This window comes from Providencia sp. (genome assembly GCF_003533305.1).
Taxonomy (GTDB): Bacteria; Pseudomonadota; Gammaproteobacteria; order Enterobacterales; family Enterobacteriaceae; genus Providencia.
The window spans coordinates 288,356-346,026 of sequence record NZ_DOEH01000015.1 but is presented as its reverse complement, the minus strand read 5'-3'; the positions used below and the strand labels follow the sequence as shown (position 1 = coordinate 346,026).

The following is a 57,671-nucleotide window of genomic DNA, read 5'->3' as shown; positions in this document are numbered from 1 at the left end:
GACATCTCCAATTCGTAAATATACCGATATTGTCAACCACCGTCTGTTAAAGTCCATTATTGCCGGTAAGCCGTCAACCAATAAGCCGAATGAAGAACTGTCACTTAAACTGGCTGAGCGTCGCCGAGCTAACCGTATGGCTGAACGAGACGTTGGGGATTGGTTATATTCCCGATTCTTGAAGCCATTTGAAGGTACTGATAAAAAATTTCCTGCTGAAATTATTGATATTACCCGTGGCGGTATTCGAGTCAGACTGACTGGCAATGGTGCGATCGCTTTCATCCCTGCGCCATTCCTTCATAGCGTACGCGATGAAGTTCAATGCAGCCAAGAAACTGGGTGTGTTCTGATTAAAGGTGAAAAAGCTTATCAGCTCAACGACATCATCGATGTCAATATTGCCGAAGTTCGTATGGAAACTCGAAATATCGTTGCTCGCCCTGCGGCATAATAACAATTGTGCTATTATCTAAAGACTGCTGACAAAATCGTCAGTAGTCTTTTATTTTTTAGCCTTAACACAAAAATCGCATTTAACGTTAAAAAATCTACATTTATTGATATTTATTCCTGATTATTCTTATTTGTTAAATCAACGACCATGATATTTTAAACATGTAATAATTTGAATTTAAGGATCAATAAAATGAATACTCTAAGCAAACGCATTCTATCTTTTGTTATTGTAACGACTATCGCTATCAGTGTGGGCGCATGCTCAAACATGTCGAAACGAGATAAACATACGACAATCGGCGCTGGCGTAGGTGCAGTTGGTGGGGCAATACTCACTGATGGTAGTCCACTAGGAACGATCGGTGGTGCAGCGGTTGGTGGTATTATTGGTCGGCAGGTCAAATAGACCATAGCCAGCTAGGCTCAGATTCAATAATAAGGGGAAACATTTGATTTCCCCTTACTTTTCAATGCTATTGGATTAATTAGCGAATCAACCACCAGCTAATTTAACTTTAAATCCTTTGGCTTCAAGAAGTTGCTTGATAAAGTCACGCTTTTCACCTTGGATCTCAATATTACCGTCTTTAACTGCACCGCCACAACCACACTTCTTTTTTAATTCAGCGGCGAGTAAACTAAGTGCATTATCATCAAGATCAAGGCCAGTCACAACGCATACACCTTTACCTTTTCGTCCTGATGTTTCACGACGAATCCTAACAATACCATCACCTTTTGGTCTTTCTGATTTAATTTTCTCTTCTTCGATACGGCCAACATCAGTGCTATAAACTAAACGGCTATTTGAGTCATTCATTATAACCCCTTGATGGACTGATTAATTTGTTGCAACGTCAAAGTTGGGTTATCACTACGCGTAATGGGACGACCAATGACCATATAATCAACCCCTGCTTTTACCGCATCTTGTGGCGTCATAATACGGCGTTGATCGCCAATATCACTGCCTAATGGGCGAATACCAGGCGTGACTAATTTAAAATCGTTGCCACATAAATCTTTCAGACGAATAGCTTCATGGGCTGAACAGACGACACCATCAAGACCACATTGTTTGGTAAGTAGAGCAAGACGTTCTGCATGTTCCGCGGGGGTTGCATTAATACCAACGCCAATAAGATCAGACTCATCCATGCTAGTCAGCACAGTTACAGCTGTTAATAATGGTGCATCCTTGCCATAGACTTCCAGTGAATTACGCGCAGCTTCCATCATACGAGCACCACCACTAGCATGCACATTCACCATCCACACCCCCATTTCAGCAGATGCTGCGACAGCTCGAGCAACCGTATTTGGAATATCATGGAATTTTAAATCAAGGAAAACATCAAATCCACGCTCATGAAGTGACTTAACGAATTGAGGACCATTGAAAGTAAACATCTCTTTACCCACTTTCAGACGGCAATCACGTGGGTCAAGACGATCAACAAAGGCTAACGCCGCATTTGCATCATCGTAATCAAGCGCAACAATGACAGGCGAATGCGTCATTACGCAGGTCTGGTTCTCAGTTGAGGAAATCATTTCATAGCCTTTAATTGAGTTGTAATAATTGAAAAGGTGACGTTGTCACTGACCATCTAATCCTCTTATTGGCTTGATAGTGTCCCAAGAGCGACAAGATGGGCAATGCCAATAGAGTGAATGTGAGGTAAACCCGCATTTATGACAGCGATAATCAGGTTTTGTTTTAATTTGCTCACCAACCATTTTACGCAATAAAATCAAACTTTCTTTCGCCCGACCATCTTCTGCTTCTTGAAGGTGGTAATCCATCAAACGATAAAATAAGCGCATGGTTGGATGACGTTGTATTTGATCATTAACGTAACTGGCAGCCGCTTCTCGATTTTGTTTTTCTGCGATGATATCAGCCAAATACAGTTGGGCAATCGCACCTGAATTGCCTGCAACACATTGACGTAAGTAATCTTCCCACTCATCAGAATCGCCAGTATGTTGGTAGCAGTCATAAAGAAGAGGTAAAGCCTCCGCGACAAGTTCACGATCTTGTTCGTAAACTTGCTTTAAAACATTAATTGCTTTTTCAAAGTTAGCTTGTTCAATAAAAATGCGCCCTTTCATAATTGAAACCCGCGCACAATTTTTATCCGCTTGAGCCGCTTTATTAAGTAAATTCAGAGCATCATCAAGATCATCACTACCGAGTTGCTGAGTCGCAAGTTCACAGTAAAAATGGGCAATTTGTTCACGTAGCTCATCGTTACCTAGCTTGACTAGTTTACCCGCAACATCTATCGCTTTGCTCCAATCACTGGTTAACTGATAAATACTTAGTAAAGATTGTAATGCACTTTGTTTGAAATCGATTTCATCAGTAAGTTGTTGAAACATATTCTCAGCACGGTCATAAACTCCAGCGGTCATATAATCTCGACCTAACTGCTGAGTTGCTAAAAGTCTTTGTTCAAATGAAAGAGAGGCACTTTCCACCAGCGACTGGTGAATTCGAATTGCGCGTTCAACTTCGCCGCGAGAGCGAAATAAATTACCTAAAGTGAGATGGGCTTCAAAAGCAGAGCTATCTTCTTTCAACATATCCAAAAATAGATCAACTGCTTTATCTTGTTGATTGGATAATAGAAAATTCACGCCTGTTACGTAATCACGTGACAAGCGATTCGCATGTTGCTGCTTATCTTGTTGAACGCTTCTGCGCCCCATGTACCAACCGTATGCTGCGGCAACAGGTAGCAACAGAAACAGCAACTCAAACATACAGGACTATTCCTTATCCTGAGCTGTCACTATCGAGGTTGACTCTGAAGTTTTTTTATCTCCAACCTCTAATTGTGACTCTAAACGTTTAATTTTACGTCGTGCATTTTTAAGACTTACAACAGTGCGTAAATAAAAGACTGCACAGATTAGCCAACCAAGCACAAAACCGACACCAAAAAGTAATGCAAGCAGAGATGATAAAGAAAAATCCCCTTTTGCTATCAGGTAGTTAAATGTAATTACCTGATCATTGCTTGAGCCCAGCGTAATCGAAATGATAAAAAAAGCGACCGCTAGTAATAAAATCAGAAAATATTTCACATTTGTTCCCGTTGTCAGTTCTTATGATCCTAAAATATCTACCTGATAAGGTAGCATTTCCGGCGCATTCAGACAAAGTAATTTATTTTATACAAACTACTTTAACTAAAATAAAACACCTATTTTCAGTCTCTAATTGCAATCACGATCAACCATCTTATTTGAGAGTTTATAATCGAATAATGCATACCCAAAAATGGCAAAAAAACCGCTAATAATAATAGAAACAATTATATCTATTGGCCAGTGCATCCCCAAAATCATACGACTAAATCCAATTCCTTCTGCCCAAATAGCTAAAAATAAACAAAATGTATATTGGCGACGTTGCCATAACAGCCCTATCAGTAGCAATGCCCAACCAGCAGCAAATAACATATGCCCAGAAGGAAATGAGTAACCTGTTTCTGATTGCCAATGCGCAAGCTGCCATTTTGGAACGTTTTCATTTTGGTTCACCGTTGTTTGAACTAGCTCTGCACGTTGTAGCCGTGTTAAATCATAAAATTCTGAATTTGAAATATCATATTGTTGTTCTATCCAAACAATATAGGGTCTAGGCTCTTGAAAATAATTTTTAAGTATCGACTTAAGACCCTGCATGGCTAATATGCAAAAAATCATAATAGCGATCAATTTAACGAATAAATGACGTTGTGAACGAAACACAAATAATGTGATAGAAACGAAAATGAGAGAAGTAACAATGCTATAAGGTGCGCCTGCCGTATCGGTTAGCCAAAGTATCCACTTCATCGATTTTGGCTGATTTTCAGGTGACCAATTCCATCCTATCATCATTAATATAATCGGTGGAATTAACAACAACACAGCAAAACAGGTAACAATATAAACGTTTTTTTTCATCTCATGTATTCCATACAGATAAGTTATTTCCTATACATAAATATTACATTCACTCTTCGTTAACTCTGCTATAGTAATATACCGCTGGCAGTGTGCAAAGGTGTCAGCCTCTATATGCTAAACGTTATAGAGTATCGATATTTTAAACTCAATGTAGTTTATATCGATTAACGTTAATAATTAAGCAAGAGTTACTTTAACTAATGAATGAAAATATGCAGCTAAAACGCGTAGCCGAAGCAAAATTACCCACTCCATTTGGCGAATTTCTGATGGTTGGCTTTGAAGAAATCGCCACAGGTCATGATCACGTAGCACTAGTTTTTGGTGATATTACCGGCTCTGTGCCTATTCTTAGTCGTATTCATTCTGAATGCTTAACGGGTGATGCATTATTCAGCTTACGTTGTGATTGTGGATTTCAATTAGAAGCCGCACTCTCTCAGATTAGCAAAGAAGGTCGAGGTGTTCTGCTTTACCATCGTCAAGAAGGTAGGAATATTGGCCTACTCAATAAAATTCGTGCCTATGCATTACAAGATCAGGGTTTTGATACCGTAGAAGCTAATCTCAAACTGGGTTTTAAAGCCGATGAGCGTGATTTTACGCTTTGTTCTGACATGTATAAACTATTAGGCATAAATGAAGTTCGTTTATTGACCAATAACCCGCAGAAAATTGATATCATGCGTGAAGCCGGAATTAATGTTGTAGAACGCGTACCTTTAATTGTTGGACGAAATCCTAGCAATGCGCACTACCTTGATGTCAAAGCTGAAAAAATGGGTCATTTGTTATTTAAGCATCAATAGCCATATATCATATATAAAGGAAGTGCGTCCCTCGCGCTTCCTTCCTCCAATTACGTCTTATTTATATATCCGATTATAACAATCAAATGTTAGACATTTACGCATTGTCATATTCACATTCTTTTTATAAGGTTTATACTGTCTGCAATATTATTACCTTGATAAATATGTCAATAATTGCTGCCAATTATACCTATTTTTCATACTGCAAGGAGATATTGTGAATAACCTGCACTCCATTCAGCGCATGAGAAGATTGCGTAAAAATGAACAATTTCGCGCCCTATTTCAAGAAACTCACCTATCACTAAATGACTTGTGTTTGCCTATTTTTGTTGAAGAACAACTCGATGATTATATGCCAATTAAAAGTATGCCGGGCGTCATGCGCATCCCTGAAAAGCGTTTGGCTTATGAAATTGAACGCATTGCCAACGCAGGCATTAAATCCGTAATGACATTTGGTGTTTCGCATCACCTTGATGAAACAGGGAGTGATGCATGGCATGAAAATGGCCTAGTTTCACGTATGTCACGTATATGTAAAGACACAGTTCCTGAAATGATTGTCATGTCAGATACATGTTTTTGTGAATATACCTCTCATGGACATTGCGGCGTAATGCATGGTGATATCGTTGATAACGACACCACTATTCATAATCTCGGTTTACAAGCTGTTGCCGCAGCGCGCGCAGGGGCTGATTTCATTGCGCCATCCGCAGCAATGGATGGACAAATTGCAGCAATTCGCCATGCTCTTGATACCGCGGGTTTTACAGATACCGCTATCATGTCTTACTCCACTAAATTTGCCTCAGCACTTTATGGCCCATTCCGTGATGCCGCAGGTTCTTGTCTTAAAGGTGATAGAAAAACCTATCAAATGAATCCAATGAACCGCCGTGAAGCTATTCGCGAATCATTAATTGATGTACAAGAAGGCGCTGATGCATTGATGGTTAAACCCGCGGGTGCGTATCTTGATATCATTCGTGATTTACGTGAATGTACACAATTACCCATTGGGGCTTATCAAGTCAGTGGTGAATATGCACAAATTAAATTTGCAGCTCAAGCTGGTGCTATCGATGAGACTCGAGTAACACTTGAAACATTAGGCTCAATTAAACGAGCTGGTGCTGACCTCATCTTTACTTATTTTGCATTGCAACTTGCTGAAGATAAAATTTTATAATTTCCAATTTTAATGTATATGGCCGCCAATATATTCATGCGGCCATATACAATTCAACGCTTATAACTAAATTTTACTTGCCCATAAATTTAGTTAAATCATTTTGCTTTTTACTATTTTCGGTTAATTTTTCATCTAAACGTTGAATCTTCGACTCTAACATTCTAATATTTTTTTGATTTTCTAACTTAGACTCATTCAGTACTATTTTATCTTGTTCAAATACCTTAATTTCATTTTTAAGATCATCTACTGAAGTGAACTTTTTATTATTTTCCAACTCAGTTAGTTGGTTATCTAACTTTGCAGTGAACTTTTGTTTTTCCATTTTCAGGTTATTTACTGTAGATGATGGATCTAAATAGTTCTTCACTAATTCATTAAATTTCGATGCAGTAGAATTTAGTTCTTTGCCTTTACTAGAGTATTCGCGGTGCCCGCTAACAAGTTTAAAGCCAAACTTTTCCATTGCATAGCTACTATCATTAATATGAGCTTTCCACGAAGTAGCCCCTAAACCATTTTTATCAGACTCATCAATTTTTCCAGCCTCAGCCTTACGTAAGTCCTCTTTAATACCGGAAAATTTATCACCAGCTATTTGCTTTATCTGACCTAATAAATTGCTTTTTACATTCTTAATCTGGTCATCCATTTTTTTAATTTTATCACTACCTTCTGATTTTTTCTGAGTAATTTGATTATCAATCGAGCTATTCTTTTCTTTGAAACTTTCCAATAATTTGGCAGACTCCGAAGGGTCACTGCAAATTTTCAAATTGTTATCATTATCTTTTACTTTGTTTTCAATCTGCTTCAAATTTTGCTGAACATCTGTTAAGGCAGTGCTACTCAATGACAACTCTTTGGTTAAGGTTCTTTTTTCATTTGCTAGCTCGTTACCTTCAATTTTACTCAATGATTTTAAAAATGACTGTTTAATACTTTCTAATTTTGTACTTTTTTCTTTTAGCATTCCTGAATTTTGTTTATTTAATTTAATATCGAGTGCATTGAAACGTGATTCTAACGACTTAGTTCCAGCAAATGTTAAACTTTTAGCTTCAGAACTATTCACTATTTTTTCAATGTTGTTAACGAGTTTACTGAGTTCATTGAGTGGCTTTTTAGACACTTTATCAGAACTTTCCAGCTTGTTAAATGCAGCAACAAAACGACTTGCTTGACTTATCATAGTATTAATTTCCTTTATAAAATAAATAATTTTTCCGCAAAAATATATTGCACAAGGAGAATATTCACCTAATGGATACAAGACAATTTACTTACTATGAAAAGCAATGATTTATTCGGAAAATAACTGACTTATCCAGAAAAGAAGTGAAGCGACCAAACAAAAAAGTAATATAAAGCTAATAAAAAAACCCAACCACTGTACGTAAATACAGTAGCTGGGTTTTTGGGCACTTATGACTAAACTTCATACATAACTAGTATGGTTTATATTCTTTTTTTTATTTTTTACGCTGTAATTCAAGCTGTTTAGATAATGACTGCGCATATACTTGAGCTGATTCCTCAGTTAATAAGCCTGCAATAAGTAAATCTGATTTACCCGCTGATGTTTTTGCTATCACTCCCCATGAATCAACTTCAGCGGCAATGCTATCAATGCTTTGATCTAACATAGGAAAAATTTCGAAGAAATCTTTTAGGGGGGCAATTGAGATTGAGGAATAATCAGCATTCATTCCTAATGGAAATTCTTTATCGGCATATAATCGTAAATCGTGGACTTCAGTTTCTGGCGTTTGCATCACAATGGAATATAAATTGGGAATATGTTCTAAAATATCTCGGACTTCATCATTCGCTCCCACACAATGGGAAGTACTTACAAGAATATCTGCTGCCCATAAAGCACCTTTATAAAAATCAATTTCATGGATCTCTGCCATATTTATTTCCTTTACGTTATTTTCAATAGATGCTGTTACTTCATTAAATCAGACTACAAGCTATATATCGTAAATGTAATCAAAAAAAACAAACTGGTTCATGGTTAACTTCACATAAAGCACTAAAAGTACAATATTTGATGTTCAACAGGTTTAATTCATTTCTCCCAACAACTCAAACAACTGCTATCACCATAACTTAGAAACAACATTAAAATATTGAGAAAAAACAATATTCATCAAGCAATATGAAATAAAAAACGCCTGCGATGTAAGTTCATGCAGGCGTTTACACTTTGGTGCTAATGAAGCATTTGTCTAATCACATAATGCAATATGCCGCCATGACGGTAATATTCCATTTCTGTTGCCGTATCAATACGACAACGAGTGGTTATTTCTTTAATATCACCGTTTCCATAAGTAATTCTAACGATGATATCTTGCCCTGGTGTCAATGATTGCAACGATGCCACATCAATTCTTTCATCGCCTTTCAAACCTAATGTTTTACGTGTCATCCCATGAGTAAATTCAAGGGGAATCACGCCCATACCAATAAGATTAGAACGGTGAATACGCTCATAAGATTCCGTTATTACCACCCTAACGCCCAGTAAATTGGTTCCTTTCGCAGCCCAATCACGACTAGAGCCTGAACCATATTCTTTACCCGCAATAATCGCTAATGGTCGTTTTTCTTGCTGATACAACATAGCCGCATCATAGATTGCCATTTGCTTACCTGTTGGAATATGTAATGTATATCCCCCCTCAACACCCGGCACCATTTCATTACGGATACGAATGTTAGCAAATGTACCGCGCATCATCACTTCATGGTTACCACGACGTGAACCATAAGAGTTAAAATCAGCAGAATTCACACCATGCTCTTGGAGATAACGTCCCGCTGGGCTGTCTTTTTTAATGTTACCCGCCGGCGAGATATGGTCAGTCGTGACCGAATCACCCAAAATGGCTAAAATACTTGCCCCTTGAATATCTTCAATCACATCAGGGACTGCACGCATATTTTCAAAAAATGGCGGATGACGAATATAAGTCGAATCAGCTTGCCAATGATAGGTTGATGAACTTTCAACTTCTAATGAACGCCATGCATCATCACCATCAAAAACTGCGCTATATTCTTTACGGAACATATCCGTTTTCACTTTTTCAACCGCTAAAGCAATTTCTGCACTTGTTGGCCAAATATCTTTGAGATAAACATCATTACCTTGTTTATCTACTCCTAAAGGCTCTACTTTAAGATTGATATTCATATTACCTGCAAGCGCATAAGCAACAACTAAAGGTGGTGAAGCTAACCAGTTGGTTTTGACTAATGGATGGATTCGACCTTCAAAATTACGGTTACCCGATAATACAGCTCCTACTGTCAAGTCGGTTTGTTTTATCGCATCTTCAATTGGTGTTGGTAATGGCCCTGAGTTACCTATACAGGTAGTACATCCATAACCCACTAGGTTAAAACCTAATTTATCAAGATAAGGCGTTAATCCGGCTAAGGCGAGATAATCAGTAACAACTTTAGAGCCCGGTGCCAAAGATGATTTCACCCATGGCTTACGCGATAACCCTTTTTCAACAGCTTTTTGCGCTAAAAGCCCTGCGGCCATTAAAACACTTGGGTTCGAAGTATTGGTACAAGATGTAATCGCGGCAATCACGACTGCGCCATCTGTTAATTCAAAAGATTGATTTTTATAATTAACCGTTGGATGTGCGTTTCTTTCTTTTTTATTCACCTCTAATTCAACCGCACCGCGAAATGCGACTGGAACTTGGCTCAGTTCGACTCTATCTTGTGGGCGTTTTGGGCCTGCAAGGCTAGATTCTACGGTAGACATATCCAATTCTAATGAGCTGGTAAATATGGGCTCATCCCCTTGATGGCGCCAAAGTCCCTGCACTTTACTGTAAAGCTCCACCAGCGCAATATCATCTTCACTGCGACCCGTTAATCTCATATAGGCAAGTGTCACGTCATCCACAGGGAAGAATCCACAGGTTGCACCATATTCTGGGGCCATATTGGCGATAGTTGCTCTATCAGCCAATGGTAAATCAGCTAATCCATCACCATAAAATTCAACAAATTTACCAACGACACCGTGTTTTCGCAGCATTTGCGTGACAGTTAACACTAAATCCGTTGCCGTTATACCTTCGGGCAACTTACCGATTAATTTAAATCCAACCACATCTGGAATTAGCATCGATACCGGCTGACCTAGCATTGCGGCCTCAGCTTCAATACCACCAACACCCCAGCCAAGTACGCCTAATCCATTAATCATCGTGGTATGTGAGTCGGTTCCCACTAAAGTATCTGGATAAGCATATAACTTACCGTCGGTTTCTTCATGCCACACCGTTTTACCTAAATATTCAAGGTTAACTTGATGGCAAATACCGGTTCCCGGTGGAACAACTCTAAAACGATTAAACGCTTTTTGACCCCAGCGTAAAAATAAGTAACGTTCATGGTTACGTTGCATTTCTATTTCAACGTTTTCCCCAAATGCATTTTTTGACCCAAATTCATCCACCATCACGGAATGGTCGATAACAAGGTCTACTGGTGATAAGGGATTAACTTGGTTAACATTTCCACCCAATGACTTAACCGCTTCTCGCATTGCCGCGAGATCCACTACAGCAGGTACACCTGTAAAATCTTGCATGAGAACCCGCGCAGGTCGGTAGGCGATTTCTCTTTCTGCATGGGCTTCTTTTTGCCAATCAATAATGGCTTGCAAGTCCTGTTCAACCACTGACTTACCATCAATATTACGTAATAGATTTTCGAGTAGAACTTTGAGGGATTTAGGTAACCGAGCTCCATCACCTAACTTTTTTTCGGCAAGTGCTAAGCTAAAGTAATTATATTGCTTGTTTCCAATATCGAGCACCGCTGCACTTTGTGTTTTTAGATTCAACGACATAACTCCTCCTTGGTTTTTTATGACGATGGCAATACCACACGTCAATCACCATTATTTTTTATAAACCTCTTTTAATCATAGTTGCTCAAAAAATTTCATTTATTGATTTCGTGCCAAATACACAATGAAACACACTTTAGTGTAGGATAATTTAGGCTAAGATGTGAACTTAAGGCAAATAATCACCTTTATCATTACATTTCGAAGGGATTTAAATTTGATTTTTAATTTTTGAACAATGTACATTTAAATTATTTTCAAAGCATTTTAGCCCATAACTAGGCGGCAAAAACACAAATCCCTAGGAGCGTAGATAACTACGTGACTAGGGTTTATGTTTGAAGCCAACAACGCTATGGGCTAAAAGGCAAAGAAAATCAAATTATAGGGAGTTTTATATCTTTAAAAAACGCTTCTATATCTTCATTATTTCGCAATGCAACTGCTTTATCTACCACATCTCGGGTTAAATGCGGTGCAAAACGCCACATAAAATCATACATGTAGCTACGTAAGAAACTGGTTTTTTTGAATCCTATTTTTGTAGTGCTATAACTGAATTTATCACGCATATCAATAATAACTAAATCACTATCATTAACGGGATCAACTGCCATACTTGCGATAATCCCAATACCAAGCCCTAACCGAACATAGGTTTTAATCACATCAGCATCCGTTGCAGTAAAAATTATTTTTGGCTCTAATCCTATTTTTTGAAATGCAATATCCAGTTCTGAACGACCTGTAAAACCGTGGGTATAGGTCACAATTTGATATTGTGCGATATCTTCAATAGTCACGTTCTTTTTGGTGGCTAATGGATGATCTTTTTGTACGACCACACAACGGTTCCAGTGGTAGCAAGGTAACATGATCAAATCGCTATAAAGGTGTAATGCTTCTGTTGCGATTGCAAAATCACTATTACCTTTGCACACTTCTTCTGCTATCTGTGTTGGCGTCCCTTGCTGCATATGTAAAGAGACATTAGGATAACGCTCAATAAACCCTTTAATCACCGGAGGTAATGCATAACGAGCTTGTGTATGCGTAGTTGCAATGCTAAGGCTACCTCTATCTGGGTAAGTATGTTCCCCCGCTACTGAGCGTATCGCATCAATTTTAGACAAAACTTCCCTTGATATACGAACTACCTCTTCACCTGCGGGAGTGACATGTGTTAAATGTTTACCACTACGAGCAAATATTTGAATACCAAGCTCATCTTCAAGCATACGAACCTGTTTACTGATCCCCGGCTGTGAAGTGAATAATCCTTCGGCTGTAGAGGAGACATTCAAGTCGTGATTGACGACTTCAACAATATAACGCAATTGCTGCAATTTCATTTTTAGGTCTACCTCTTACAAAGCGACTTGCCAATCGCTATAGCTAAAAAACATTAGTTATAACTAAAAGAAATATAGATTATGTTCTATATAACTAATATATCATTATTTAGATAAGAATAAATAGCATGATGATAAAATTTCATCTAAGTCATACAAAATCATCAGCCGACGTAAGATTTTGCAAAGTAGAATTAAATTTTTTCTGAAGTATGATTGAATAATAAAAATATTATGTTGTTAGATTCACCTTAGCTTTTACAACTTAAAGGTGAATATACAAATCCTTAATAAAGAGAGGTTTATGCATGCGTATCAACGTATTGGCTTTACTTATTGGCATATCAACTGTTTCCCTTGCATCTAATTTGTATGCAAAAGAAGTTTCATACGGTCAACAAAAAATTGTGCTATCTGATTCGATTCAACCAGGAAATGATTTTTATCGTTATGTTAATGAGGATTGGATAAAAAAAGCAAAAATACCTACAGGTATGCCTCGTATTAACTCCTTCGTTGATTTGTATCTCAATACCGAAAAACAAACACAGGCAATTATTGAACAGTTACAAGCCTTACCAGAAAGCGCTCTTAGCCATAACCAACGTAATATTCGAAATTTATATTTAAGTTATTTAAATGAAGATGCGATTGAAAAAGCGAATATCTCGCCGATAAAAAGCGACTTAGACGCAATTAAGCAAGCAAAAGATCATAATGATATAAGCCGTTTAATGACCTTACCCGCATATAACTCACTCATTTCCTATTGGGTCGATTTAGATGCAAAATCACCTGATACTTATGTTCTTTATATCGGTCAAGGTAGCTTAGGGTTACCAAATCGTAACTACTATCTTGATGATACCCCGCAAATGGAAGCAATCCGTAAAAGCTATATTGCCTACATTGAAACTATTTTAAAATTAGCGGGAGAAAAAGATGTCGATAAGAAAGCGCAGCTAATATTTGACCTCGAAAAATCAATAGCTAAAGTACAATGGAGCCCAGAAGAACGCCGTGATACCCTCAAAAATTATCACGCAATGACCTTGCCAGAAATGAAAGCATTCACTAAAGGTTTTGCATGGGAAAACTTCATTAATCATTGGCAACTTTCAGATAAACAATTAGAAAAAATTGTCGTAGAAACCGATACGGCTGTAGAAAAGACAGCACAAATTTATGCGCAAACACCAATATCGGTGCTAAAAGACTATCTAATTTTCCAATATGTTAGCAGTAATGCCCGTTATTTAAACCAACAATTTGTTGATGCCAATTTTGATTTTTACTCGAAAAAACTCAATGGGATAGAAAAACAACGTACCCGTCAGGAACGTGCGTTACAAACAGTTAACGCCCTGCAAGGTGAACCTTTAGGGCAAATCTATGTTGAACAGTATTTTGATCCGAAATCAAAAGAAAAAATTAAAGATCTGGTCAGTTATGTGAGAGGAACATTCAATTCACGTCTGAAAGTTAATGACTGGATGGATGACGCGACTCGACAAGAAGCACTCAAAAAATTAGACCAATTTACTGTAAAAGTAGGATACCCAGATCAATGGAACAACTTTGATAGTATTAATCTCAAACAAGATGATTTACTTGGTAATTACAAACAAGTGAATGAATGGTCTTACAAAGACGCCATCAGCAAAATAGGTAAACCAGTTCGCAAATGGGAATGGGGAATGACACCACAAACCGTTAACGCTTATTTCAATCCAGTACAAAATGAAATCGTTTTCCCTGCGGCGATCTTACAAGCACCGTTTTTTGATCCTAACGTTGACCCAGCCTATAACTATGGCGCTATTGGCGCAGTTATTGGTCATGAAATGGGGCATGGATTTGATGATCAAGGTAGTTTATATGATGGTACGGGCCAATTGCGTAACTGGTGGAGTGAAAGTGCCAAAACGCATTTTAAACAAAAAACCGATAAGCTAGTCGACCAATTCAATGCTTTTGATGTAGATGGGCAAAAAGTCAATGGGCAGCTAACGTTAGGCGAAAACATTGGTGACTTAGGTGGGCTTAATATTGCATTAAGTGCCTACAAACAGTTTGTCAAAGAAAACTACCCAAATGGCGAAGCCCCTATCATTGACGGAACTACTGGATTACAACGCTTCTTTATTTCATGGGCGAGAACATGGCAAGAACTGTCAAACAAAGAGTCAGAACGTAATAAAATCTTAACCGACCCGCACAGCCCAAATCAGTTTCGTGCAAATGGCGTTGTCCGCAACATCGATGATTGGTACCAAACCTTCGGTGTTGAAAAAAACAACCAACTCTATTTAGAGCCTGAACAACGTATCCGTATTTGGTAAATACTGACTATAAGGCTCTAACTTTTCTTAAAAAATGGAAAATGGAGTTACCTATATAATTCAGTAGAAACTAGTAGAATATTACTCTAAATAATTCGTGCTGTGGCAAGGCGGCGAGCGAGGATAGCTCGGGGAGCATACAAAAGTATGTGACCCAAGTAGCCGAGTGCAGCCAACACCGCCACAGCGCGAAGTATGAAGTGTAATTATTTGATTATCCCACAGGCCATCCTCGCCCCCCCACCACCGAGTACTTCAGGATTGTCTGAATAATTATCACCGCCAACATGTACCATTAATGCATGATTTTTCACATCATTAAGCGACTTTAACCGTGGTGCGAGAACCGCATAATCCGCATTACCTTTAGCATCTGCCACTAAACCCGGTAAATCGCCTAAATGGCCGCTATTATCATAAGGACCTTTATGCACACCTGTTTTCTCAGGATCCATATGACCACCAGCTTTTAATGCAGGCACTATTTTGCCCTCTTTTTCACCCGGTTCACAACTTGGGTTGGCATGAATATGAAAACCATGAATACCTGCTTGTAGCCCAGTTATTTTCGGGGTGAACAATAATCCATATTCAGTTTCAGAGATAACGACTTCACCGATTGCTTTACCCTCTCCAGTTGTGGTCGCTTCTTTTAATACGACTGTTGTGTCAGCGGCAAAAGCCGCACTTGTCGTAAATAATGCAGCAAGTAAACAAATCTTGAACTTCATTTTACCTCCAGTAGATAAAATTTATCTATCGTTCCATCGACTTACCTCATATTGATATGAAGTAAGAACCGTTTTATTGTTGAACGCAATAATGCACAGCGCTATTTCACGTTAGCACATTTAAGTTAGTACTTTTGTTCAAATGATTTCTTTAGTGAATAAATGATAGTTACATCACAATCATTTAATTAATGAGTACATTGAAGGAAAGGAAATGTTTACTAAAAAAATGGCTAGATAAACAATTATGTTCTCTAGCCATTAATAGAAATATAATTTTAGGTTAATTCTATCTATCAGACTTCAATTAACTAATTCGAGCAAAACCTGCATCAAGATCAGCGATTAAATCATCTATATTTTCAAGGCCAATATGAACTCGAACTAACGTACCGGTGAAGTCCACATTGCTGACTGGGCGGATCTCATTTAATTCTTCGGGTTGATTAGCTAAAATCAATGATTCAAAGCCACCCCATGAGTATGCCATATGGAACAAGGTAAAATTATCCAAAAAAGCAGACATCTGTTCATCGGACAAGCGTTTTTTAAGAACAAAAGAAAACAAACCTGAACAACCAGAAAAATCACGACGATAAAATTCATGCCCAGGGCATTGCTCTAATGCAGGATGATTCACTCTCGCAACTTCAGGGCGGTCAGCTAACCATTTAGCAATCGCAATACTACTTATCTCATGTTGTTTTAATCTAACTGAAAGTGTACGTAAACCACGGCTTCCCATATAAGCTGTATCGGCATCGAGAGTTTGTCCCATCAGATACGAATTTTCACGTAATCGTTCCCAACAACGCTCGTTAGAGACGGCTGTACCTAACATCGCATCAGAATGCCCAATCGTGTATTTAGTGCCAGCTTGAATAGAAATATCAACCCCGAAATCTAATGCTCGAAATAATATTCCTGCTGCCCAAGTATTATCTAACATAATTACAATTTCAGGATTAACGGCACGAATCGCCTTTATCATTCCCGGAACATCTTGTACTTCCATCGTAATAGAACTTGGCGATTCCAGAAAAACAACTTTCGTATTTGGTTGAATGAGTGAAGCAATTTCTGCGCCGATCATTGGTTCATAATACGTTGTTGATACATTATATTTGCTAAGGATCTTATTACAAAAATCTTGTGTCGGCTCATATGCACTTCCCGTCATCAAGATATGGTCACCGCTTGCCACAAATGAAAGAATTGCATTTGTCACTGCCGCTGCACCGCATGGATAAAGGGCGCAACCAACACCACCTTCCAAATCGACCATCGCTTTTTGGAATGAAAAATGTGTAAGAGTGCCTCTACGTCCATAAAATAATTCGCCATTTGCCCGATTTGCAGTTGCAAATTTCTTATCTTTTACGGTATCAAAAACTAATGATGATGCACGTTGAATAACCGCATTAACCGAACCTTGTGTATAGCGTTTTTCTCGCCCAGCAGTCACTAACTGAGTTTCAATGTTCAAGTTCTCTTTCATTAAATTTACCTTTTAATTCATTATGTTTGAATAGCTTATTCAGTTACGTTTTCTGAAACTGATAGGTCATGAATATTCGAATTTGCTGATTTTTTCCCTGCAAAGCGCTCAACTATCTGAGCTGCATTTAAATCATGAATAACGTTAATCAGTGTAGCTGGCGCATCGGTGATCGTACCGAGAACCACTAATATCGGGATCGCTTCCATTGGCAAACCTAATGTTGTCACAATAAATATTTCCCCAAGGAATGCACCACCTGGTACGCCCCCTACGATAATGGCGGATAGTACTGCGATTAACATGGCCAAAAAGAAAGTTTCTGTCGTAAATGGCAGACCTAATACCGAATAAATAAAGACAATTTTTAGCGCTGCAATCATTGCTACGCCGCCTTTATTTAGATTAACAAGCAAGGGAATTGAAACATCCACAATCTCAGGATTAATTCCCATCGCTTTTCCTGCGCGGATAGTCACGGGCAATGTTCCTAAAGAAGAACAAGTTCCCAATGCAGTCGCAGAAGGTTCAATCGCATTACGCCAGAATGCTTTCACACCCGGTATACCACCACCAATCCACGAGTAAAAAATAGAGCCAAAAACATAGTAAATTAGGGTCGCAACCATAAATAACCCAATAGCACGAGCAAATGTCATTAATAGCGCCGCGTCCTGACTTGCCATAGTCGCCGCAAAATAACAGCCCAACCCAACAGGTGCGACTTTCATAATAATTGAGACTATCTTCATCACAATAGTATTGGCATCATCAAGAAATGCAGCGATACGCTTACCTGCATCAGCAGATTGACCAATTGCGATACCTGCAATAATGGAAATCATGATGAGCGCTAAGATATTTGACTTAGAAAATAGACCGACAAAGTCACTGGTCGTTATCATGCTGACAAAATCCATATTTCCCGCGCCTGCATTTACAGACTTAGGAAGATCAATCGTGACGCCTTGCGCTGGGTTATACCATAACGCTAATGCAACGATACCCGCCGCTGGGATAAGTGCCATGGCTATAGAGACAATAAAAATAATACCAATTATTCGACCCAAGCGTTTAAGGTCGGTCATTCCAGCAATTGATGACATCACACTGATCCCAACTAACGGAACAATGATCATAAATAGTAGATTAAGAAATATTTGTCCCACTGGTTGCAGTTGGATAGCAAATGTTGGGGTATAAATACCAAGTAATCCCCCAAGGATAAGAGCAAAGAGTAGAATAAGAGACGATTTGTAGGGTTCTAGTCGAGTCCACATATCGGATTACCTTTTAATTAAAATTATATTTATCAGGATAGAAATCACATTTATAAGTTTTGTAATTTCCCTTCCCTGTATTTTGTGATGCATATCACTTAACTTGTTTATTTTTCATATTGTTATAGCTTTCTTTCCTACAGGGTAATAGTTACACTTTTAAAAAGGGATTTAAATGGCATATTGATACTGTTTTCTCAAATCACTTGTGAATTAAAGGAAAGAATGAGCTCACCAATTTCACTCAAGAATTTAGAGTTTTTTGTTAAAATTGTTGAATGTGGAGGTCTTTCTGAAGCCGCCACACAACTTAATGTTTCGCCTTCAGCGGTCAGTAAAAATTTAGCAGCGATGGAAAATACATTAGGAACAACATTAATTAAAAGAACAACGCGTAGCATTACATTGACGGATGCTGGACAGTATTTTTTTAATCGGGCACTTAAGTTATTGAAAGAATTCGATGATACGTTGAATGCAACATCTAGCTATTACGAATATCCTCAGGGAGAATTGCGTATTACCTGTTCCATTGCTTTTGGCTATTCTCGTCTAGTTAATTTAATTGATAAATATCGTGAGCAGTGTCCAGATGTTAATTTATACATTGACCTTAACGATGACTTTGTTAATTTAAATGATACCGACTTTGATATTGCATTAAGAATATCGTCATCTCCCCCACAGAATTACGCCATGCGTAAACTAGCGCCTATTCGATGGGCTTATTGTGCAACATCAGATTACTTGGCTAAAAAAGGTTTTCCGATGAGGCGCACTGATTTGGTAGATCACGATTGCCTTATTTATCCAGGGCTGACGCCCCCAATAAAAATGACCGATGAACATAACCGCCAGCATCAATTGAAAGTTAGAGCTCCTATTCAGGCAAATAGCAGCTTAGTTCTACTGAAATCTGTGCTAGAAAACCAAGGTGTTGCTTGGTTACCCACTTATCTTATTGGCGACCATATTCAAAAAGAAGAATTAATACCGTTATTACTTGATGGGAATGTGACTTATGAAACTCATGCTTTATATGCGCTTTATTTCCCAAGTAAATACAGTAATCCTAAAATAAGATCATTTATTGATTTTCTTATCTCAGAATTGCAACCTGTTCCTGCTTGGGATTCTTGGATACCCCAATAAAAAAATACCAGTCAACTTAGCTGACTGGTATTTTTATGAGTTTCATTTTTTCAAATGCAATTACTTTTCTTTAACTACCCACTTACCATCGACATAAAAAGCACTCCAACCCGTTGCTTTGCCATTCTTTTCAGAAGACACATATTGCTGTTTAGTCTTGCGACTAAAACGTACAACAGTTGAATTACCTTCAGGATCTTTCGCTGGTGCTTCCGCTAAGTAAGCTAATTTTTCAGGTAATCTATCTTTAAATCTTTGTAACTCTTCAACTAATGGTGCTCTAGTTTCCCTCGATTTAGGGAATGTATTGGCAGCGAGGAATACACCTGCCGCGCCATCACGTAGAACAAAATAAGCATCTGACTTTTCACACGGTAATTCCGGCAACGGAACAGGATCTTCTTTCGGCGGGGCTATTTCACCACTTCTTAAGATTTTACGTGTGTTTTTACATTCTTCATTAGTACAACCCATGTACTTACCAAAACGCCCCATTTTCAAGTGCATTTCAGAACCACATTTGTCACATTCAATGACTGGGCCATCATAACCTTTGATACGGAATTCGCCTTCTTCGATCTCATAACCTTCACAAGCTGGATTATTACCACAAACATGTAGCTTACGTTGATTATCAATCAAATAACTATCCATCGCAGTACCACATTTTGGACAACGACGTTTTGCTCTTAAAGCATTAGTTTCAGCGTCTTCACCTTCCAGAATATTAAGCACTTCATCTTCTGGAATTAAATTAATTGTTTTCTTACAACGTTCTTTAGGCGGTAAAGCATACCCAGAGCATCCGAGGAATACACCAGTAGATGCTGTGCGAATTCCCATATGGAGAGAACAATCAGGACAGGTGATAGATGTGATAACCATTGGATTGGTACGCATTCCGCCTTCTTCCGGATCTTTTTCTGCAACTTCAAGCTGCTTACTAAAGTCGGAAAAGAACTCATCTAATACCGCTTTCCAATCTGCACTGTGATTCGCTACATGGTCAAGTTGGTCTTCCATTTTAGCTGTAAAATCGTAGTTCATCAGATCATTGAAATTCTCTTCCAATCTATCTGTGACGATTTCACCCATCTTTTCTGCATAGAAACGACGGTTATCAACTTTCGCATATCCTCTATCTTGGATAGTCGAAATGATGGCAGCGTAAGTAGATGGACGTCCAATACCTCGTTTTTCTAATTCTTTAACTAACGATGCTTCACTAAAGCGAGCAGGTGGCTTAGTAAAATGTTGCGTTGGTAATAATTCAACTAAAGATAGCTCTGAACCCACTTGAATAGGTGGCAAAGTTTTATCTTCATCGTTTTTACGTAACGCAGCCATCACTCGAGTCCAACCATCAAAACGTAAAGTACGTCCTTTGGCTTTTAACTCAAAATCACCCGCTTTAACTGTCAGCGTCGTCGAATCATATTTTGCTGGTGTCATTTGACAAGCAACAAACTGATTCCAAATAAGCTGATACAACCGTTTGGCATCATTTTCCATATCCTTCAGTGTTTCAGGTAGAACATCTACACTTGAAGGTCGGATAGCTTCGTGCGCTTCTTGAGAATTATCTTTACTGCTATAAACGTTGGCATCTTTTGGTAAATACTTTGCACCAAAATTGTCATTTATATAGCCACGAACCATATCTAATGCATCCTGACTCAAATTAGTTGAGTCAGTACGCATATAGGTTATATAACCGGCTTCATAAAGGCGTTGAGCCATCATCATCGTTTTCTTCACACCAAAGCCAAGGCGCGTACTGGCTGCTTGCTGTAAGGTTGAAGTGATATATGGCGCACTTGGCTTACTTGATGTCGGCTTATCTTCACGGTCAATAACCTGAAAACGAGCTTTTTCAAGCAATTTAACTGCCGCATCTGTTTGTGCTTTATTGACTGGCTTAAATGCTTTACCTGCTTGAGAAGTGACTTCCATACGTAAGTTTGTCACATCTTTATCAGATAAATCTGCATGTAATTCCCAATATTCGACAGGAACAAATGCTTTAATTTCGCGTTCACGCTCAACAATTAATCGTACTGCAACCGATTGTACTCGACCAGCAGAAAGACCACGAGCCACTTTTTTCCATAATAATGGCGATACCATGTATCCCACTACTCGGTCCATGAAGCGACGAGCTTGCTGAGCATTTACCCTATCGATATTCAACTCGCCAGGGCTTTCAAACGCTTGTGTGATCGCATTTTTAGTTATTTCATTAAATACGACACGGCTAAAACGTGATTCATCACCACCGATAACTTCACGCAAATGCCAAGCAATCGCTTCCCCTTCGCGGTCGAGATCCGTCGCGAGATAGACATGGTCAGCATCTGCTGCCAATGCTTGGAGTTCAGAAACGACTTTTTCCTTACCGGGCAAAATTTGATAATTTGCTTTCCAACCATGGTAAGGGTCAATCCCCATGCGTTTAACTAACGCTTCTTGAGGATCTTTTTTCACCTTTTTGGTTTTATCGGTAGATGAGTCTGTACTCTTTTTTTGTGAGCCGGTTTGTGAACTAGAGCCGCTTTTCGGCAGATCACGAATGTGACCAACGCTGCTTTTCACAACGTAGCCACTTCCAAGATACTTATTGATTGTCTTGGCTTTTGCCGGGGACTCCACTATAACAAGAGCTTTACCCATAGTTACCTTTACCTAAATATCAACAATGGCGCATTTCTGCATTAAAATGCGCAAAATGGAAATCTCTTTTTTATATTGCGACACAATCACAATATATCAATATGTTTTTGTACAATAATTTGTATTGAAACAAAACTTCTAATCTCAGTCACGTTATTATAAAAAACAGATAAAACGCTCTAATCAACTGATTTTAACCGGATTATGTTGTTTAAATACTATTGAAAAACACACACTGTACCTGATAAAATGCTATAAGCAACCAATTATTTTTTCAAGGGAGCGATTCAATGCAAGATAATATCCAATACATTACAAAAAAAGAACTACTTGAAAAAGCCAATGATATCATACAGAAACACGATGATTATATTCATGGCATGTTTGTGAATACTGTAGAGCAACATCGCAATACTTTAGTGTTCAAAGGCGAGTTCTTTTTAGATGACAATGGAATTCCTACCATTAAAAGTACCGCAGCTTTCAATATGTATAAACACCTAGCACATATACTTTCAGAACAGTATCGTCTGAATGATGAATGACCTGAAAAAAATTACCGGCTTGACGCCGGTAATTTATATATTAGTTTGATAATAAAATATTTGCGAATTATCGAGCAATTATAAAAATGGTTTTTGGCCACGCTGCCACCAGCGCAATAATAATTTATCAATATTTTCTGAAACGCTACCTGTAAACCTATCCATCACTTTTTTACTTATTACGTAACGAATACTGATAATTTCTTTGGTATCAATCGCATTAATTATCGCATCATCGCTCACACCAATTTGGTCAACTAAACCTTTCTCTATAGCTTGCGAACCATACCAATATTCACCCGTGGCGACTGCATCGATATCAAGCGATGGACGGTTCATATGCACAAACTGTTTAAACAATTCATGAGTTGAATTTAAATCTTCGACAAATTTTTTGCGACCTTGTTCGGTATTTTCACCTAACATGGTTAACGTTCTTTTGAATTCACCAGCTGTATGCAATTCAACATCAACATCATGTTTTTTAAGTAAACGATGAATATTAGGAACTTGGGCGACAACACCAATCGATCCAATAATAGAAAATGGCGCGGCAATTATTTTGCTTGCAATACAAGCCATCATATATCCCCCACTCGCTGCCACTTTGTCAACAGCGACAGTTAGCGGGATATTTTTTTCTTTTAATCTCACTAATTGAGAAGCCGCCAAGCCATAACCATGGACCATTCCACCTGGACTTTCCAAACGCAGTAAAACTTCATCTTGTTGATCCGCAACCGCAAGGATAGCGCTGATTTCTTCTCTTAAAGAAGTCACTTCACGCGCGTCCATACTTCCTTTGAAGTCTAATACATATAAACAAGGCTTTTTAACCGCAGTTTGTCCTACTTTAGCGCCAGATTTCTCACTTTTTGATTTTAATTTAAGCTGTTTCTTAAATGCTTTTAACCAAGCTTTTTGCTCAGAATCATTCATTTTGATTTGCTGCATTTGACGCTGACGCTCACGGTAATTTTCACCTAAATCAGTGATTTTTAAAGAACCTTTAGCACCTTGACGACGCATTCCTGCACCAAATACAAAAACGGCAAGTAAAACAATAGCAACCACAATTGTGACAACTTTTGCTAAAAATAGTCCATACAAAGAGAAATACTCCACAAATTGATCCTTCTAATATTAATCTTTAATAAAAAATAGTCTCATGATTGTAACCAAACAACCAGAAAAAAGTCATATTGCCACATAAAAATAGACTAACATCTATGTAAGATTAGCCAAGAAACACGATTAGTGCGATGATACCGACAATATGTTAATAAATATGATAGGAAAGAATATGCTTCAATATCAGCCAAGACAAGACCTTTTAAAGGGTAAAACTATCTTAGTAACAGGCGCAGGTGATGGCATTGGTCGTGAAGCGGCTTTAACTTATGCCCGCTTTGGTGCATCGTTAATATTAGTCGGAAGAACTCGACAAAAACTGGAATCGGTCAGTCAAGAGATAACAAACTTGACAGGTAAACCAGCCCAAATTCATATTTTAGATTTACTAACAGCAACGAGTGATGACTGTCATTCTTTAGCTAATAACGTTGCAAAGATATCTCCTCACCTTGATGGCGTGTTACATAACGCAGGTATTCTTGGTGTTGTTGCACCCATCACAGAACAACCAACTCAATTATGGCACGACGTTATGCAAGTTAATGTAAATGCCACTTTTATGCTGACTCAAGCCCTATTACCTTTATTGTTAAAAGCACCTACGGCTTCATTAATCTTTACTAGCTCTAGTGTTGGCAAACAAGGTCGTATAGGTTGGGGAGCATATGCTGTCTCTAAATTTGCGACCGAAGGTTTAATGCAAGTTCTTGCAGAAGAATATAAACATACTCAATTACGCGTAAATTGTATTAATCCAGGTGGAACACGCACCAGTATGCGCGCAAGTGCTTTCCCTGAAGAAAACGCTCAGAATTTGAAAACTCCCGAAGAAATTATGCCAATCTATATTTACTTAATGGGTGACGATAGCTTACGTAAAACAGGCACTAGCTATGATGCACAGCCTGGACGTAAAGCAGGTCCAGCGGAGTAACTTTATGTCACAAAACCGACATGAAACACGTCAACAACGCTTAAAAGAAAAAGTTGATGCACGCATTGAAGCGGCGCAACTTGAACGCGGTATTCTGCTCGTATTCACGGGAAATGGTAAAGGGAAAACAACAGCGGCTTTTGGTACCGTTTGTCGAAGTGTTGGTCATGGCAAAAAAGCGGCTGTAGTTCAATTTATCAAAGGTAGCTGGGACAATGGCGAACGTGAGTTACTTGAACCTCATGGAGTTCCTTTTTATGTGATGAATACCGGTTTCACGTGGGACACTCAAAATCGAGAAACAGATACGCTCGCGTGCCTTGAAACATGGCATCACGCTAAACAGTTGTTAGCTAACCCTCAGATCGATTTAGTTATCCTTGATGAATTAACTTATATGATTAGCTATCACTACCTTCCCTTAGAAGATGTCATCACTGCATTACAAAATAGACCTGATAACCAATCCGTTATCATAACGGGTCGTGGTTGCCATCGAGATTTACTAGCTCTCGCAGATACCGTCACTGAAATGCGCCCAATAAAACATGCCTTTGATATTGGCATTAAAGCTCAAAAAGGGATTGATTGGTAATAAACTCAATAGCCAATAACGTTGTTATTGGCTATTCAACTCGCCATAAACTCATTCAAACTAATTAAGCATCAGAATTCCTGCATTAAATATCGCCCTTGTCTGGTTCATAAACGTAAGATATTTTTGTTTTTCCACCATCGAATACTCTTCACTACCTAATTGCCCATAAATACGCGTCATTCGAGAAACTAGTTTATGGTATTGGTTATAATAAAATTGCTTCTTATCTGAATCTGTTGAACCTCTATAGTCATTAAGAAGTTCAAATATATCTAGTGCATACATTTGCAAATTTTCATCAGTAAAATTAGGTGCAGTTAGCGGATAATCAAAGATTAATGTGACTGACTCTTTTTCATTATAAAATACCTTTTTTACTAATAACTGCGATATCAAAGCATCATCACTACGAAGCAAATCCAGTAATTCTTGGCGAGAAAAACATTTCGTTTTCACTTGGCTGACCCCTGTATAAGTTGTCAGAATATTAGGCACTTCATCACCAATAGCAAAATCACAGTTAAATGCATTATTATCAATAACATAATGATTGCTACTATTAATTTTTCCCTTGAGATGATAATCACTCACGATCACATCCTGAGTAGTTAAGTGATAAATTGAAGGGATACCATTCGTACCATGTACGAAATTGTAGCTGTAGTATAGTTGGTGCTGCGGGTTTAATATTCCACCTTTATTATCTGGATAAACCATAAATTTGATTAATTGATTATCTCTCGTTGACATAGTATGCATACCAACACCTAAAAATAGACTTCCAACCGTATGTTTGGGGATAACGACAGATTTTTCATCAATTAAAAAAACGACATCTTCCCCCATATCATTACTAAAATAAAACCGACCACTTTCAGGCTGTATTGGTTGATAAACATCGCAACCAGAGATGCTAATACTCAATATTCCTAGCCAACGCACTAATTGGAAAGCCGTCATAAAAAGCCATAACCTATTTTAATTTTGATCTACATCAAAATAGTGTATAAATGAAATTATCTCAATCTAAATTGAACAATTTTGTGATAAAACATAATTAAAATTAATGTAACCACGAGAAATTTTTCTAATATGAGGTAATTACAGCACTGACGTAACCTTAGAATTTCAGCCAATTTATACCGAGAGATTTTAAACGATAAATTGATGTGTTTCTCATCAAATATGGGAATTTAATTCAAAAAAACAAAAACACTATTGAGTAAATTAATTTTTATATTTTAAAAATATTAATAAAATGAATTTAAATATTACATTTAATAGACATTATCCTATAAAAGCGTTAATTATATTTAATAAATCACAACATCAAAAAAAATATTCATTAGATTAAGTATCAGTTAGATTATCCTTATTAGAATAACTTAACTATAAATACAAAAACATCATTTATACATAAGTGTAATTACCTTAGTATTAATCCCCATCATATCAATACTAGAGTAATTGCTACTTATTGAACAAAAAGAAATTTATTTATTTAAATATATTTAATCCTGCATATTTGTGATTGAACTTACTTTCAACCACCGTACAATTTCATAATCAACTTTAATATTATTAATTTTTATTTAAAGTTTTATTGCATCATAATTTAACTGCAATAATGGATTGTTAATTATTTTAGATTCTGTCTATTTTAAGTTTAAAGGATATATATATGAAAAATTATTTAAATAATAGTTCCAATACACCAATATTGAAAATTAAACCTGTATTTTTATGTGTTTCAATTATATTAGGATTATCGACCGTTGCTCAAGGTGCAATCACATCAACAAATGGTGCGGGTATCTTAACCCAAGGAAATGGCCCTACTATTGTTCATATCAAAGCACCTAGTCAAAATGGCGTATCTCATAATATTTATAGTGCATTTGATGTTGACCAAAAAGGTGTTATTTTAAACAACAGTGCAAATAATAGTAATACACAAATAGGCGGTAGAGTTGGTGGTAATGCTAATCTTACAAATGGCAGAGCTAAAGTTATTTTAAATGAAGTTAATTCAGTATCTGCAACCACCTTAAATGGCATGATTGAAGTCGCTGGTGGTAAAGCACAAGTCATTGTTGCCAATGCTTCTGGAATAACCTGCAATAACTGTGGATTTATTAATACCAATCGCGCAACACTTACTACCGGTAATGTAATTTTAGCCAATGATGGGTCAATTACAGGTTACAATGTTGAGAAAGGAAAAGTGACTATTAATAGCCATTTTGATACTAACTCACCTACCGATATTATCGCTCGTTCAATTGCCGTCAACGGAGTTATTAGTGCAAAAAATATCACCGCAACTGCCGGTAATAATATTGTCAATAATAATGGTCAAGTTGTTGGACGTACAACGGGAGCGGGAGCTCAACCCATCGTTGGCATTGATGTATCTGCTATAGGTGGTATGTATGCTGACAAAATTTCTTTAATCACAACTGAAAATGGTGTTGGCGTCACTAACGCTGGTAATATTTCTGTTGGTAATGGCGGTTTATTGATCGATACTTCTGGAGGACTAATCAATACTTCTGCCAATATAACCTCCTCAGGTTCGATCAACATTAAATCAATGGGTCTAACCAACAATAGCGTCATAAATGCAAATAATGATATCGATATCACCATATCTAATCCCAATACGTTAAATAACAATAATGGTAGAATTGAGGCAAATAAAGGAAATGTAAATATCACCACATTAGGCTATATTACTAATGCGAATGGCGTGATTAAAGCCGCTAAAGATATTAACACGATTTCAAATACACTCGTGAATGATAATGGTTTATTTAAATCAACTAATGGTGATATTAACATTCACTCTACGGGTGCCATATATAATAGAGATAGTATTCAACTTCCCAACAATCCGAATAAAGGCTTTATTGCTGAACGCGATGTTTCTATCAATGCAATTAGCTTACTTAACGAAAACTCGAATGTCACCGCTGGTAGAGATCTTAATATCAAGGCTCAATCAACCGTTGATAATATCTCCAATAGTAAAATAACGGCTAAACGCAAAGTCAGCGTAAGTGCGATGAATTTAACTCAATTGAGCTCTGAGTTAAATGCACAAAATGGTAAAATGGATATTGATGCTTCGGTTTCATTAACTAATGATTCTGTCTCTAAAATTCATAGTGGTAAATTAATCAATATAGAGACTTATAAATTAGTTAATACGGGTTCTATCATTTCTGATAATGGCCTAAGTAATATAACCACATCAGTATTAAGCAATAATGCAGGTTATATTAAAGCTAAAAATTTAGATATAAAGTCTCATGACCTCAATAACCTAGGTGGTTTGATCAATGCTGAAAGTAACTTAAACATTGAAACAAGTGCATTGAATAACACCTATAGTGATGAATTCCAATATGTTAACACCAAGTTTGGATTAACAAATCAAAATGGTGGATTACAAACCAATGATGGTGCAATTACCATTAAAGGGGATACTCTTTATAACTGGTATGGTTCCATTGCTGCTAATATTAACAAGCAGAATATAGCTCGAAACGATATTGATATTATTTTAAAAGCTGGATTGCAAAATAATTATGGAGCAATCACGGGTGCTAATAATCAAAAAATTAATGTCGGTAACCTTGATAACTACGCCGGAAAAATTGCAGCAGGTAAAAACCTTACTGTTGATTCTGCTATTAGAATTGAAAATAGTTATGGGATACTAAGCTCAAATAACACCACAAAAATCACTAGCCCAACAGTAACAAATGGAACTACGGGTACGATTTCTGGCAATAAAGTTATTGTGAATGCAATTCAAAAAAATTAATTTAAAATCAATGAGACAAGAAAAGTAATTACATTTTCTTCATTATCATAAATTAATATAACAAAAAAGGTTATGGGTAACTGACTCAATCCCATAACCTTTTTGTTCAACACAACACTCTCAAACTAAATGCGTGTACGGCGTTTCGCAGTTGGTTTCGGTTTTGATGCCTGGCGCTTAGATGCAGGTCTTGAAGCTACCTCAGTCGCACGCTTAACCGCACGACGAATTTGATTCGCTTTCAGACGTCGCTGATCACGTTCAACAGCAACCTTGCTTTCCGTTTCAACGGAAAGCCCAACTAATTCTCTTAGGTAATTTGTTTGCTCGAGACCTAATTCAGTCCAACCACCACGAGGAAGCCCTTTAGGTAAATCAATATCACCGTAACGTACACGGATCAAGCGACTAACTTGAACACCTACAGATTCCCATAAGCGACGAACTTCACGGTTACGTCCTTCAGTTAAAGTCACGTTATACCACTGGTTCATACCTTCACCACCACGGTATGAAACAGTTTTAAAAGAGGCAGGACCATCTTCTAATTGAACACCCATCGTTAATTGACGAATTTTCGCATCATTAATTTCACCGAAAACACGAACCGCGTATTCACGCTCAACTTCACGACTTGGATGCATCAATCTGTTTGCTAATTCACCATCTGTCGTAAACAACAACAGACCACTCGTATTAACATCGAGACGCCCTACCGCTATCCATCTTGCTCCTGTGAGCTTAGGCAAACGAGTAAATACTGTTGGACGACCTTCAGGATCATGACGTGTACATAATTCACCTTCAGGCTTATAGTACGCCATAACGCGGCAAATTTCTTTTTCAGGCTCTTTAATCGCTAACAGGCGACCATCTAACCGAATTTTAGTTGATGCTGTAACTTCAACCCGATCGCCCAATGTTGCAATTTTACCATCAACACTGACTCGACCAGCTTGTAAAAATGTCTCAACTTCTCGACGGGAACCATGCCCAGAGCGAGCTAGAATTTTTTGTAACTTTTCAGTCTTTTGCGATTTATCGCTCATATAACCCTCTTACTGTCGCCTTCACAGGCGTCAAATAACTTGCTGTACTAAACTTAAGGCCTAGCACAAAAAAGTATAAATTTAAAAACCCGCGCATTATACACAGGTTTGCAGTGAACCCCTATTACTAATCTTTGCGACTCTTTGCAACAATAAATCTCAGTAAAATCGATTTCTTATTCAAATGGTGATGGGTCACCAGTACCGACTCGCAGAACAACAGGAGTATCATCGGTAAAATCAATAACTGTTGTTGGCTTTTGCCCGATATAGCCACCATGAATAACTAAATCCACTTGTTTATCAAGTAAATCACGGATTTCTTCTGGATCTGATTGGGTAAAGTCATCACCAGGCATAATAAGACTCGTGGACATTAATGGCTCGCCAACCGCCTCTAACAAATCCCGTGCGATTGGATTTGAAGGCACTCGTAACCCAATCGTTTTACGTTTTTCATTCATCAAACGGCGTGGGACTTCTTTCGTTCCACGCAAGATAAAAGTATAGTTGCCAGGCGTATTATTTTTAATCAGGCGAAATACCGTATTATCAACATGCGCATAATTAGAAATCTCAGATAGATCACGACACATCAAAGTGAAATTATGATTAACATCGATTTTGCGGATGCGACAAATTCGTGCAAGTGCGTCTTTATCTTCTAAGCGACACCCGATGGCATAACCGGAATCTGTCGGATAAACAACAACTCCACCTTTATTTAAGATATCAACACTTTGGCTAATTAATCTAGCTTGTGGATTATCCGGGTGAATGTAAAAAAACTGACTCATACATACCTCTAATATTTGATATCGATGCATCACTTAGTAAAATGATTATAGTAATGCCATCTACTTTCAAAACTTTAATGTATTGAGAAAAATAAGGTAATTATCAATACATTTATCTAATAGATTATCTAATCCAAACCCCAATCTAATCAAATAACATCATCGTTTTGGGTGTAATACCGTATTGCAACCTATAGTAAGCTTAATTTACGGTAAGTTAATATTATTATTCTACACCGCATCGATAAGACATCAAAGTTTCAAACTGTTTTACTTGATTTAATCTGTTTTGACATCATTCCAAAGCGTCCAAACAGCTTGAGTATCATCTGGCAGCCATAAATTCCGACCTAACTCTATCCATGAACAGGGGCGGTGAAAATCTGAACCCACTGACGTTCTCAAATCTGCTGTTTTCGCAAGCTCAGCCAAAAATTGTTTTTCATGTGGGGGTTGCTGACAATGTGAAACCTCCATCGCATCACCCTGACATTCTTTAAAATGAGCAATGACTCGCTTTAACCATTTATTTGATAGTTGATACTTAGACGGATGGGCAAGTACAGCAACACCGCCCGCAGCATGAATCGCTTCTATCGAATCTTGAATACTGCACCATTGAGCTGGAGCATAGCCTGTTTTACCTTTCGATAAATAACGTTTAAATACTTTATTAATATTTTTTTCTTTACCAATTTGAACCAAATGTTGAGCAAAATGTGCGCGTGTTACTTGCCCTCCACCTGATAATTTAACCGCATTCTCCCAAGCATCATCGATACCTGCTTTTTGTAATCGCCTACCTATTTCTTGCCCTCGTTCTAGCCGACGTGCCGATTGTTCATTCAACAAATTTTTCATTGAGTTAGCAGAGACTGAGAAATTTAACCCCACAATATGAATTTCTATATTTTCCCATAGAGTCGAGATTTCAACGCCATTAATTAGTTCGATTGGCCGTTGATTTTCAAGAATATAATCTCTGGCTTGAATAAGCCCATCACAAGTATCGTGGTCGGTAATCGATAGAATATTTATGCTCATTTCTATCGCACGCTCGACTAATTCAACAGGGGTCAGATTGCCATCTGAAGCATTCGTGTGACTATGCAAATCATAGCGAGTTAGTAATGGTGTCGAGACTTGCGACATAATTATAGCTACTCCATTTTTTATATTTTAACTATTTTTCTGAAATCACATTTCTGAAATCATTAATAAAAATCCTTGACACAAAGCGCGCGATCCAGTTTACTAGTACGCAAGATAGCTTATAGCTAAAAGATTTAAAATTAAACCCTGTTTATCCAGTGAGGCATTATATGAATTTATGTAATTTATCAAATCGTTGGTGGCGTGACTTCCCAAATTGGGCGGAAGCTGCACACGCATAGATTAATCATGCCTCAGTGCCGAACCCGCTCTTATATAGCGGGTTTTTTAATGTCTGAAATTAGCGTAAAGGCAACAAAATGAACAAACAAAACACCACATTAGCACATTTTAATTATCTGGATAGCCCAATTAACTACCAACCAGATCCAACATTGCTGTTTAATCACTTATGTCAAAATAAGCCTTCAACCATGTTGTTGGAATCTGCTGAAATTAATAATAAAGCAAACCTACAAAGTTTATTGATTGTTGAAAGCTCGTTACGTATTCGTGCCTTTGGCCAACGTGTTGAAATTGAAGCCTTAACAGATAACGGCCGTGCATTATTACCTTTAATACTCTCACAATTAACCGACCATATAGAAAGTAGCACAATAACTATTGATAATTTAGTGGTTATCTTTACTACGCCAAATAATGATATAGATGAAGATAGTCGTTTAAAAGCTTCATCTTGTTTAGATGTATTACGTTCGTTACCTGCACTGGCGCAAGCCCATTCAAGCAAACCTGAAAATATTTTTATCGGTGGATTATTTGCTTATGACTTAGTGGCAAATTTTGAGTCATTGCCTCGTGTTAAAACAATTAATAACTGTCCTGATTACTGTTTTTTTGTCGCTGAGCACTATTTAGTGATCGACCATCAGAACCAAGCTGCTCGTATTAAAAGCTGCATTTTTACTGATAACAAATTACATATTGAAACACTGACACAACGTCATCATCAAATAATTGCTGCTTGCCGCCCTTTTTTACCCGCACTACCACCTGAGTCTCTGGTGAATTTTACGGTTAGCATTAATAAAGATGATAGCGAATATGGCACCGTGGTTTCTTCATTAAAAGAAGCTATTTATCGTGGCGATATTTTTCAAGTCGTCCCATCACGTAAATTCACTATGCCATGCTTATATCCGCTCATCGCTTATCAGAAGCTTAAAGCACAAAACCCAAGCCCTTATATGTTTTATATGCAAGATAGCGATTTCACATTATTTGGTGCCTCTCCAGAAAGCGCGTTGAAATATAACGCTGACAGCCGAAAGGTAGAGATCTACCCTATTGCAGGAACGCGGCCTCGTGGCCGTAATGCACAAGGAGAAATTGACCTTGATCTCGATAGCCGTATCGAACTGTCTATGCGTACCGATGAAAAAGAACTCGCAGAACACATTATGTTAGTTGACCTTGCTCGTAATGATCTCGCTCGTATATGTGAGGCGGGTAGCCGTTATGTCGCTAATTTAACGAAAGTGGATCGCTACTCTTTCGTTATGCACTTAGTGTCGCATGTAGTAGGTAAATTACGCAGCGACCTTGATGTTTTCCATGCATATCAAGCTTGTATGAACATGGGCACATTAACAGGAGCACCAAAAGTGAAGGCGATGCAATTGATTGCACAATATGAACAAGAACGTCGTGGCTCTTATGGTGGTGCTGTTGGTTATTTCAACGGAAAAGGTGATTTTGATACTTGCATCGTTATTCGTTCGGCTTATGTCGAAAATGGCATTGCGACGGTACAAGCAGGCGGTGGCGTTGTTCTTGATTCCTCTCCTCAAGCTGAAGCTGATGAAACCCGTAATAAAGCACGCGCGGTTATTCGCGCTATTGCCCAAGCACACCAAGTTAAGGAGTTATTCTAATGGCGAATATTTTATTGCTAGATAACGTTGATTCCTTTACTTACAACTTAGTCGATCAACTCCGTTGTAGTGGTCATCAAGTCGTGATTTATCGTAACACTGTACCGGTTGAACATATTTTATCTGTCTTAAACGGTATGGAGTCGCCTATTTTGGTTTTATCTCCAGGCCCAGGAAAGCCAAGTGAAGCTGGCTCAATGCCTGAAGTCCTAAGCAAAATAAAAGGTCAAATTCCTATTATTGGAATTTGCTTGGGTCATCAAGCCATTATAGAAGCATACGGCGGCACCGTTTCAGCGGCAGGAGAAATACTGCATGGTAAGTCATCAATGACAACCCATGATGAATTAGCGATGTTTTCAGGTTTAGAGAATCCAATTTCTGTTGCTCGCTATCATTCACTGGTCGGTAGTCAAATTCCTGAATCTTTAACTATCTGCGCGCAATCAAATGGCATGGTCATGGCAGTACGCAATGATAACGACCGCGTTTGCGGTTTTCAGTTTCATCCTGAGTCTATCTTAACCACACAGGGAAAATTGTTGTTAGAAAATACAGTGGCGTGGGCTCTTTCTGCTCCCAATCAAAAAACAACACAACATTCGCACTAATGGGAAAGAGAGAATCAATCATGCAAAATATTTACGATAAATTATTTAATGGCAAAGCAATAACACAGCAAGAGAGCCAATTTTTATTTAATGCCATTATTCAAGGTGAGCTGACCGAATCACAACTAGCTGCCGTGCTTATCAGTATGAAAATGCGGGGTGAGCAACCACAAGAAATCGCAGGTGCTGCATTAGCTTGTTTAGAAAACGCGCAGCCTTTCCCTCGTCCCGATTATCAATTTAGTGATATTGTAGGTACGGGTGGTGATGGCGCAAATAGTATCAACATTTCGACAGCGAGCGCGTTTGTTGCCGCCGCATCGGGGATCAAAGTGGCGAAACATGGTAACCGTAGTGTTTCTAGTCGCTCAGGTTCATCAGATTTATTATCTGCATTTGGTATTGCATTAGATTTGAGTGCACAAAGTGCGCGTGATGCTCTTGATGATTTAGGCGTGTGTTTTCTATTCGCGCCGCAGTATCACAGTGGATTTCGCCATGCTGCACCTGTACGCACTCAATTAAAAACAAGAACACTGTTTAATGTACTCGGCCCATTAATTAACCCTGCGCGGCCGCCGCTAGCGTTAATTGGCGTCTATCAAGCATCCCTTGTAGAGCCTGTAGCCAAAACATTACAAATGCTTGGTTTCACCCGTGCAGCAGTAGTTCACAGTGGTGGAATGGATGAGGTTTCTTTACATGCCACGACCCAAGTTGCAGAGCTTAAAGATGGAGCTTTACGCCAATACCAACTCACTGCCGATGACTTTGGTTTAATGCCTTATCAAATCCGTGATTTAGAAGGTGGAACGCCCGATGAAAATCGCATTTTACTCAGCAATCTGCTACAAGGTCATGGTGAAGCTGCTCATGAATCTGCGGTAGCAGCAAATGTGGCCATGTTAATGCGCATTAATGGTCATGAAAACTTGAAAGAAAATAGCGAACACGCATTAAATATTATTCGTAGTGGCAAGTCTTTTGATCTTGTCACTGCACTAGCTGCAAGGGATCACTAAAATGAAAGCAACCGTATTACAAAAAATTGTTGATGATAAATTTGTTTATCTCGCAGAGCGAAAAATTACGCAACCATTAGATAGTTTCATCACTAAAGTTGAACCGAGTCGCCGTAATTTTTATCAAGCGTTAAGCGCAAAACGCCCTGTATTCATTTTAGAGTGTAAGAAGGCCTCTCCTTCAAAAGGATTAATTAGACAGGATTTTAATCCTGAACTGATCGCTAAAACATATGCGCCTTACGCTTCTGCAATTTCTGTATTAACTGATGAAAAATATTTTCAAGGTAATATGGAGTATTTAACGATAGTGAGTAATACCGTTAAGCAACCTGTGTTATGCAAAGATTTCATCGTTGATTCATATCAAATTTATCTTGCTCGTTACTATCAAGCAGATGCTATTTTACTTATGTTATCCGTGCTTAATAATGAGGAATATATTGCACTAGCAGATGTTGCGCATCAATTAAACATGGGTGTGCTAACTGAGGTTAGTAATGAGGAAGAGTTAGAGCGCGCGATAAAATTAAACGCTAAAGTCGTTGGTATTAATAACCGAGATTTACGCGATTTATCTATCGATTTAAATCGTACTCGTCAATTAGCACCCCGCTTAGCCAAAGAGACTATTGTGATAAGCGAATCAGGTATCAACCGACATCAGCATATTCGCGAATTAAGTGATGTTGCTAATGGGTTTTTAATTGGTAGTGCGTTGATGGAACAAGATAACCTAGAGTTAGCACTACAAACATTACTTGTGGGTGAGCATAAAGTCTGTGGCTTGACCCGAGAGCAAGATGCAAAAGCTGCGTTAACTGCAGGCGCCAGTTTTGGTGGGCTAATTTTTGCTGAAAAATCCCCACGAAAAGTGACATTGTCACAAGCAAAGCAGATTGTTCACTCAGTTCCATTAAAATTTGTAGGTGTTTTTCGTAATCAATCCATAGACTTTGTTTCACATATCGCAAGCCAACTCGCACTATCCGCGGTACAGCTTCATGGTAGTGAATCCGCAGATTATATTGAACAACTTCGCGGTCTCCTTCCTGAGCATTGTGAAATCTGGAAAGCCGTTGATATGTCACAATCTCATTTTTCGGACTATGAACAAGCACAAGTCGATGTATTACTACTTGATAACGGCAATGGTGGTACAGGAAAAACATTTGATTGGACGACAATCCCGACAACCATAAAGCATCGGATCATGATAGCTGGTGGTTTAAATATAGAAAATTGCCGACAAGCCGCGCAATTAGTGTGTAACGGGCTCGATTTCAATACAGGTGTTGAAATTGAACCTGGAATTAAAAGTGAAGAAAAAATAAATCAAATTTTTACATCACTAAAAGCGGAACAAGCCCTTATTTAAATATCGTTGATTCAATATCAACAATATATTATTAAATTTAATTGACGAAATGGATAACAAAAAATGAGCAAATTAGACCCCTATTTTGGTGAATTCGGCGGGCAATATGTCCCAGAAATTCTGATCCCAGCGTTGAATCAGTTAGAAGATGCCTTTATTGAAGCCCAAAGTGATGCCGCATTTCTAAAAGAATTTCATGACTTACTTAAAAATTATGCGGGACGCCCTACAGCACTCACCTTATGCCGTAATCTTACGGAAGGTACCAAAACTAAGCTTTATTTAAAACGCGAAGATTTATTACACGGTGGCGCGCATAAAACGAACCAAGTTTTGGGTCAAGCTTTACTGGCTAAACGAATGGGAAAAACTGAGATCATTGCAGAAACAGGTGCAGGCCAACACGGTGTTGCAACTGCACTGGCTTGTGCGCTACTCAATATGAAATGTCGCATCTATATGGGTGCAAAAGATGTCGAACGTCAGTCACCAAACGTCTTTAGAATGAGGCTGATGGGCGCAGAGGTTATCCCTGTACATAGCGGTTCAGCCACCTTAAAAGATGCATGTAATGAGGCACTAAGAGACTGGTCTGGAAGTTATGAAAATGCCCATTATCTGCTGGGAACAGCCGCAGGCCCACACCCTTATCCAACGATTGTACGTGAATTTCAACGTATGATTGGAGATGAAGCCAAACAACAAATCTTAGAACGAGAAGGACGTCTACCTGATGCTGTCATTGCTTGTATTGGCGGTGGCTCTAATGCAATTGGTATGTTCGCTTCTTTTATCCCTGAAGAGCAAGTTAATCTTATTGGTGTCGAACCTGCGGGTTTAGGCATTGAATCAGGCCAACATGGCGCGCCATTAAAACACGGTCGAGTGGGTATTTACTTTGGTATGAAATCGCCGATGATGCAAACAGATGAAGGACAAATCGAAGAATCTTACTCTATTTCAGCAGGTCTCGATTTTCCCTCTGTTGGCCCTCAGCATGCCCATTTAAACAGTATTGGACGTGCTGAGTATGTTTCTATCACGGATGATGAAGCTTTAAATGCATTTAAATTACTGTCGCGCAAAGAAGGTATTATACCCGCTCTCGAATCTTCACATGCTTTAGCTTATGCTTTAAAAATGGCTGAAAAAGAGCCAAATAAAGAGCAATTGCTAATCGTAAATTTATCCGGCCGTGGCGATAAAGATATTTTTACTGTGCACGATATTTTAAAAAGTAAGGGAGAAATCTAATGGAACGTTACACACAACTTTTTCAACGTTTAGAAAATAAAAATCAAGGTGCTTTCGTTCCCTTTGTTACTTTAGGCGATCCTGACGCTGAGCTTTCTTTAAAGATAGTTGATGCTTTAATTTCTGGCGGAGCAGATGCATTAGAAATCGGTATTCCCTTTTCTGACCCACTTGCCGATGGCCCAACGATTCAAAATGCCAATTTACGTGCTTTTAAAAGTGAAATAACACCAACAATTTGCTTTGAATTATTAAAACGAATTCGAGAAAAACATAGTGAAATCCCGATTGGTTTATTAGTCTACGCAAATCTTGTATTCAGTAATGGAATTGAAAACTTTTTTATTCGCTGCCAAGAAGCCGGCGTCGATTCAGTTTTAATTGCAGATGTCCCTATGAGCGAATCTAAACCGTTCCGCGATGCTGCTTTGAAGCATGATATTGCCCCTATTTTTATCTGCCCACCAAATGGTGATGATGCATTATTACAAAATATCGGGCAGCACAGTCGCGGCTATACTTACTTGTTATCAAGAGCGGGTGTTACAGGAACTGAGAAACGTGCTGAAATGCCATTAACCCATTTAATAGACAAACTTAAACAATACAATGCCGCCCCTGCTCTGCAAGGATTTGGTATATCTGAACCTGAACAAGTTGCTCAAGCAATAAAAAATGGTGCTGCTGGTGCTATTTCAGGTTCAGCTGTAGTTAAAATTATTGAGAATAATCTTAATAGACCCGATGTTATGCTAGCCGAATTAACCCAATTCGTTTCTAATATGAAGTCAGCAACTTTTAAATAATGTGTAAAAACCGTCAAGATAATTTGTTGGCGGTTTTTTAATTTAAAACCCTTTTTCTTCTCTCTAATTAAAAACCCCTTCATTATTCAAATACAAAATACACTATTTAAGGATATATTTAGTGTTTATTTAAAGTAGATTAATATTTTAATTCTATTATTGACAAGACCACTTTCACTCTCGATGAATAAACAATCAATTTAAACTAAAGCTTAGATAAAAAACATCATCAAGCAGTATAAATAACTAAACCTAATAACAAACAATAAATAACTCTTACTAATAGCATCTTATTATAATTTAAAGATAAGTATTAATTCATGCGTAATAATAACTAGAATATCCATATCGGAGTAATTGCAATGCAATGATTAATAAGTAAAAACTTAATCTTAATATATTTACACCTTACATTCTAATTATTGTAGGTATTTATGTTACATATATATTAACCATAGGACTTAAAAATAATTAATTTTTATTTAAATTACATTTAAAGCATAATTAACTGGCTGTAATGGAATTTAAGTATGCTATTTTAATTAATTTATAGTCTAATTTAGGGATATATATGAAACAAATTAACAATAAATCACTCAATAGCCCGACATTGAGAATTAAACCCGTGTTTTTAGGTATCTCAATTGTTTTAGGGCTCGTCTCTGTCGCTCAAGGCGCAGTCACTAATATTAATGGTGCTGCTGTTATTAACCAATCTAATGGCCCCACTATTGTTCACATCAAAGGGCCAAGTGCGGGTGGTGTTTCTCATAATATTTATAGCCAATTTGATGTTGACCAAAAAGGTTTAATTTTAAATAACAGTCAAACCAATACAAGTACTCAACTTGGTGGCCAAATCAACGGTAATCTTAATTTAAGCGGTGGGACAGCTAACGTTATACTCAATGAAGTTAACTCAAATAAAGCAAGTACCTTAGGCGGTATAATTGAAGTTGCCGGTGATAAAGCACAAGTGATCGTGGCAAACGCGTCAGGTATTACCTGTAACAACTGTGGTTTTATCAATACTGAACGAGTTACTCTAACGACAGGAAAAACACTAGTAGCTGGTGGTCAGGTTATCGGTTATAACGTAGAAAAAGGTCAAATTGTTATTAAAAATCGTTTAGTATCAGATTCTCCAACTGATATTATTGCTCGTTCAGTCGCCATAGGTGGAGATATTCGAGCGAAAGAAATTAATGTTGTTTCTGGTAACAACTTTGTTGATGCCGCAGGCAACTATATAACCAACGTTACAGGCGTAGGTTATGGCTATAGCGTTGGCATAGACGTTTCTTCAGTGGGCGGCATGTATGCAGATAAAATCACTTTAGTTTCCACTGAAAATGGTTCAGGTGTTAATAATGCAGGTATTATTAGCGCTGGCACTGGTGGGCTGACCATGAGCTCAGTTGGAAACTTATTTAATGGTAATAAAATACAATCGGCTGGTGCTATAAATAGCGAGTCTTATGCTTTTAAAAATCAATCAAGCATGACTGCAATTGATGATGTAAATATTACATCAAAAAATTCCAACTTTGATAACGTGAACGGACAAATCGCCTCATCAGGTGGTAGTATTAATTTATCTAGCGCTGGTACATTGAATAATTACGGTGGAGTCATCAATGCACAAAAAGATATTAATATTAAATCTGACCTATTAGTTAATACCAATGGAAGCATCAAGACAACTAAAGGTGATATTAATTTACGAGCCACTACCGGTATTCAAAACTATCATACACTCAGAAATAATGTAAACATTCCTGACAATAGAGGCATTGTTTCCGGTAATGATTTAGTTATCAATGCGGGCTATGTTTATAATAACAATTCTAATATTACAGGTCGCGATGTAACCATCAACGCTCGTAATTTAATCGATAATAGTAATAATTCAACAATAGTTGCTAAGCGCAAAGTTAATCTTGATGCAACGAGCATTAATAATAAGTCTTCATTAATAAAATCAACTAATGGAAAAATGGATATTGCAGCGGGCTATCAGATCGTTAACGATAGATATGCCTCAATTAACAGTGGTAAAGGGTTAACGATTAAATCAAATACACTGACTAACTCAGGTTCTATCATATCTGGTGCTGGTAAATCTGTATTTGATATTGTATACCTCACAAATGCTTATGGTTATATCAAAGGTTATAATTTAGACTTTAACAATCAAACTTTCTCTAATGAAAGTGGTCTTATTCAAGCCGAAAATGATTTGAATATAGAAACATATAACTTACTTAATCGAAGTTCAATTTCATTTAAAAACTATAGTTCTAATTTTGGGCTAGCAGGAACAACTGGTGGTTTAAAAGCCGATAATGGGTCCGTTGCTATAAAAGCAAATAGCTTAGATAATTACTATGGCGAAATTTCAGCTAATATCTCAGAACGAGGTAATACTAAAGGTGATGTTAGTATTAATTTACGAAATAACCTAGACAATCGTTATGGTAAAATAACAGGAATGAATACTGTTAAAATTAATGCTGATAAGCTTAACAATACATACTCAGGACTAATTGACGCAGGAAAAGATGCAATCATCGATGTATTCACTCGAATTGATAACGATCGTGGCAGAATTAGCTCATTAGGAACAACTAAAATTACTAGCCCAATAATCTATAATGGTTATAGTGGACTGATTTTAGGCATGACAATTATTCTTGATGGTAGAGTTTATAATTAATAATATATTCTAAGGGCCTAACCAGCCCTTTTCATTTTAATGAAAATTTATATTACTAATTTAAAAATGAATAACTATTTGTATATCCCTCACAAGATAGTTGCAAATTATAAAATTAACCATGTGGGTTTTAACTAAAATAGTAATTATAATATTAAGCTTAGGGGGAGCCCCCTATTTCTCTACTATATAAGTGGTGCCTATGAAGTTTCGTTATGTGCTATTATCTATTTCATTATTTCCTTTTTTTTCGTCAGGTAACCAACTACCTGTTATCGATCAACAAATTAACAATCAAATTAGTCAAGATAAATCTCGTCAGCAACAAACTCAGTTAGAAACTAAAGATACACTCAATAAAAAAGTGGAAAAGTCGAATAACATTTTAATATTCTCAGAAGAAAAAAACTGTTTTGAAATAAGACAGGTTACTTTAATAATAGAACCCAAGTTACCGTCTATACGGCCTCTTCAGATGTATGCAAATCAAGTCATCGGACACTGTATTGGTATCAACGGTGTCCAAACACTAGCGAAAGGTTTGCAAGATAAAATAATTAAAACAGGTTATATCACAACGCGCGTAACCATCCCCGAACAAAATATTGGTGATGGTAATTTAATACTTCAAATTATTCCGGGAAAAGTCGCAAACATAAAACTAACCGACGATAGTGATAAATACATCAATTTATCCTCTGTCATGCCGACTAAAAAAGGGGATATTTTAAATCTGCGCGATATTGAGCAAGGCTTAGAAAACTTAGAAAGAATACCAAATGCAAAAATTGACATAGAATTATCGCCTAGCAGCGAACTTTCAAGCTCAGACATCACTATTAAACGGGATAAATCACCACATTTCAATGTCGGCGGCTATTACAGTAACTCAGGGAGTAAACAAACAGGTAAAGACCAGATGGGCGTCACGCTGTATGGGAATAATCTCACGAGCTTAAATGACACACTCTATGTATCGGCAGGTAAAAACTTAAACAACAAAGCTCGTCATAGTTCAAATAACCAATCAATTTACTATGCTGTTCCCTATAACTATTGGCTTTTTTCTGTTTATGCTAGTCAAAGCGACTATAAGCAAACTATTAAAGATACCGTCATGAGCTACAAATACTATGGTGATAGTAAATATTTGAATGCGACTGCTAGCCATATCTTAGTACGTGGTCAAACTTATAAAGATACGGTATCAATGCAATTAATGAAACGAAAATCCAAATATAAGCTTGAAGATGTCACTTTACTGTCGCAGGAAAGAAACCTTACCAACATTAAATTAGGCGTGAATCATCGACAAAATATTGATAATGCAACCATCGATGCCTCACTAAATTACCAACGTAATGTTCCTTGGTTTGGTGCTGAAGAGAGTTGGGATATGAAATATGGTGATGTCAGTACACTAGGGCGAGTTATTACATTTGATGCCAGTGGCATGATCCCTATCGTATTTGATAATTTCGTCATGAGCTATAATCCACAGCTATTCCTACAATACTCCCGTGACCGTTTAACTATTCAAGACCAATTCTCTCTGGGAAATCGTTGGACTGTAAGAGGATTTGACGAGGAGTTTTCCCTTATTGGAGACAAAGGCTTTTATTTTCGTAATGAATTCAATTTTTATTTCCCTGGGATCTCCGTCTACCCGTACTATGCTATAGATTATGGACGCATTATTGGCGATATCTATCCTATAGGCCTTTATTCTGATGACCAATTAATCGGTACGTCCATCGGTATGAGAGGCAACATTAATATCTTTAGCTATGATCTCTTTTTGGGAACACCGCTGTATAAGCCTGATGAATATGAGACAAGTAGTGTCAATGCAGGTTTAAATGTTCAATGGTTCTGGTAGTCATCTAAAATCACATATTCAAAAATCTAAAGGGTTAATTTAATTGCGCCTCACATTAGATTAGCCCCTTCCTATTTTCATTTAACAGAAATTAAATCATCAATAATAATTTTCAATAATTTACCATTACATTTATCACAAAATGTGATTACTTTAATTAATTATTGCACAGGCTTATTTGTTTAATAGCTTTAATTCTGATTATTGTTCTCTATTTGGTAACTGTAAATTAATTGTTATTTTTCTTTTAAAATTATTTCAATATCCTGAAATAGTGATAAATAAAAATGATATAAATAAAACAAAAAATCCGAGAATATAAATACTCTCGGATTTCCTACTACACTCTAATCCATCAGATTTCAGGAAATATCCTGTTTTGCATCCTGCTAAATACTTAGAAGCGGTAACCAACACCGAACATAAATACAAACGGGTCTAGACGAGTATCAACTTTATATTGGTCATCACCTGCTTTAAATTTAACGTCAGTTTCAATATTCATCCACCAAACAGAGGCGTTTAACATCCAGTTGTCAGTTAACATATAGTCCATACCTGCTTGTGCGGCAAAGCCCCAAGAGCTAGATAAGTCTAAGTCACTTAAACCTGCTGTTTTACCTGTTGAGTTAAATTTTTCATCAAAAAAGAAGGTATAGTTAACACCGGCACCTAAATAAGGGCGCAGTTTGTCTTCTTTACTACCAAAATAATATTGAGCCATTAACGTTGGTGGTAAATGTTTAACTGTTGCAATATTTCCTGTTGGACCAGTACCAACTTTATGTTCAAAAGGTGTAGCTGCTAATAATTCCACACCAATATTATCGGTGATCATATAACCAAAGGTTAAACCTAATTGAGTATTATTATTAGCATCAAAAGAACCTAAATTACCTACTCCTTTTATATCAACAGCATCTGATCCTGCATTAGGTCTTACGGTTGCAGTACCCGCACGAAATAAGAAATCGCCAGCTTCGTGAGCAATTGAAATTGCCGGAGCTAGAGTTGCAGCAGCTAAGATAAGCGCAGTGAGTTTTTTCATTATCAATCCCATTCCTGTATTTTTATTTTAGGCAAATATACCTTATTATATAAATTCATGTTCAAATCAAGATCACATCTTTTACTAATTTACAGACAACATAATAAATATGATTATATTATTTCATTTATATTTTTTTAAATTTTGATTTAAATCAATTTTTGACAAATAAGCATCGAAATATAAAATGATTTTTCATTTCATTATATTTCCGTCACGCTTATAACTTACATTTAAAATACATGTTAAGTGTATTTGATTATAAAAAACATTATTAACACCTATTTAGCGTGTTAATTTCAAATAACAATTATTGCTAACTCCCAGACTTTTCTTATCTTTCTCTACCTATGAGCAGGATACTCAGTTACAATTAGCTAAAATTATGATCTCATTTGTAGATAGGAGCAGTTAGATGTCCATTTCGGCCAATTCACTCATCAGTGACAGTATCAATTTTTTTAAAAATCAGTTGAGTGGCCTATCCACAATCGTACTGTTAGCAACTGCGGTTAGCCTGATTTTTTACGCTGTCATGATCCCAAATGAGCAAATGATAGGGGTACTTATTGAAGCGCAAAGTAAGCTAGTCGAAGCGGGCAATTCAGGCTTGCAAGACTGGGTACTTAGCCTTTCTGAAGCGGATAAAAGCAGCATTTTACGTGTATCTTTTGGGTTGATATTATCAGTAACACTCGGCAGTCTAGTATTGATTTGTGGTGTACTATCTTATATAGCAGGAATGTCTCAAGGTGAGGAAATGACGGGTACGCAAGCCATTGTATCGTCATTATCTAAAGCGCCATCCATGTTTCTGTTATTAGTGGTTTGCTCGCTGCTTATTCAACTAGGCATCACTATTATGGTGCTTCCTGGTATTGTGCTTGCCATTGGTTTTTCGTTAGCCCCAGCGATTCTTATCAGTGAAAAAACTAATCCATTTAGTGCTATGGGTAAAAGTTGGAAGATGGCTTATACCAATTGGCGAATTGCATTACCAATGGTATTAATCTGGATGGCGTCACAAATGCTAGTGAGTGTTTTACTCAGCAGTGTCCAATTAAATCATATTGTTGCTAACGGTATTTCGTTCCTAATAAATAATATTATTGCCGCTTTTGCACTAATTTATTTCTACCGTTTATACATGCTGATTAACAAAAACTGACTTAGCATCAATTCAAATATTCAGGGCACATAATAAATGCGCCCTTTTTTTGACTCACTAAATAACAATTTTTGTTTTGCTATTTTTTAAGAATTATCTGTCTTCATGTTTAATTTGTTCAGAGAGTGGCATAACACCATTACATTTTAGCGTACCCGCAGTTTGTTCTACCTCATCAATTACTCGCTCTTCTACTGCCTTTCTATCTTCTACACATTTTATTTGTATTTGCTGCTTACTCTGAATTAAGCGGATTGCAAAATAAATATCTGGCACAACTAATAAATCATCATCAGAACGTATAATTTTATTTTGTTCTAACCATCGATTAACGGAGGTACGCCGCCCTGCTAAAACCAGAGTAACCCCTTTTGCTTTCAATGAAGTCACAATGTCATTTAGGGCAGAAAAAACGCTAACATCATTATGCGTAAAGCTCACGGCAGCATCAACGATGATCCAAGCGGGCCTTTTAGGCTGATTATCTAAATGTTTATTTAAGCGTTCTTTGAAATAATTAACATTAAAATAAGTCAGCGGAGAATTAAAACGATAAATCAAAACGCCATCTACTGGTTGGATGTCATTACCCGGCGTTATAGAGTGCAACATGCCTTGATCATCAACACCTAAAAGCTGATCAGTCGGACGAAAAATAATACGAATAAATTGCAACAAACCTAATAATACCGCAAGCCCAACGCCACTAATAAGCCCAACGACTAATACGGCACACAGCGTAAATATGCAGAGGAAAAAAGCCTCGCGATTACGTTTACGCATTGAAAATATACTTCGGAAATTAATTAATGATAATGTCGAAATAACAAGCACCACACCCAATGCGGGCATCGGTATATAACCGAGTAAGTCCATAGAAAAAAGTAAAACAGCCAATATTGTTAATGCTGCAACTATTGAAACTAATTGTGTTTTCCCGCCCATCATATCATTAACAGCTGTTCGGCTACTTGCCGCGCTCACAGCAAAGCCTTGCGACAATGCCGAGGCAATATTCGCCAATCCCAAAGCACGTAATTCCTGATCAGCATCAACGGTATAACCATTTTTACTTGCAAAGCTACGCGCCGTCATCATAAAACTCACAAAGCTTATCACCGCAAGGTTTAAGGACGGAATGACAAGATCCCGAATTAATCCGGGAGGGAAATCAGGCATAGGGATTGATGGCAATCCATTACCAAGATTTCCAACAATACTCACCCCATATTGTTCAAGATTAAATAACAGACTCGCAGCGGTAGCTAAGACCATAGCAATTAATAATGAAGGCCATTTACTGCGAATTTTTCGAATCACAATCGTGATAGTTAATGTTGCCACTGCAATAATTAACGTTGGAATATGTGTTTGAGATAACGATAAAGGAAATGCAATTAAGCGCTCAATAAAACCGGAAGGTAGGGTCGTAATACCAAAAATTTTGCCCAATTGACTGACAACAATCGTCAATGCCACCCCATTGAGTAATCCTTGTAGAATCGGGCGAGACAAAAAATCAGCAAAAGTCCCTAATCGAAATCTTGCCGCAATTAAACACCAGACCCCCGTCATCAAGCTCATCACAATGATCAATTGCCACCGCGTATTGGCATCCCCCATTGCTAATGGGCTAACGGCTGCCGCTATTACGGCGCACGTTGCCGCATCAGGCCCAATAATAAGCTGTTTTGAAGTACCAAATAAGGCATAAACAAACATCGGCAATATACAGGCATATAAACCCACGATTGCATTAACACCCATCAGTTCTGCATAGGCGATGGCAACAGGCAATGCCACAGCAGCAACCGACAGCCCAGCCTTCACATCAGGCCCTAAGTCTGCAAGTTGATATTTGAACAGCGTTTCTAATCCTGGCATCCAGGCAAATAGCCTAGCTTTAATCATGTCCTGAAAAATCCCTATAAATTAGGTAGTTAAAATAATATACACACTATTTATATATCAACCGCACAAGTTAATCTAGAAGTAAGTCAAATAACAGTAAGATTGTGCAAATATAATTGGTAACAATGCGTGTTTATTGGTAAAAAGATGCAAACTTTTAACAATCCAAGCAAAAATCAGTTAAACTACTCCATTATCTTGACGTTGAGGCTATGTATTCACTGTTATGAAACAACTTATTGATTTTATTCCTTTAGTCATCTTTTTTATCGTCTATAAGCGATATGATATTTTTTATGCGAGTGGCGCCTTGATGGTTGCGACTCCTCTGGCATTACTTGCGACTTATCTGATCTATAAAAAAGTAGAAAAAGTGGCGAAAATTACCTGCGCTATTGTTATGGCCTTTGCCGCATTAACACTTATTTTCCATAGTGATGTCTTCATTAAATGGAAAGTAACTATCATTTACGGTCTTTTTGCTATCGCGCTACTAGTAAGCCAGTGGTTCACTGAAAAACCATTAATTCAAAGAATGCTCGGTAGTAATCAAGAAATTAAATTGGCTGATAGTTATTGGGCAAAACTCAACAGTGCGTGGGCTATCTTTTTTATAGTCTGTGCAATCGTTAATATCTATGTTGCCTTTTGGATGGCACAAGATATTTGGGTTAACTTTAAAGTCTTTGGTTTAACGGCTGGTACACTTATTTTTACAGTTCTCAGTGTGGTTTATATTTTTAAAAATATGACCAAAGAACCTGTAGAAGAACATAAAGAATAGGTTTTATAAATTATATTTAGCTTCGAAACATAAAAACCTGCTATTTAATAAAAGCAGGTTTTTTTATTTAGATGACAACATCATTATTCAGTCATTATCGACCAAACGCTTTATTTATCTTTTTATCGGTATTGTATTGAGATAATGCATATACCGACCATATCGCTGCGGGTATCCAGCCAATGAGCGTAATCTGTAAAATTAAGCAGATAATTCCCGCAAAAGGCCGCCCAATGGTAAAGAACTGAAACCAAGGTAGTAATAGTGCCAATATTAATCTCATCATGAATCTCCCTAATTATCTTTCATCGATAACATGTCATCTTTTTAGTATAGACAATCTAACCTGTTAACTAAATGTAAAAGACGTTTCTTGTTTTTTCTTTGCATTAATTTAGTTTATTACAGGAGGCGTTTGACACACTATAGTCAATATTGATGATTAACGTATATTCTTCATACAAAAATCATTTGGTTATAAATCATCGTGGCAGAAGATGTTGTTCTAGTTTACTATTGTCACTATAATTTGCTATAAAAGTATAATTATCCTTTAAATCATTATTTTAACTAAGAGTTGGATATGCAATTACCTAACGGGGAACTCGTCTTACGCACGCTGGCTATGCCTGCGGACACCAATGCAAATGGCGATATTTTTGGTGGTTGGTTAATGTCTCAAATGGACATTGGCGGCGCTATTCTAGCGAAAGAAATCGCACTGGGACGTGTTGTCACCGTCGCGGTTAATGGTATTAAATTTCAAAAGCCTGTTGCTGTGGGTGACGTCGTTTGTTGCTATGCACGTTGCGTAAAAACAGGTAAAAGCTCGATCACTATCAATATTGAAGTTTGGGTAAAAAAAGTGGCTACAGAACCCGTAGGTCAACGCTACCGTGCAACTGATGCCATTTTTACTTATGTCGCAGTCAATGACGACAGTACACCTCGTGAATTGCCAAAAGAAAAACAACATTTTCAGTTAGAAAGCTCAGATTAAGCTAGCTTTACGACTTGCAAATATAGCCATAAAATAAAAAATACCGCTGTGAAATAATTATTCACGGCGGTATTTTTTATTAAGAAAGTAATGGGGTAACTTTATAATATGACTTCTATTCTTATACTTGGCTAACCGTACCATCAAGTTTGAAATAAATTTCTGTCACATAACCTTTAGCCGGTTGTTTTTCATATGCCCAACGATTCATCGCACGTTTAACTTCTCGCTCAAATAATCCTTTTGGTGAAACTTCCACAAACTCAATATTCGTCACACGCCCATCTTCATCAATATCATAACGGACTTTAACATAACCTTCTTTACCCAGTCGTCGTGCGCGATCTGGATATGGAGGAGCCTGCTTACGTAACGCTTTAGGCCCACTCTTACTCGTTGATTGGTTGTTTGCCGGGCCATTATTTTTGGCAGTCGCATTCGATTTTTCTGCCTTCGATTGTGAATTAGACTCTGTGTTTGAATTATTTGTTGCCAGCTGCTTTTCAACAGGCTTAGCCTCTTCTTTAATTTTTTTCTTTTCTTCTACTTTAGGTTTTGGTTTCTTTTTAACTTCAGGTTTTTTTTGCGGTAAAGCAATAGCTGGCTCAACAACGGGTTCAGGTTCCACGATAGGTTCTGGTTCTGGCTCAGGTTCCACCGGCGTTTCTACCTGCGGTACAGGCTGAGTTGCGGGAGCCTCCTCTTCAAATGCTATCATTGCAATGCTCATAGGTTCTGGATTTTTAACCAAATTTGGTTGATTGAAAATCCAAGCCATCGCGAGGCCTGCATGTATAGATAACGAGATAACAATAATGAAAACCCAACGGATCCAGCGCATATGCAATTTCTACCCTACACCTGTACTTAATGAATATGACTGATAGTTTAAATGCAAATAGCAATCATATTCAATAAGCTTTATCACTCAAAGTGAAAAATGTGAATAAAAGCCTTAATAACCCTACTCACACCATTGAGCAAATAACAGAGAATGACGACGTTTATAAATGTCAATTTTACGCATTGAGTAGATGTGCATATTACGCCTAGAATGCCCTTCCAACCAGCGGCGACGGCGTCTAAGAGCCTGTCTTAACATTCTCCAGCGAGCAACTTCATGCCTACTACGTCTCATTTATTGTGTCCTTTTCAGATGAATAATTAATTTTCAAAAAATATTATATTCTTTTGCTCAAAGGAGCCAAGTAGAACTTTTTTAGCCCCTAAATATCCATTTAAATAATTACAACCATAAATAATAAACAAGCTAAATTATAATTTCATTATAGATTTATGCATTTAACAAAGCTTTTGTAACCAATTTTTGCTAAATTCTATTAAGTTTAGTTTTGATCATGATTTTATATGGTGAAATTTAGCTAAACTCTCGTTTTTTGACACTATTTCTTCCATTTTTCACCCTGTCAGTGAGGCATGCAATCAATTATGGCAACAGTCTATACTTTCGTTAGCTGGCTATTTTTTTTCCTTTATTGGCTAATTATTGCAGCTGTTACGGTTCGAATTCTAGTAAAACGAAGACCCGTGACTTCAGCGATGACGTGGTTATTAATTATCTATATCCTGCCATTGGTCGGTATCATTGCGTATGTTGCTTTTGGTGAGTTACATTTAGGCAAGCGCCGTGTCGATAAAGCACATCACATGTGGCCATCAGTCGCAACATGGCTAGAAAATTTACGTCATTCAAAACATATATTCACGTCAGAGAATAGTCCTGTCGCCGAGCCTCTGTTTCAACTCTGTGAAAAACGCCAAGGCATTGCTGGTGTAAAAGGCAACCGAATACAACTCTTAACAACTTGTGAAGACTCTCTCAAAGCGATTGTTAATGATATCAACAATGCGCAACACTCCATTGAAATGGTATTTTATATCTGGCAGCCTGGTGGTCTTGTTGACGGCGTTACAGACGCCCTTCTTAACGCGGCTAAGCGCGGTGTCAAATGTCGTATTATGGTTGACTCTGCGGGTAGCTGGCATTTTTTCCGTAGTGATTATCCAGATAAAATGCGCGCAGCAGGTATTGAGTTCATTGAATCGCTTAAAGTTAATTTAATGCGTTTTTTCTTACGCCGTATGGATTTACGTCAACATCGTAAGATAGTCATTATCGATAATTATATTTCATACACCGGTAGTATGAATATGGTCGACCCACGCTATTTTAAGCAAGATTCAGGGGTGGGTGAGTGGATTGATATACTGGTTCGAATGGAAGGCCCTGTAAGCACCACCTTGGGTATTGTCTATGCTTTTGACTGGGAGATGGAAACAGGCCAACGTATACTGCCACCGCCGCCTGATGCCAATATGATGCCATTTGAACAAGCCAATGGACATACAACGCAAACTATTGCCTCAGGGCCAGGTTTCCCTGATGAGCTTATTCAACAATCTTTAATGACAGCCATGTTTTCTGCACGTAAGCAGTTAATTATGACGACCCCCTACTTCGTACCGAGTGATGACCTGTTACATGCCATTTGCACTGCTGCAATGCGTGGTGTTGACGTCAGTATTATTATGCCTCGTCAAAATGACTCATTTTTAGTACGTTGGGCAAGTCGCTCGTTTTACACCGAATTACTTGAATCTGGCGTTAAGATTTATCAGTTCGAAGATGGCTTACTACATACAAAAAGCGTCCTTGTCGATGGTGAACTCAGTTTAGTCGGCTCAGTTAACCTAGACATGCGCAGCTTATGGTTAAACTTTGAGATAACTGTTGTCATCGACGATAAGAGTTTTGGTAGCGATCTCACGCTTGTCCAGTATGACTACATGGCTCGCTCAACTCGCTTAGAAATAGATGAATGGGAACAACGCCCATTTTGGAATCGTGTCGTTGAACGCTTATGTTATTTCTTTAGCCCATTGTTATAATTATAATTTTTAGGAACGACCATGACAGCAACGCATAATACAAATTTAATTGATGAAGATGAAATCATTGAAATCGCATATGACCTTTTCCTCGAAGGGGCAATGGATAATCTAGAACCTGCGGATCAATTAATTTTTGCTTTACAGTTTGAAGAGTGTGGTGCGGCAGAAATAGTGCCCATAACTAATCACTGGCAAATGATTTTAACAAATGAACTTGAGTTAAAAACGCTGAGTGAAGTCGTGATCGGATTGGCGAAAACAGCCGAAGATGAGCTAGATGATATTTTTGCACGAATTCTCATTAGCCGTGATCCTAAAAAACCATTCCATCATATTTTATGGAAAAACTAGTTTTTATCTAAATACTTTCAAATAGTTATTGTCATGCAATAAAAAGGGCCGATTGGCCCTTTTTATTTTTTTAACGCTAATTTTAAACCACTATGATTAAAGTGGATCAATTTTTAAGCATGATACTGCATGTTTAAAACTACCTTCCAATAATGGTCTTGTTTTACTACATTCCTCATCCGCCAGCGGGCAGCGCGTTCTAAATACACAACCAGATGGTGGGTTAATCGGTGATGGGAGTTCCCCATCGAGTAATTCAATCACTTTATTTTTTTCTTTGTCAGGATCGGGGACAGGAACAGCAGACATCAGCGCTCGAGTATAAGGATGTAATGGATGATTATACACCTCGTCATAAGTACCTAATTCGACGGCATGACCTAAATACATCACTAATACGCGATCTGATATATGTTTCACTACCGCTAAATCATGGGCGATAAAAATCAGTGAAAGCTTCATTTCGCGCTGTAGTTCCTGCAACAAATTGACGACTTGTGCTTGAATGGAAACGTCGAGTGCTGATACTGGCTCATCACAAATAACCAATTTAGGTTCAAGAATCAACGCACGGGCAATCCCAATTCTCTGGCATTGCCCGCCAGAAAACTCATGCGGATAACGGTTAATCAGATTAGGTAATAAGCCGACCTTCAACATCATCGCTTTTACTTTTTCAAGAATCTGAGTATGTGACATTTCTGGATGATAAGTTTTGAGAGGTTCGGCAATAATATCGCCAATGGTCATACGTGGATTCAGTGATGCCAATGGGTCTTGAAAAATCATTTGGATATCACTACGCACATTACGCCATTCTTTATTGCTCATTCCAAGTAAATCTTTGCCTAACCAACTCACCGTACCATCGGTCGCTTTAACTAAGCCAATGAGGGCTCGTGCAAAAGTTGATTTACCGCACCCTGACTCACCGACAACACCTAAAGTTTCACCTTCATAAAGACGCAAAGTAACGCCATCAACTGCTTTAAGACTTTTATCTGGCTGCCAAAACCATTGTTTTTTATCTCGAATCGAAAAGTGAACTTTAAGATCGTTAACTTCCAATAAGACTTGCCTGTCTTGTTCTTGATTAGTAGATTGCTGTGTCATGCTAATTCCTCCACAGGCTGAAAGCAGGCACGTAGGCGATTTTGTGAGAATCCTGTTAGCAGAGGTTCATTTTCAACACATTGAGCGCTAGCAAACTGGCAACGAGGAGAAAATGGACACCCTTTAGGCAATCTTAATAGATTCGGTGGATTGCCTGGAATAGTTGCCAGACTTTCGTCATCACCATCAAGACGCGGTACCGCAGCAAGCAAACCTAAAGAATAAGGGTGTGATGGCGCATAAAAAATATCGCGCGCAGTACCATACTCCATGGTACGCCCTGCGTACATAACCAATACTTTGTCACATACACCTGCCACAACGCCTAAGTCATGTGTTATCAAAATAATAGCTGTATCAAATTCACTTTTTAGCTCATTTAAGAGCGTCATAATTTGTGCTTGCACAGTAACATCTAATGCGGTTGTGGGTTCATCTGCAATCAATAGCTTAGGTTGACATAATAATGCCATTGCAATCATAACTCGTTGACGCATTCCACCTGAAAATTCATGGGGATACATATGCATACGTTTACGCGCTTCTGGCATTTTCACTGCATCAAGCATACGAATAGATTCTTCAAATGCCTCATGACGACTCATTCCTTTATGAAGCATTAAAACTTCAGAAAGTTGGATACCTATTTTTAGATAAGGATTTAATGATGTCATTGGATCTTGAAATATCATCGATATTTCTTCAGCTCGCATTTTATTAAGTTCTTTTTCCTTTAAATTAAGGATCTCTCGCCCATTAAAAATAGCAGAACCCCCAATGTGGCCATTTTTGGCGAGTAATCCCATTAATGCAAATGCCGTTTGTGATTTACCTGAGCCCGATTCCCCAACAATTCCAAGGGTCTCTCCTGCACTTAATTCAAAATTAAGTTTATTAACCGCTGTCACATCACCATCTTGTGTAGAAAATGTCACATTGAGATCTTTTACAGTTAAAAGAGGGCTTTTAGATGTCATTATTGTCATATATATCCCCTTTAACGATCTTTCGGGTCGAGGGCATCACGTAAGCCATCGCCGATAAAATTGAAACAAAATAATGTAATCACTAAGAATCCCGCAGGTATAAGCAGTAACCAAGGTGTGACTTCCATTGAATTAGCACCATCGCTGAGCAATGCTCCCCAACTACTTAACGGCTCTTGAGTTCCTAAACCTAAAAAGCTTAAGAATGATTCAAATAAAATCATACTTGGCACTAATAATGATGCATACACCACAACCACCCCGAGCACATTAGGGACGATATGACGTAAAATAATATGTCGAGTACTTACACCACTCACTAATGCAGCTTCGATAAATTCTTTACGTTTAAGACTTAATGTTTGCCCACGCACAATACGTGCCATATCAAGCCAAGACACCATACCGATGGCAACAAATATCAGTAAAATATTGGTACCAAATAAAGTGACTAATAAAATGACAAAAAACATAAAAGGAAATGAATTTAGAATTTCAAGAATACGCATCATCAATGAGTCAATTTTGCCGCCGACATAACCCGCCAATGAGCCATATAAAGTACCGACTATAACAGCCACGAGTGCGGCTGCGACACCAACCATCAATGAAATTCTTCCACCAATAGCGACTCGAACAAGTAAATCACGTCCAGATGCATCGGTCCCGAAATAATGTCCTGTTGCTGCATCTGGCGGCATAGACATCATTTCCCAATCCGTATCATCATAAAGAAATGGCGATAACATCGGGGCAAAAATAACAAACAACGTAATTAAAAATAAAATGCATAAACTAAAAATGGCGGCACGATTATGAATAAAACGCCGACGGGCATCCTGCCAAAGACTACGCCCTTCAATATCAAGCTGCTCTGTAAATTGCTCCAGAGCTTCACTATTTTTTTTATTTAATAACATAGTGGGTCTCCGGTCTAATAACGAATTTTAGGGTCAATAACGGCATATAACACATCAACGATGGCATTAAAGGCAATCGTTAATATACCCACTAATATTGTCAAACTCAGTACCAATGAATAATCTCGGTTTAACGCGCCATTAACAAATAATTGCCCAATCCCCGGTAAACCAAATATAGTTTCAACAACCATTGAACCAGTAATAATGCCAACAAATGCAGGCCCCATATATGACAATACCGGGAGTAATGCAGGCTTTAATGCGTGACGTAAAATAATGGTTCTTAACGGTAAACCTTTGGCGCGGGCAGTGCGAATGAAATTAGAATGCATAATTTCAATCATAGAACCACGAGTGATACGAGAAATACTCGCAATATATGCTAACGAAAGTGCAACCATCGGTAAAATCATATGTGTGGCGTTACCACCATCCCAACCTCCACCTGGTAGCCATTTTAAGTGAATGGCAAAAATAAGTACCAACAGTGGAGCCACAACGAAGCTTGGGATGACAACCCCCGTCATGGCAAAGCCCATGACTGTAAAATCCCACTTAGTATTTTGATTAAGTGCAGCAATCACCCCCGCAGTTACACCAAAAAAAACCGCAACAATAAAAGCAGTCGCGCCTAATTTGGCTGATACCGGAAATGCCTTAGCCACTAATTCATTAACACTGTAATCTTTATATTTAAACGAGGGACCAAAGTCGCCTTTAGAAAGCTGAACAAGATAATTAAAATATTGCTTATACATCGGATCATTAAGATGATATTTGGCTTCAATATTTGCCATCACTTCCGGCGGCAATTTTCTCTCCCCCGTAAAAGGACTTCCAGGTGCAAGTCGCATCATAAAAAATGAAATGGTGATAAGAATCAAAAGTGTCGGAATTGCTTCAAGTAAACGACGCAAAATAAATTTAAACATTGCCCTTTCCTACTTCTATTGCCTATTAGGCTGTAATGGTCAAATGAAGTCTGGCCCATCATTAGAGCCAGACTAATATGACTAGTGCTTGATAATATAGAGATCTTTAGTATGTAGGTTATCTAATGGGTCTTTACCACTATAGCCACCCACATAAGGTTTAACTAAACGAGTATTTACATAATAGTAAAGAGGGACAATTCCGGAGTCTTTATCAAGCAATTTCTCAGCTTGCTTATATAATTCGGCACGTTCTTCATCAGTCTTAACTTGTAATGTTTTTTTCATTACAGCGTCAAAGTCAGTATTTTTATAGTGAACGGTATTATTACTGCTATAGGAAAGTAACATATTTAAGAAAGAAGAAGGTTCGTTATAATCTGCACACCAACCTGCTCGGGAAATATCATAAGTTCCTTGATGACGACTATCTAAGAATGTTTTCCATTCCTGATTTTCAAGTTTTACTTCTGCGCCGATATTTTTCTTCCACATTGACGCAGCGGCAATAGCAATTCGTTTATGTAAGTCAGACGTGTTATATAACAAATTAAACTTCAGTGGATTCGATTTATTATACCCAGCCTCTTCCAGT

General features: G+C 37.7%; 49 protein-coding genes, 1 pseudogene and 1 other annotated feature (2 of these 51 running past the window's edge). Of the genes and pseudogenes, 22 read left to right on the top strand and 28 right to left on the bottom strand.

The genetic code is table 11. The features are described 5' to 3' along the window. Together DD649_RS08950 and osmB are read left to right on the top strand one after the other, a co-directional pair. Positions 1–454: the final stretch of an exoribonuclease II gene (locus DD649_RS08950; RefSeq protein WP_294106152.1), read on the top strand. 1,490 nt of this gene lie to the left of the window's left edge; 454 of the gene's 1,944 nt are visible here — the last part of the coding sequence; its start codon lies beyond the left edge, outside the window; it ends in the stop codon at positions 452–454. A gap of 195 nt (positions 455–649) precedes the next feature. Continuing rightward, on the top strand, positions 650–865 hold the full coding sequence (osmB, locus tag DD649_RS08945; protein WP_294106150.1) for an osmotically-inducible lipoprotein OsmB: 216 nt from the start codon (positions 650–652) through the stop codon (positions 863–865). 87 nt (positions 866–952) lie between these two features. On the opposite strand, the gene yciH is transcribed toward osmB, so the two are convergent. The 5 genes from yciH to pgpB all read right to left on the bottom strand — a co-directional run bounded on the left by yciH (position 953) and on the right by pgpB (position 4,419). Next, a complete protein-coding gene (gene yciH, locus DD649_RS08940) occupies positions 953–1,279 on the bottom strand; it encodes a stress response translation initiation inhibitor YciH (RefSeq protein WP_336430073.1) in 327 nt (108 codons plus the stop codon). Further along, complete coding sequence (gene pyrF, locus DD649_RS08935; protein WP_294106201.1) at positions 1,279–2,013, bottom strand: orotidine-5'-phosphate decarboxylase; 735 nt, start codon at positions 2,011–2,013, stop codon at positions 1,279–1,281. The genes yciH and pyrF overlap by 1 nt, the downstream gene beginning before the upstream one ends. A gap of 45 nt (positions 2,014–2,058) precedes the next feature. Next, positions 2,059–3,228 carry a lipopolysaccharide assembly protein LapB gene (lapB, locus tag DD649_RS08930; RefSeq protein WP_336430066.1) on the bottom strand — a complete coding sequence of 390 codons (1,170 nt, stop codon included), beginning with the start codon at positions 3,226–3,228 and terminating at the stop codon, positions 2,059–2,061. 6 nt (positions 3,229–3,234) lie between these two features. Further along, positions 3,235–3,552 carry a lipopolysaccharide assembly protein LapA domain-containing protein gene (locus DD649_RS08925; protein ID WP_294106144.1) on the bottom strand — a complete coding sequence of 106 codons (318 nt, stop codon included), beginning with the start codon at positions 3,550–3,552 and terminating at the stop codon, positions 3,235–3,237. A 132-nt stretch (positions 3,553–3,684) separates the two neighbouring features. Beyond that, a complete protein-coding gene (pgpB, locus tag DD649_RS08920; RefSeq protein WP_294106142.1) occupies positions 3,685–4,419 on the bottom strand; it encodes a phosphatidylglycerophosphatase B in 735 nt (244 codons plus the stop codon). A 215-nt stretch (positions 4,420–4,634) separates the two neighbouring features. Here pgpB and ribA point away from each other — a divergent pair, with 215 nt between their 5' ends. Both ribA and hemB read left to right on the top strand, forming a co-directional pair. Beyond that, positions 4,635–5,231 (top strand): GTP cyclohydrolase II, encoded by a 597-nt coding sequence (ribA, locus tag DD649_RS08915; RefSeq protein ID WP_294106199.1) that lies wholly within the window; start codon positions 4,635–4,637, stop codon positions 5,229–5,231. 220 nt (positions 5,232–5,451) lie between these two features. Continuing rightward, entirely contained in the window at positions 5,452–6,429 is a 978-nt protein-coding gene (hemB, locus tag DD649_RS08910) for a porphobilinogen synthase (protein WP_294106139.1), read from the top strand. A gap of 73 nt (positions 6,430–6,502) precedes the next feature. Here the strand turns inward: hemB and DD649_RS08905 are convergent, their stop codons facing one another. From DD649_RS08905 to cysB, 4 genes are all read right to left on the bottom strand, one after another. Next, complete coding sequence (locus tag DD649_RS08905) at positions 6,503–7,624, bottom strand: hypothetical protein (RefSeq protein WP_294106136.1); 1,122 nt, start codon at positions 7,622–7,624, stop codon at positions 6,503–6,505. Positions 7,625–7,904: 280 nt separating this feature from the next. After that, positions 7,905–8,348 (bottom strand): hypothetical protein, encoded by a 444-nt coding sequence (locus tag DD649_RS08900; protein WP_294106134.1) that lies wholly within the window; start codon positions 8,346–8,348, stop codon positions 7,905–7,907. Between the two features lie 302 nt (positions 8,349–8,650). Further along, on the bottom strand, positions 8,651–11,323 hold the full coding sequence (gene acnA / locus DD649_RS08895; RefSeq protein WP_294106131.1) for an aconitate hydratase AcnA: 2,673 nt from the start codon (positions 11,321–11,323) through the stop codon (positions 8,651–8,653). Positions 11,324–11,700: 377 nt separating this feature from the next. Further along, positions 11,701–12,675 (bottom strand): HTH-type transcriptional regulator CysB, encoded by a 975-nt coding sequence (cysB, locus tag DD649_RS08890; protein WP_336430048.1) that lies wholly within the window; start codon positions 12,673–12,675, stop codon positions 11,701–11,703. Positions 12,676–12,983: 308 nt separating this feature from the next. Between cysB and DD649_RS08885 the strand changes: the two genes are divergently transcribed. Then, a complete protein-coding gene (locus DD649_RS08885) occupies positions 12,984–15,017 on the top strand; it encodes a M13 family metallopeptidase (protein ID WP_294106126.1) in 2,034 nt (677 codons plus the stop codon). Between the two features lie 206 nt (positions 15,018–15,223). Here DD649_RS08885 and sodC read toward each other — a convergent pair whose 3' ends face one another. The 3 genes from sodC to DD649_RS08870 all read right to left on the bottom strand — a co-directional run bounded on the left by sodC (position 15,224) and on the right by DD649_RS08870 (position 18,526). Beyond that, the gene (gene sodC, locus DD649_RS08880; RefSeq protein WP_294106124.1) at positions 15,224–15,748 is read right to left on the bottom strand and encodes a superoxide dismutase [Cu-Zn] SodC; all 525 of its coding nucleotides are present in this window, start codon (positions 15,746–15,748) and stop codon (positions 15,224–15,226) included. A 307-nt stretch (positions 15,749–16,055) separates the two neighbouring features. Beyond that, positions 16,056–17,246 carry a cystathionine beta-lyase gene (gene metC / locus DD649_RS08875; RefSeq protein WP_294106122.1) on the bottom strand — a complete coding sequence of 397 codons (1,191 nt, stop codon included), beginning with the start codon at positions 17,244–17,246 and terminating at the stop codon, positions 16,056–16,058. A 35-nt stretch (positions 17,247–17,281) separates the two neighbouring features. After that, on the bottom strand, positions 17,282–18,526 hold the full coding sequence (locus DD649_RS08870) for a dicarboxylate/amino acid:cation symporter (protein ID WP_294106119.1): 1,245 nt from the start codon (positions 18,524–18,526) through the stop codon (positions 17,282–17,284). A 225-nt stretch (positions 18,527–18,751) separates the two neighbouring features. On the opposite strand from DD649_RS08870, the gene DD649_RS08865 reads away from it, so the two are divergent. Next, positions 18,752–19,678: a LysR family transcriptional regulator gene (locus DD649_RS08865; RefSeq protein ID WP_294106117.1), complete on the top strand. Its 927-nt coding sequence runs from the start codon at positions 18,752–18,754 to the stop codon at positions 19,676–19,678. A gap of 60 nt (positions 19,679–19,738) precedes the next feature. Here the strand turns inward: DD649_RS08865 and topA are convergent, their stop codons facing one another. After that, positions 19,739–22,348: a type I DNA topoisomerase gene (topA, locus tag DD649_RS08860; RefSeq protein ID WP_294106115.1), complete on the bottom strand. Its 2,610-nt coding sequence runs from the start codon at positions 22,346–22,348 to the stop codon at positions 19,739–19,741. Positions 22,349–22,638: 290 nt separating this feature from the next. Here topA and DD649_RS08855 point away from each other — a divergent pair, with 290 nt between their 5' ends. Then, a complete protein-coding gene (locus DD649_RS08855; RefSeq protein WP_336430033.1) occupies positions 22,639–22,893 on the top strand; it encodes a DUF2498 family protein in 255 nt (84 codons plus the stop codon). A gap of 78 nt (positions 22,894–22,971) precedes the next feature. On the opposite strand, the gene sohB is transcribed toward DD649_RS08855, so the two are convergent. After that, positions 22,972–24,018 carry a protease SohB gene (gene sohB / locus DD649_RS08850; protein WP_294106113.1) on the bottom strand — a complete coding sequence of 349 codons (1,047 nt, stop codon included), beginning with the start codon at positions 24,016–24,018 and terminating at the stop codon, positions 22,972–22,974. Between the two features lie 178 nt (positions 24,019–24,196). On the opposite strand from sohB, the gene DD649_RS08845 reads away from it, so the two are divergent. Beyond that, positions 24,197–24,961 carry a YciK family oxidoreductase gene (locus DD649_RS08845; RefSeq protein ID WP_294106110.1) on the top strand — a complete coding sequence of 255 codons (765 nt, stop codon included), beginning with the start codon at positions 24,197–24,199 and terminating at the stop codon, positions 24,959–24,961. A gap of 4 nt (positions 24,962–24,965) precedes the next feature. Further along, complete coding sequence (gene cobO / locus DD649_RS08840) at positions 24,966–25,556, top strand: cob(I)yrinic acid a,c-diamide adenosyltransferase (protein ID WP_294106107.1); 591 nt, start codon at positions 24,966–24,968, stop codon at positions 25,554–25,556. Between the two features lie 60 nt (positions 25,557–25,616). Here cobO and DD649_RS08835 read toward each other — a convergent pair whose 3' ends face one another. After that, entirely contained in the window at positions 25,617–26,519 is a 903-nt protein-coding gene (locus tag DD649_RS08835) for a hypothetical protein (RefSeq protein WP_294106106.1), read from the bottom strand. 721 nt (positions 26,520–27,240) lie between these two features. On the opposite strand from DD649_RS08835, the gene DD649_RS08830 reads away from it, so the two are divergent. Further along, positions 27,241–29,388, top strand: coding sequence for a filamentous hemagglutinin N-terminal domain-containing protein (locus DD649_RS08830; RefSeq protein ID WP_294106104.1), 2,148 nt, complete (start codon positions 27,241–27,243; stop codon positions 29,386–29,388). A 125-nt stretch (positions 29,389–29,513) separates the two neighbouring features. Here DD649_RS08830 and rluB read toward each other — a convergent pair whose 3' ends face one another. The 3 genes from rluB to DD649_RS08815 all read right to left on the bottom strand — a co-directional run bounded on the left by rluB (position 29,514) and on the right by DD649_RS08815 (position 32,386). After that, positions 29,514–30,437: a 23S rRNA pseudouridine(2605) synthase RluB gene (gene rluB, locus DD649_RS08825; RefSeq protein ID WP_294106102.1), complete on the bottom strand. Its 924-nt coding sequence runs from the start codon at positions 30,435–30,437 to the stop codon at positions 29,514–29,516. A 176-nt stretch (positions 30,438–30,613) separates the two neighbouring features. Continuing rightward, positions 30,614–31,234, bottom strand: a complete 621-nt coding sequence (locus DD649_RS08820; protein WP_294106101.1) for an L-threonylcarbamoyladenylate synthase — start codon at positions 31,232–31,234, stop codon at positions 30,614–30,616. A gap of 279 nt (positions 31,235–31,513) precedes the next feature. Further along, positions 31,514–32,386, bottom strand: a complete 873-nt coding sequence (locus DD649_RS08815; protein WP_294106100.1) for a PHP domain-containing protein — start codon at positions 32,384–32,386, stop codon at positions 31,514–31,516. Between the two features lie 191 nt (positions 32,387–32,577). After that, positions 32,578–32,679 (top strand) — a sequence feature (Trp leader region). 27 nt (positions 32,680–32,706) lie between these two features. Here DD649_RS08815 and DD649_RS08810 point away from each other — a divergent pair. From DD649_RS08810 to DD649_RS08780, 7 genes and pseudogenes are all read left to right on the top strand, one after another. Beyond that, on the top strand, positions 32,707–34,281 hold the full coding sequence (locus DD649_RS08810; protein WP_294106098.1) for an anthranilate synthase component 1: 1,575 nt from the start codon (positions 32,707–32,709) through the stop codon (positions 34,279–34,281). After that, positions 34,281–35,914 (top strand): annotated as a pseudogene (gene trpD / locus DD649_RS08805) (bifunctional anthranilate synthase glutamate amidotransferase component TrpG/anthranilate phosphoribosyltransferase TrpD). Before DD649_RS08810 ends, trpD begins: the two are co-directional and overlap by 1 nt. A 1-nt stretch (position 35,915) precedes the next feature. Continuing rightward, positions 35,916–37,292, top strand: coding sequence for a bifunctional indole-3-glycerol-phosphate synthase TrpC/phosphoribosylanthranilate isomerase TrpF (gene trpCF / locus DD649_RS08800; protein WP_294106097.1), 1,377 nt, complete (start codon positions 35,916–35,918; stop codon positions 37,290–37,292). A 63-nt stretch (positions 37,293–37,355) separates the two neighbouring features. Next, positions 37,356–38,546 carry a tryptophan synthase subunit beta gene (trpB, locus tag DD649_RS08795; RefSeq protein ID WP_294106094.1) on the top strand — a complete coding sequence of 397 codons (1,191 nt, stop codon included), beginning with the start codon at positions 37,356–37,358 and terminating at the stop codon, positions 38,544–38,546. After that, positions 38,546–39,352, top strand: a complete 807-nt coding sequence (trpA, locus tag DD649_RS08790) for a tryptophan synthase subunit alpha (RefSeq protein ID WP_294106091.1) — start codon at positions 38,546–38,548, stop codon at positions 39,350–39,352. Before trpB ends, trpA begins: the two co-directional genes overlap by 1 nt. 571 nt (positions 39,353–39,923) lie before the next feature. Then, positions 39,924–42,068 carry a filamentous hemagglutinin N-terminal domain-containing protein gene (locus DD649_RS08785; RefSeq protein ID WP_294106088.1) on the top strand — a complete coding sequence of 715 codons (2,145 nt, stop codon included), beginning with the start codon at positions 39,924–39,926 and terminating at the stop codon, positions 42,066–42,068. Positions 42,069–42,270: 202 nt separating this feature from the next. Next, a complete protein-coding gene (locus DD649_RS08780; RefSeq protein WP_294106085.1) occupies positions 42,271–43,947 on the top strand; it encodes a ShlB/FhaC/HecB family hemolysin secretion/activation protein in 1,677 nt (558 codons plus the stop codon). A 397-nt stretch (positions 43,948–44,344) separates the two neighbouring features. Here the strand turns inward: DD649_RS08780 and ompW are convergent, their stop codons facing one another. After that, complete coding sequence (ompW, locus tag DD649_RS08775; RefSeq protein WP_294106082.1) at positions 44,345–44,995, bottom strand: outer membrane protein OmpW; 651 nt, start codon at positions 44,993–44,995, stop codon at positions 44,345–44,347. A 415-nt stretch (positions 44,996–45,410) separates the two neighbouring features. On the opposite strand from ompW, the gene DD649_RS08770 reads away from it, so the two are divergent. Then, positions 45,411–46,163 carry a YciC family protein gene (locus DD649_RS08770; RefSeq protein WP_336430000.1) on the top strand — a complete coding sequence of 251 codons (753 nt, stop codon included), beginning with the start codon at positions 45,411–45,413 and terminating at the stop codon, positions 46,161–46,163. Positions 46,164–46,256: 93 nt separating this feature from the next. On the opposite strand, the gene DD649_RS08765 is transcribed toward DD649_RS08770, so the two are convergent. Further along, on the bottom strand, positions 46,257–48,074 hold the full coding sequence (locus DD649_RS08765; protein ID WP_294106076.1) for a SulP family inorganic anion transporter: 1,818 nt from the start codon (positions 48,072–48,074) through the stop codon (positions 46,257–46,259). A 226-nt stretch (positions 48,075–48,300) separates the two neighbouring features. On the opposite strand from DD649_RS08765, the gene DD649_RS08760 reads away from it, so the two are divergent. Further along, a complete protein-coding gene (locus DD649_RS08760) occupies positions 48,301–48,858 on the top strand; it encodes a septation protein A (protein WP_294106073.1) in 558 nt (185 codons plus the stop codon). A 94-nt stretch (positions 48,859–48,952) separates the two neighbouring features. Here the strand turns inward: DD649_RS08760 and DD649_RS08755 are convergent, their stop codons facing one another. Beyond that, the gene (locus DD649_RS08755) at positions 48,953–49,141 is read right to left on the bottom strand and encodes a YqaE/Pmp3 family membrane protein (RefSeq protein WP_294106197.1); all 189 of its coding nucleotides are present in this window, start codon (positions 49,139–49,141) and stop codon (positions 48,953–48,955) included. Positions 49,142–49,441: 300 nt separating this feature from the next. Here DD649_RS08755 and yciA point away from each other — a divergent pair, with 300 nt between their 5' ends. Next, positions 49,442–49,858 carry an acyl-CoA thioester hydrolase YciA gene (gene yciA / locus DD649_RS08750; RefSeq protein ID WP_294106070.1) on the top strand — a complete coding sequence of 139 codons (417 nt, stop codon included), beginning with the start codon at positions 49,442–49,444 and terminating at the stop codon, positions 49,856–49,858. A 121-nt stretch (positions 49,859–49,979) separates the two neighbouring features. Here the strand turns inward: yciA and DD649_RS08745 are convergent, their stop codons facing one another. Together DD649_RS08745 and DD649_RS08740 are read right to left on the bottom strand one after the other, a co-directional pair. Beyond that, complete coding sequence (locus DD649_RS08745) at positions 49,980–50,699, bottom strand: TonB family protein (RefSeq protein WP_294106066.1); 720 nt, start codon at positions 50,697–50,699, stop codon at positions 49,980–49,982. Between the two features lie 123 nt (positions 50,700–50,822). Continuing rightward, positions 50,823–50,996 (bottom strand): YciY family protein, encoded by a 174-nt coding sequence (locus DD649_RS08740; protein WP_294106063.1) that lies wholly within the window; start codon positions 50,994–50,996, stop codon positions 50,823–50,825. A gap of 311 nt (positions 50,997–51,307) precedes the next feature. Between DD649_RS08740 and cls the strand changes: the two genes are divergently transcribed. Further along, on the top strand, positions 51,308–52,768 hold the full coding sequence (gene cls / locus DD649_RS08735; protein ID WP_294106060.1) for a cardiolipin synthase: 1,461 nt from the start codon (positions 51,308–51,310) through the stop codon (positions 52,766–52,768). A gap of 21 nt (positions 52,769–52,789) precedes the next feature. Then, positions 52,790–53,122 (top strand): HI1450 family dsDNA-mimic protein, encoded by a 333-nt coding sequence (locus tag DD649_RS08730; protein WP_294106057.1) that lies wholly within the window; start codon positions 52,790–52,792, stop codon positions 53,120–53,122. A 96-nt stretch (positions 53,123–53,218) separates the two neighbouring features. On the opposite strand, the gene oppF is transcribed toward DD649_RS08730, so the two are convergent. The 5 genes from oppF to oppA all read right to left on the bottom strand — a co-directional run. Continuing rightward, complete coding sequence (gene oppF / locus DD649_RS08725; protein ID WP_294106054.1) at positions 53,219–54,235, bottom strand: murein tripeptide/oligopeptide ABC transporter ATP binding protein OppF; 1,017 nt, start codon at positions 54,233–54,235, stop codon at positions 53,219–53,221. Further along, on the bottom strand, positions 54,232–55,221 hold the full coding sequence (locus DD649_RS08720; protein WP_336429991.1) for an ABC transporter ATP-binding protein: 990 nt from the start codon (positions 55,219–55,221) through the stop codon (positions 54,232–54,234). Before DD649_RS08720 ends, oppF begins: the two co-directional genes overlap by 4 nt. Positions 55,222–55,232: 11 nt before the next feature. After that, positions 55,233–56,141, bottom strand: coding sequence for an oligopeptide ABC transporter permease OppC (gene oppC, locus DD649_RS08715; protein WP_294106052.1), 909 nt, complete (start codon positions 56,139–56,141; stop codon positions 55,233–55,235). 14 nt (positions 56,142–56,155) lie between these two features. Further along, a complete protein-coding gene (oppB, locus tag DD649_RS08710; RefSeq protein WP_294106050.1) occupies positions 56,156–57,076 on the bottom strand; it encodes an oligopeptide ABC transporter permease OppB in 921 nt (306 codons plus the stop codon). 81 nt (positions 57,077–57,157) lie between these two features. Then, positions 57,158–57,671 carry the end of an oligopeptide ABC transporter substrate-binding protein OppA gene (gene oppA / locus DD649_RS08705; RefSeq protein ID WP_294106047.1) on the bottom strand. 1,127 nt of this gene lie beyond the right edge of the window, so only the last 514 of its 1,641 coding nucleotides appear in the window; the start codon falls outside the window, past its right edge — the gene reads right to left on this strand; it ends in the stop codon at positions 57,158–57,160.

Excerpts from the sequence above, each read along its gene's own strand:
- osmB (WP_294106150.1), top strand. The coding sequence starts at position 650 with ATGAATACTCTAAGCAAACGCATTCTATCTTTTGTTATTGTAACGACT.
- yciH (WP_336430073.1), bottom strand. The coding sequence starts at position 1,279 with ATGAATGACTCAAATAGCCGTTTAGTTTATAGCACTGATGTTGGCCGT.
- pyrF (WP_294106201.1), bottom strand. The coding sequence starts at position 2,013 with ATGATTTCCTCAACTGAGAACCAGACCTGCGTAATGACGCATTCGCCT.
- lapB (WP_336430066.1), bottom strand. The coding sequence starts at position 3,228 with ATGTTTGAGTTGCTGTTTCTGTTGCTACCTGTTGCCGCAGCATACGGT.
- pgpB (WP_294106142.1), bottom strand. The coding sequence starts at position 4,419 with ATGAAAAAAAACGTTTATATTGTTACCTGTTTTGCTGTGTTGTTGTTA.
- ribA (WP_294106199.1), top strand. The coding sequence starts at position 4,635 with ATGCAGCTAAAACGCGTAGCCGAAGCAAAATTACCCACTCCATTTGGC.
- DD649_RS08905 (WP_294106136.1), bottom strand. The coding sequence starts at position 7,624 with ATGATAAGTCAAGCAAGTCGTTTTGTTGCTGCATTTAACAAGCTGGAA.
- DD649_RS08900 (WP_294106134.1), bottom strand. The coding sequence starts at position 8,348 with ATGGCAGAGATCCATGAAATTGATTTTTATAAAGGTGCTTTATGGGCA.
- acnA (WP_294106131.1), bottom strand. The coding sequence starts at position 11,323 with ATGTCGTTGAATCTAAAAACACAAAGTGCAGCGGTGCTCGATATTGGA.
- cysB (WP_336430048.1), bottom strand. The coding sequence starts at position 12,675 with ATGAAATTGCAGCAATTGCGTTATATTGTTGAAGTCGTCAATCACGAC.
- DD649_RS08885 (WP_294106126.1), top strand. The coding sequence starts at position 12,984 with ATGCGTATCAACGTATTGGCTTTACTTATTGGCATATCAACTGTTTCC.
- sodC (WP_294106124.1), bottom strand. The coding sequence starts at position 15,748 with ATGAAGTTCAAGATTTGTTTACTTGCTGCATTATTTACGACAAGTGCG.
- metC (WP_294106122.1), bottom strand. The coding sequence starts at position 17,246 with ATGAAAGAGAACTTGAACATTGAAACTCAGTTAGTGACTGCTGGGCGA.
- DD649_RS08870 (WP_294106119.1), bottom strand. The coding sequence starts at position 18,526 with ATGTGGACTCGACTAGAACCCTACAAATCGTCTCTTATTCTACTCTTT.
- DD649_RS08865 (WP_294106117.1), top strand. The coding sequence starts at position 18,752 with ATGAGCTCACCAATTTCACTCAAGAATTTAGAGTTTTTTGTTAAAATT.
- topA (WP_294106115.1), bottom strand. The coding sequence starts at position 22,348 with ATGGGTAAAGCTCTTGTTATAGTGGAGTCCCCGGCAAAAGCCAAGACA.
- DD649_RS08855 (WP_336430033.1), top strand. The coding sequence starts at position 22,639 with ATGCAAGATAATATCCAATACATTACAAAAAAAGAACTACTTGAAAAA.
- DD649_RS08845 (WP_294106110.1), top strand. The coding sequence starts at position 24,197 with ATGCTTCAATATCAGCCAAGACAAGACCTTTTAAAGGGTAAAACTATC.
- cobO (WP_294106107.1), top strand. The coding sequence starts at position 24,966 with ATGTCACAAAACCGACATGAAACACGTCAACAACGCTTAAAAGAAAAA.
- DD649_RS08835 (WP_294106106.1), bottom strand. The coding sequence starts at position 26,519 with ATGACGGCTTTCCAATTAGTGCGTTGGCTAGGAATATTGAGTATTAGC.
- DD649_RS08830 (WP_294106104.1), top strand. The coding sequence starts at position 27,241 with ATGAAAAATTATTTAAATAATAGTTCCAATACACCAATATTGAAAATT.
- rluB (WP_294106102.1), bottom strand. The coding sequence starts at position 30,437 with ATGAGCGATAAATCGCAAAAGACTGAAAAGTTACAAAAAATTCTAGCT.
- DD649_RS08820 (WP_294106101.1), bottom strand. The coding sequence starts at position 31,234 with ATGAGTCAGTTTTTTTACATTCACCCGGATAATCCACAAGCTAGATTA.
- DD649_RS08815 (WP_294106100.1), bottom strand. The coding sequence starts at position 32,386 with ATGTCGCAAGTCTCGACACCATTACTAACTCGCTATGATTTGCATAGT.
- DD649_RS08810 (WP_294106098.1), top strand. The coding sequence starts at position 32,707 with ATGAACAAACAAAACACCACATTAGCACATTTTAATTATCTGGATAGC.
- trpCF (WP_294106097.1), top strand. The coding sequence starts at position 35,916 with ATGAAAGCAACCGTATTACAAAAAATTGTTGATGATAAATTTGTTTAT.
- trpB (WP_294106094.1), top strand. The coding sequence starts at position 37,356 with ATGAGCAAATTAGACCCCTATTTTGGTGAATTCGGCGGGCAATATGTC.
- trpA (WP_294106091.1), top strand. The coding sequence starts at position 38,546 with ATGGAACGTTACACACAACTTTTTCAACGTTTAGAAAATAAAAATCAA.
- DD649_RS08785 (WP_294106088.1), top strand. The coding sequence starts at position 39,924 with ATGAAACAAATTAACAATAAATCACTCAATAGCCCGACATTGAGAATT.
- DD649_RS08780 (WP_294106085.1), top strand. The coding sequence starts at position 42,271 with ATGAAGTTTCGTTATGTGCTATTATCTATTTCATTATTTCCTTTTTTT.
- ompW (WP_294106082.1), bottom strand. The coding sequence starts at position 44,995 with ATGAAAAAACTCACTGCGCTTATCTTAGCTGCTGCAACTCTAGCTCCG.
- DD649_RS08770 (WP_336430000.1), top strand. The coding sequence starts at position 45,411 with ATGTCCATTTCGGCCAATTCACTCATCAGTGACAGTATCAATTTTTTT.
- DD649_RS08765 (WP_294106076.1), bottom strand. The coding sequence starts at position 48,074 with ATGATTAAAGCTAGGCTATTTGCCTGGATGCCAGGATTAGAAACGCTG.
- DD649_RS08760 (WP_294106073.1), top strand. The coding sequence starts at position 48,301 with ATGAAACAACTTATTGATTTTATTCCTTTAGTCATCTTTTTTATCGTC.
- DD649_RS08755 (WP_294106197.1), bottom strand. The coding sequence starts at position 49,141 with ATGAGATTAATATTGGCACTATTACTACCTTGGTTTCAGTTCTTTACC.
- yciA (WP_294106070.1), top strand. The coding sequence starts at position 49,442 with ATGCAATTACCTAACGGGGAACTCGTCTTACGCACGCTGGCTATGCCT.
- DD649_RS08745 (WP_294106066.1), bottom strand. The coding sequence starts at position 50,699 with ATGCGCTGGATCCGTTGGGTTTTCATTATTGTTATCTCGTTATCTATA.
- DD649_RS08740 (WP_294106063.1), bottom strand. The coding sequence starts at position 50,996 with ATGAGACGTAGTAGGCATGAAGTTGCTCGCTGGAGAATGTTAAGACAG.
- cls (WP_294106060.1), top strand. The coding sequence starts at position 51,308 with ATGGCAACAGTCTATACTTTCGTTAGCTGGCTATTTTTTTTCCTTTAT.
- DD649_RS08730 (WP_294106057.1), top strand. The coding sequence starts at position 52,790 with ATGACAGCAACGCATAATACAAATTTAATTGATGAAGATGAAATCATT.
- oppF (WP_294106054.1), bottom strand. The coding sequence starts at position 54,235 with ATGACACAGCAATCTACTAATCAAGAACAAGACAGGCAAGTCTTATTG.
- DD649_RS08720 (WP_336429991.1), bottom strand. The coding sequence starts at position 55,221 with ATGACAATAATGACATCTAAAAGCCCTCTTTTAACTGTAAAAGATCTC.
- oppC (WP_294106052.1), bottom strand. The coding sequence starts at position 56,141 with ATGTTATTAAATAAAAAAAATAGTGAAGCTCTGGAGCAATTTACAGAG.
- oppB (WP_294106050.1), bottom strand. The coding sequence starts at position 57,076 with ATGTTTAAATTTATTTTGCGTCGTTTACTTGAAGCAATTCCGACACTT.